This window comes from Stenotrophomonas sp. P2112 (assembly GCF_041897515.1).
Lineage (GTDB): Bacteria > Pseudomonadota > Gammaproteobacteria > Xanthomonadales > Xanthomonadaceae > Stenotrophomonas > Stenotrophomonas sepilia.
The window spans coordinates 3819709-3875856 of sequence record NZ_CP169216.1 but is presented as its reverse complement, the minus strand read 5'-3'; the positions used below and the strand labels follow the sequence as shown (position 1 = coordinate 3875856).

General features: G+C 66.6%; 51 protein-coding genes, 1 tRNA gene and 1 pseudogene (2 of these 53 cut by a window edge). 28 read left to right on the top strand and 25 right to left on the bottom strand.

The window, feature by feature from the left end; translation table 11 throughout:
- Positions 1-1011: the 3' portion of a signal peptide peptidase SppA gene (gene sppA, locus ACEPA4_RS17820; protein WP_171956146.1), read on the top strand. It extends 912 nt beyond the left edge of the window; only the last 1011 of its 1923 coding nucleotides appear in the window; the start codon falls outside the window, past its left edge; its stop codon occupies positions 1009-1011.
- A gap of 98 nt (positions 1012-1109) precedes the next feature.
- Here sppA and ACEPA4_RS17815 read toward each other — a convergent pair whose 3' ends face one another.
- Entirely contained in the window at positions 1110-1322 is a 213-nt protein-coding gene (locus ACEPA4_RS17815; protein WP_065178801.1) for a hypothetical protein, read from the bottom strand.
- A gap of 112 nt (positions 1323-1434) precedes the next feature.
- Here ACEPA4_RS17815 and ACEPA4_RS17810 point away from each other — a divergent pair, with 112 nt between their 5' ends.
- The gene (locus tag ACEPA4_RS17810; protein WP_005419635.1) at positions 1435-2211 is read left to right on the top strand and encodes an SDR family oxidoreductase; all 777 of its coding nucleotides are present in this window, start codon (positions 1435-1437) and stop codon (positions 2209-2211) included.
- 93 nt (positions 2212-2304) lie between these two features.
- Here the strand turns inward: ACEPA4_RS17810 and ACEPA4_RS17805 are convergent, their stop codons facing one another.
- The 9 genes from ACEPA4_RS17805 to ACEPA4_RS17765 form a co-directional block, all read right to left on the bottom strand.
- Positions 2305-3015, bottom strand: a complete 711-nt coding sequence (locus ACEPA4_RS17805; protein WP_065196880.1) for a hypothetical protein — start codon at positions 3013-3015, stop codon at positions 2305-2307.
- A gap of 34 nt (positions 3016-3049) precedes the next feature.
- Positions 3050-3739 carry a hypothetical protein gene (locus ACEPA4_RS17800; RefSeq protein WP_065186322.1) on the bottom strand — a complete coding sequence of 230 codons (690 nt, stop codon included), beginning with the start codon at positions 3737-3739 and terminating at the stop codon, positions 3050-3052.
- A gap of 43 nt (positions 3740-3782) precedes the next feature.
- The gene (locus tag ACEPA4_RS17795; protein WP_081275815.1) at positions 3783-4373 is read right to left on the bottom strand and encodes a Sua5/YciO/YrdC/YwlC family protein; all 591 of its coding nucleotides are present in this window, start codon (positions 4371-4373) and stop codon (positions 3783-3785) included.
- A gap of 131 nt (positions 4374-4504) precedes the next feature.
- Entirely contained in the window at positions 4505-6988 is a 2484-nt protein-coding gene (locus ACEPA4_RS17790; protein WP_005419627.1) for a DNA topoisomerase I, read from the bottom strand.
- Between the two features lie 193 nt (positions 6989-7181).
- Positions 7182-8111, bottom strand: coding sequence for an RDD family protein (locus tag ACEPA4_RS17785; protein ID WP_065178799.1), 930 nt, complete (start codon positions 8109-8111; stop codon positions 7182-7184).
- 49 nt (positions 8112-8160) lie between these two features.
- A complete protein-coding gene (locus ACEPA4_RS17780) occupies positions 8161-8919 on the bottom strand; it encodes a pilin (RefSeq protein WP_005419623.1) in 759 nt (252 codons plus the stop codon).
- Positions 8920-8958: 39 nt separating this feature from the next.
- A complete protein-coding gene (locus ACEPA4_RS17775; protein WP_005419622.1) occupies positions 8959-9432 on the bottom strand; it encodes a DUF494 family protein in 474 nt (157 codons plus the stop codon).
- Between the two features lie 43 nt (positions 9433-9475).
- Positions 9476-10603: a DNA-processing protein DprA gene (gene dprA, locus ACEPA4_RS17770; protein WP_262089924.1), complete on the bottom strand. Its 1128-nt coding sequence runs from the start codon at positions 10601-10603 to the stop codon at positions 9476-9478.
- 110 nt (positions 10604-10713) lie between these two features.
- Entirely contained in the window at positions 10714-11844 is a 1131-nt protein-coding gene (locus tag ACEPA4_RS17765; protein WP_005419620.1) for a LysM peptidoglycan-binding domain-containing protein, read from the bottom strand.
- 126 nt (positions 11845-11970) lie between these two features.
- On the opposite strand from ACEPA4_RS17765, the gene def reads away from it, so the two are divergent.
- The 5 genes from def to ACEPA4_RS17740 all read left to right on the top strand — a co-directional run bounded on the left by def (position 11971) and on the right by ACEPA4_RS17740 (position 18003).
- Positions 11971-12483 (top strand): peptide deformylase, encoded by a 513-nt coding sequence (gene def / locus ACEPA4_RS17760; protein ID WP_005419619.1) that lies wholly within the window; start codon positions 11971-11973, stop codon positions 12481-12483.
- A gap of 120 nt (positions 12484-12603) precedes the next feature.
- The gene (fmt, locus tag ACEPA4_RS17755; RefSeq protein WP_053496981.1) at positions 12604-13527 is read left to right on the top strand and encodes a methionyl-tRNA formyltransferase; all 924 of its coding nucleotides are present in this window, start codon (positions 12604-12606) and stop codon (positions 13525-13527) included.
- A gap of 3 nt (positions 13528-13530) precedes the next feature.
- Entirely contained in the window at positions 13531-14862 is a 1332-nt protein-coding gene (gene rsmB, locus ACEPA4_RS17750) for a 16S rRNA (cytosine(967)-C(5))-methyltransferase RsmB (protein ID WP_065196856.1), read from the top strand.
- A gap of 22 nt (positions 14863-14884) precedes the next feature.
- Positions 14885-16594, top strand: a complete 1710-nt coding sequence (locus ACEPA4_RS17745) for a glycosyltransferase family 39 protein (RefSeq protein ID WP_065178796.1) — start codon at positions 14885-14887, stop codon at positions 16592-16594.
- 152 nt (positions 16595-16746) lie between these two features.
- On the top strand, positions 16747-18003 hold the full coding sequence (locus tag ACEPA4_RS17740; RefSeq protein ID WP_164092883.1) for an O-antigen ligase: 1257 nt from the start codon (positions 16747-16749) through the stop codon (positions 18001-18003).
- Between the two features lie 30 nt (positions 18004-18033).
- Here the strand turns inward: ACEPA4_RS17740 and ACEPA4_RS17735 are convergent, their stop codons facing one another.
- Complete coding sequence (locus ACEPA4_RS17735) at positions 18034-18840, bottom strand: glycosyltransferase family 2 protein (RefSeq protein WP_061478126.1); 807 nt, start codon at positions 18838-18840, stop codon at positions 18034-18036.
- On the opposite strand from ACEPA4_RS17735, the gene ACEPA4_RS17730 reads away from it, so the two are divergent.
- Positions 18839-19897: a CDP-glycerol glycerophosphotransferase family protein gene (locus ACEPA4_RS17730; protein ID WP_164092899.1), complete on the top strand. Its 1059-nt coding sequence runs from the start codon at positions 18839-18841 to the stop codon at positions 19895-19897. The two genes, ACEPA4_RS17735 and ACEPA4_RS17730, sit on opposite strands and share 2 nt — an antisense overlap.
- Before the next feature lie 92 nt (positions 19898-19989).
- Here ACEPA4_RS17730 and ACEPA4_RS17725 read toward each other — a convergent pair whose 3' ends face one another.
- The 4 genes from ACEPA4_RS17725 to ACEPA4_RS17710 form a co-directional block, all read right to left on the bottom strand.
- Entirely contained in the window at positions 19990-21528 is a 1539-nt protein-coding gene (locus tag ACEPA4_RS17725) for a PH domain-containing protein (protein ID WP_164229850.1), read from the bottom strand.
- Entirely contained in the window at positions 21525-22025 is a 501-nt protein-coding gene (locus ACEPA4_RS17720) for a PH domain-containing protein (RefSeq protein WP_053496994.1), read from the bottom strand. The genes ACEPA4_RS17725 and ACEPA4_RS17720 overlap by 4 nt, the downstream gene beginning before the upstream one ends.
- A gap of 72 nt (positions 22026-22097) precedes the next feature.
- The gene (gene ribA / locus ACEPA4_RS17715) at positions 22098-23234 is read right to left on the bottom strand and encodes a GTP cyclohydrolase II RibA (RefSeq protein ID WP_053496995.1); all 1137 of its coding nucleotides are present in this window, start codon (positions 23232-23234) and stop codon (positions 22098-22100) included.
- An 87-nt stretch (positions 23235-23321) separates the two neighbouring features.
- Positions 23322-24242 (bottom strand): lauroyl acyltransferase, encoded by a 921-nt coding sequence (locus ACEPA4_RS17710; protein WP_053496997.1) that lies wholly within the window; start codon positions 24240-24242, stop codon positions 23322-23324.
- 61 nt (positions 24243-24303) lie between these two features.
- Here ACEPA4_RS17710 and dtd point away from each other — a divergent pair, with 61 nt between their 5' ends.
- The 6 genes and pseudogenes from dtd (at position 24304) to ACEPA4_RS17680 (ending at position 29377) form a co-directional block, all read left to right on the top strand.
- Positions 24304-24744 carry a D-aminoacyl-tRNA deacylase gene (dtd, locus tag ACEPA4_RS17705; protein WP_065178791.1) on the top strand — a complete coding sequence of 147 codons (441 nt, stop codon included), beginning with the start codon at positions 24304-24306 and terminating at the stop codon, positions 24742-24744.
- Between the two features lie 90 nt (positions 24745-24834).
- A complete protein-coding gene (rpoD, locus tag ACEPA4_RS17700; RefSeq protein WP_005419586.1) occupies positions 24835-26688 on the top strand; it encodes an RNA polymerase sigma factor RpoD in 1854 nt (617 codons plus the stop codon).
- Between the two features lie 265 nt (positions 26689-26953).
- Positions 26954-27265, top strand: a complete 312-nt coding sequence (locus ACEPA4_RS17695) for a hypothetical protein (protein ID WP_065178790.1) — start codon at positions 26954-26956, stop codon at positions 27263-27265.
- A 40-nt stretch (positions 27266-27305) separates the two neighbouring features.
- Positions 27306-27381 (top strand) — tRNA-Ile (locus ACEPA4_RS17690).
- A 182-nt stretch (positions 27382-27563) separates the two neighbouring features.
- A pseudogene (locus ACEPA4_RS17685) lies at positions 27564-28367 on the top strand (terminase large subunit domain-containing protein); the annotation flags it as partial.
- On the top strand, positions 28367-29377 hold the full coding sequence (locus ACEPA4_RS17680) for a phage portal protein (protein ID WP_139727727.1): 1011 nt from the start codon (positions 28367-28369) through the stop codon (positions 29375-29377). The pseudogene ACEPA4_RS17685 and the gene ACEPA4_RS17680, both read left to right, overlap by 1 nt.
- 88 nt (positions 29378-29465) lie before the next feature.
- On the opposite strand, the gene ACEPA4_RS17675 is transcribed toward ACEPA4_RS17680, so the two are convergent.
- The 3 genes from ACEPA4_RS17675 to ACEPA4_RS17665 all read right to left on the bottom strand — a co-directional run bounded on the left by ACEPA4_RS17675 (position 29466) and on the right by ACEPA4_RS17665 (position 32268).
- Positions 29466-30602 carry an XVIPCD domain-containing protein gene (locus ACEPA4_RS17675; RefSeq protein ID WP_139727725.1) on the bottom strand — a complete coding sequence of 379 codons (1137 nt, stop codon included), beginning with the start codon at positions 30600-30602 and terminating at the stop codon, positions 29466-29468.
- A 27-nt stretch (positions 30603-30629) separates the two neighbouring features.
- Positions 30630-31034 (bottom strand): hypothetical protein, encoded by a 405-nt coding sequence (locus ACEPA4_RS17670; protein WP_005419578.1) that lies wholly within the window; start codon positions 31032-31034, stop codon positions 30630-30632.
- A 451-nt stretch (positions 31035-31485) separates the two neighbouring features.
- Positions 31486-32268, bottom strand: a complete 783-nt coding sequence (locus ACEPA4_RS17665; protein WP_139727723.1) for a hypothetical protein — start codon at positions 32266-32268, stop codon at positions 31486-31488.
- An 898-nt stretch (positions 32269-33166) separates the two neighbouring features.
- Between ACEPA4_RS17665 and ACEPA4_RS17660 the strand changes: the two genes are divergently transcribed.
- The gene (locus ACEPA4_RS17660; protein ID WP_139727720.1) at positions 33167-33808 is read left to right on the top strand and encodes a hypothetical protein; all 642 of its coding nucleotides are present in this window, start codon (positions 33167-33169) and stop codon (positions 33806-33808) included.
- Positions 33809-33869: 61 nt separating this feature from the next.
- Positions 33870-35645, top strand: a complete 1776-nt coding sequence (locus tag ACEPA4_RS17655) for a serine hydrolase domain-containing protein (protein WP_255312994.1) — start codon at positions 33870-33872, stop codon at positions 35643-35645.
- A gap of 18 nt (positions 35646-35663) precedes the next feature.
- On the opposite strand, the gene ACEPA4_RS17650 is transcribed toward ACEPA4_RS17655, so the two are convergent.
- Positions 35664-36056 carry a DoxX family protein gene (locus ACEPA4_RS17650; RefSeq protein ID WP_069139686.1) on the bottom strand — a complete coding sequence of 131 codons (393 nt, stop codon included), beginning with the start codon at positions 36054-36056 and terminating at the stop codon, positions 35664-35666.
- 118 nt (positions 36057-36174) lie between these two features.
- Between ACEPA4_RS17650 and ACEPA4_RS17645 the strand changes: the two genes are divergently transcribed.
- Both ACEPA4_RS17645 and ACEPA4_RS17640 read left to right on the top strand, forming a co-directional pair.
- Positions 36175-36594 (top strand): H-NS family nucleoid-associated regulatory protein, encoded by a 420-nt coding sequence (locus ACEPA4_RS17645; RefSeq protein WP_374083051.1) that lies wholly within the window; start codon positions 36175-36177, stop codon positions 36592-36594.
- Positions 36595-36643: 49 nt separating this feature from the next.
- Positions 36644-37051 (top strand): hypothetical protein, encoded by a 408-nt coding sequence (locus tag ACEPA4_RS17640; protein WP_111200393.1) that lies wholly within the window; start codon positions 36644-36646, stop codon positions 37049-37051.
- Between the two features lie 23 nt (positions 37052-37074).
- Here ACEPA4_RS17640 and ACEPA4_RS17635 read toward each other — a convergent pair whose 3' ends face one another.
- Positions 37075-37716, bottom strand: coding sequence for a glutathione S-transferase family protein (locus tag ACEPA4_RS17635; protein WP_262089911.1), 642 nt, complete (start codon positions 37714-37716; stop codon positions 37075-37077).
- A gap of 463 nt (positions 37717-38179) precedes the next feature.
- On the opposite strand from ACEPA4_RS17635, the gene ACEPA4_RS17630 reads away from it, so the two are divergent.
- Positions 38180-38632, top strand: coding sequence for a PA2169 family four-helix-bundle protein (locus tag ACEPA4_RS17630; RefSeq protein ID WP_005419568.1), 453 nt, complete (start codon positions 38180-38182; stop codon positions 38630-38632).
- Positions 38633-38885: 253 nt separating this feature from the next.
- A complete protein-coding gene (cml, locus tag ACEPA4_RS17625; RefSeq protein WP_262089908.1) occupies positions 38886-40073 on the top strand; it encodes a CmlA/FloR family chloramphenicol efflux MFS transporter in 1188 nt (395 codons plus the stop codon).
- A gap of 70 nt (positions 40074-40143) precedes the next feature.
- Here cml and ACEPA4_RS17620 read toward each other — a convergent pair whose 3' ends face one another.
- Complete coding sequence (locus ACEPA4_RS17620; protein WP_262089906.1) at positions 40144-43494, bottom strand: autotransporter domain-containing protein; 3351 nt, start codon at positions 43492-43494, stop codon at positions 40144-40146.
- Between the two features lie 174 nt (positions 43495-43668).
- Between ACEPA4_RS17620 and ACEPA4_RS17615 the strand changes: the two genes are divergently transcribed.
- From ACEPA4_RS17615 to ACEPA4_RS17605, 3 genes are all read left to right on the top strand, one after another.
- The gene (locus ACEPA4_RS17615) at positions 43669-44187 is read left to right on the top strand and encodes a Rossmann fold nucleotide-binding protein (protein ID WP_032954557.1); all 519 of its coding nucleotides are present in this window, start codon (positions 43669-43671) and stop codon (positions 44185-44187) included.
- 91 nt (positions 44188-44278) lie between these two features.
- Positions 44279-44479: a hypothetical protein gene (locus ACEPA4_RS17610; protein ID WP_005419561.1), complete on the top strand. Its 201-nt coding sequence runs from the start codon at positions 44279-44281 to the stop codon at positions 44477-44479.
- Between the two features lie 104 nt (positions 44480-44583).
- Entirely contained in the window at positions 44584-44934 is a 351-nt protein-coding gene (locus ACEPA4_RS17605) for a VOC family protein (RefSeq protein WP_005419560.1), read from the top strand.
- Positions 44935-45059: 125 nt separating this feature from the next.
- Here ACEPA4_RS17605 and ACEPA4_RS17600 read toward each other — a convergent pair whose 3' ends face one another.
- Both ACEPA4_RS17600 and ACEPA4_RS17595 read right to left on the bottom strand, forming a co-directional pair.
- The gene (locus ACEPA4_RS17600; RefSeq protein WP_005419559.1) at positions 45060-45362 is read right to left on the bottom strand and encodes a KGG domain-containing protein; all 303 of its coding nucleotides are present in this window, start codon (positions 45360-45362) and stop codon (positions 45060-45062) included.
- A gap of 274 nt (positions 45363-45636) precedes the next feature.
- Positions 45637-46101, bottom strand: coding sequence for a MarR family winged helix-turn-helix transcriptional regulator (locus tag ACEPA4_RS17595; protein WP_065177996.1), 465 nt, complete (start codon positions 46099-46101; stop codon positions 45637-45639).
- A gap of 50 nt (positions 46102-46151) precedes the next feature.
- Between ACEPA4_RS17595 and ACEPA4_RS17590 the strand changes: the two genes are divergently transcribed.
- From ACEPA4_RS17590 to ACEPA4_RS17580, 3 genes are all read left to right on the top strand, one after another.
- Positions 46152-47063: a S41 family peptidase gene (locus ACEPA4_RS17590; RefSeq protein WP_262089904.1), complete on the top strand. Its 912-nt coding sequence runs from the start codon at positions 46152-46154 to the stop codon at positions 47061-47063.
- Positions 47064-47161: 98 nt separating this feature from the next.
- On the top strand, positions 47162-48055 hold the full coding sequence (locus ACEPA4_RS17585; RefSeq protein ID WP_065177998.1) for an NAD(P)-dependent oxidoreductase: 894 nt from the start codon (positions 47162-47164) through the stop codon (positions 48053-48055).
- 210 nt (positions 48056-48265) lie between these two features.
- Entirely contained in the window at positions 48266-50797 is a 2532-nt protein-coding gene (locus ACEPA4_RS17580) for a methyl-accepting chemotaxis protein (RefSeq protein WP_262089902.1), read from the top strand.
- Positions 50798-50874: 77 nt separating this feature from the next.
- Here ACEPA4_RS17580 and ACEPA4_RS17575 read toward each other — a convergent pair whose 3' ends face one another.
- On the bottom strand, positions 50875-51261 hold the full coding sequence (locus ACEPA4_RS17575; protein ID WP_005419554.1) for a DUF2628 domain-containing protein: 387 nt from the start codon (positions 51259-51261) through the stop codon (positions 50875-50877).
- 214 nt (positions 51262-51475) lie between these two features.
- Between ACEPA4_RS17575 and ACEPA4_RS17570 the strand changes: the two genes are divergently transcribed.
- Positions 51476-51646 (top strand): hypothetical protein, encoded by a 171-nt coding sequence (locus tag ACEPA4_RS17570; RefSeq protein WP_005419553.1) that lies wholly within the window; start codon positions 51476-51478, stop codon positions 51644-51646.
- Between the two features lie 60 nt (positions 51647-51706).
- On the opposite strand, the gene ACEPA4_RS17565 is transcribed toward ACEPA4_RS17570, so the two are convergent.
- A complete protein-coding gene (locus ACEPA4_RS17565; protein ID WP_065196876.1) occupies positions 51707-53773 on the bottom strand; it encodes a TonB-dependent receptor domain-containing protein in 2067 nt (688 codons plus the stop codon).
- 497 nt (positions 53774-54270) lie between these two features.
- Between ACEPA4_RS17565 and mdoH the strand changes: the two genes are divergently transcribed.
- Positions 54271-56148, top strand: the 5' portion of a protein-coding gene (gene mdoH / locus ACEPA4_RS17560) for a glucans biosynthesis glucosyltransferase MdoH (RefSeq protein ID WP_005419550.1). 48 nt of this gene lie beyond the right edge of the window; 1878 of the gene's 1926 nt are visible here — the first part of the coding sequence; the start codon lies at positions 54271-54273; its stop codon lies off the right edge, out of view.

Sequence of the window (56148 nt, the reverse complement as noted above, 5' to 3'; positions counted from 1 at the left end):
ATCGAGCGCGGCGTGGCCGACGAAGACGCCGACGGTGGTTTCCGCAACGTCGACTTCGGCCGTTACCTGGCCCTGCTCGACGCCCGCCGCAACCCGGTGGACTCGCGTCCGCAGGTGGCCGTGGTGGTGGCTGCCGGCGAGATCAGCGGTGGCGACCTGCCGGCCGGCCGCATCGGCGGCGAGTCGACCTCAGCGCTGTTGCGCGCCGCGCGCGACGACGACAACGTGAAGGCCGTGGTGCTGCGCGTCGATTCGCCGGGCGGTGAGGTGTTCGCCTCCGAGCAGATCCGCCGTGAAGTGGTGGCGCTGCAGGCCGCTGGCAAGCCGGTGGTGGTGTCGATGGGCGACCTGGCTGCCTCCGGTGGCTACTGGATCAGCATGAATGCCGATCGCATCTACGCCGATCCGTCGACCATCACTGGTTCGATCGGCATCTTCGGCATGGTACCGAACTTCAGCCGCGCGCTGGACAAGATCGGCGTGCACACTGACGGTGTCGGCACCACCCGTTTTGCGGGTGCATTCGATGTCACCCGCCCGATGGATCCGGCCGTGGGACAGGTCATCCAGTCGGTGATCAACAAAGGCTACGCCGACTTCACAGGTCGCGTCGCCGACGCGCGCAAGAAGCCGGTCGAGGCCGTGGACGAGGTGGCCCGCGGCCGCGTGTGGAGCGGTGCACAGGCCAAGGAACGCGGCCTGGTCGATGCCTTCGGTGGCCTGAGGGATGCGGTGGCCGATGCGGCCAGCCGCGCCAAGCTGGGCAAGTCCGATGCCTATCGCGTGCGCTACATCGAGAAGGCAGCCACGCCGTTCGCGCAGTTCGTCAGCGGTTTCGCCGGCAGTCGTGCCGGTGCCTGGATGCTGTCCGATTCGGGCATGGCGCGGATGATGCTGGCACGCACGATGCCGGAAGTGGACACGCAGCTGCGCTTCGTCGAGAACGCGGCCCGCGAAAAGGGCAACGGCGCACCGGTGAAGGCGCTGGCGTACTGCTTCTGCGGGTTCTGACCGGCAACGCTATCGAATGAAAACGCCCGGCTCAGGCCGGGCGTTTTCGTTCATGGGGGCGGATCCCTTGGCTTCGCAAAGGGCTCTGACCCCACCGGTCATTGCGCCGCGTCGGCCTCGGCCTTGCGCTCACGCGCGGCAGCCTCATCGACGGTTTTCTGCACGTCCTTGGCGCGGTCCAGCGGCTCGTTGATCGCACGCGACATCGCTCGTGGCACCGGTGGCTTCTCCGGGTTCGGCGTGGGCGGACGCTGGCAGGCCGCCAGCAGCAGGCTGGCCAGCAGCGACGTGGACAGGATCAGGATGCGCATGGCGGCTCTCCGCGGTGGGCGTATGGGCAAGTGTCGCATCCCCGGCCGAGCGCCGCCGTGAGCGCGTATCCTTGCGGCATCGAAACACAGCGGGCGCGGCCCCGGAGGACACATGACCCAGCAACGGTGGCGCCTGGACGGCCAGACTGCCCTGATTACGGGCGCCAGCGCCGGCATCGGCCTGGCCATCGCGCACGAACTGGCCGGCCTCGGTGCCGACCTGATGATCGTGGGCCGTGACATCGATATGCTGGAGACGGCGCGCGACGAACTGCTGGACGTGTATCCGCAGCACCAGGTGCACGCGCTGGCTGCCGATGTCTCCGATGACGAGGACCGCCGGCAGATCCTGGACTGGGTGGAAGACCACAGCGATGGCCTGCACATCCTGGTCAACAACGCCGGTGGCAACGTCACCAAGGCGGCCACGGAGTATTCCGAGGACGAATGGCGCAAGATCTTCGAGACCAACCTGTTCTCGGCCTTCGAGCTGTCGCGCTACGCGCATCCGCTGTTGGCGCGGCATGCGTCGTCGTCCATCGTCAACGTCGGCAGCGTGTCCGGCCTGACCCACGTGCGCAGTGGCGTGGTCTATGGCATGACCAAGGCCGCGATGCACCAGATGACGCGCAACCTGGCCGTCGAGTGGGCGGAGGATGGCATCCGGGTCAACGCGGTGGCGCCCTGGTACATCCGCACGCGGCGCACGTCCGGTCCATTGTCGGACCCGGACTACTACGAGGAAGTGGTCAACCGCACGCCGATGCGCCGCATCGGTGAACCGGAGGAAGTGGCCGCAGCCGTGGGCTTCCTGTGCCTGCCGGCGGCCAGCTATGTCACCGGCGAATGCATCGCAGTGGATGGCGGTTTCCTGCGCTACGGGTTCTGATCATGCGGTGGTAGTGCCGGCCGCTGGCCGGCAACCACGGGATCTTCAGGTGATTGCAGTTGCCGGCCGGCGGCCGGCACTACCGCATGGCAGTCACCCCGGTACCGGGCAGTTGCTGGCCTCCAGCACGCCCTGCAACCGTTCGCGTTCCCCGCGGGCCTTGTCGCGGTTCTCCGGCGAGGCGAACCGCTCGCGGCCACGTGCGTCGCGGAAGCGTTGCTGCCAGCTGCTGCAGCGCTGCGCTTCCGGCAGTTCCTCGCAGCGGTCGCGCACCACTTCGCAGCCTGCAGCATTGACCGGTGTGGCGCCGCCCAGGCCCTGCACGGTCATCAGTTCGCAGCGGCCGGGGGCAGCTTCGTATTCGTGCAGGTAGCCACCGCCCTGGCTGTCGGTGCACTGGAAGATGGGCGGCAGCGGCGGCTTCGGCGGCGCATTGCTGTCCGGCGCGGCATCAGCCTGGCGTGGCAGCGATGCACTGTCGAGTATCAGATCGCCGCCTTCGCGTTCGACCATGCCGGCTTCCATGATCGTGCGTCCTTCGCCGGGGCGGCGGGGGCTGGGCGCGGAAGCCGGCGGCATACCCGCCGCCGCCGGTTCGGGTGGCGACGGCACAGGGGTCGGCGTGGGCGACGCACTGGCAGCGGCCGGAATCCGCACCACCTGCTGCTTGCTGCCGGCAGGGCAGGGCGTACGTTGCAGGGTGGGCACATCGCTGTTGCTGGAGGTGCAGCGGTAGATCACCCCGTCGTCGGCCACTGCGTTGCCGGCGAACAGGCCCAGGGCCAGCCAGATCAGGTTCTTCATGCGCACAGCGTACATGCCACGGCAGGTGCTGCGCTCAGCGGTCGCAGTCCCGCGACAGGCGTGCGTCGATGCCACGCTGTTCGTTGCTGATGGCAGTACGCTCGCTCTGCAGCGCACTGTTGTAGCGGCGGTCCAGTTCCCAGCGGCGGTCGCGCAGGCGCGCGCAGACTTCCTGCGGCGGCAGCGCATGGCAGCTGTCGCGGACCAGCACGCTGCCGGCCGGAACCTGCACACCGACACCCACCGCGGGCGGCCGGTAGCCGGTTCCTTCACCGATGGGGGGGCCGACCGGCGTGCCGAAGGCCGGGCGTGGGCCGGGATGGACCGGGCCGTGGTGCCCGTGCGGAAGCCAGACGCTGGTCCACAACGGTACCCAGCGCGGATTGCCCTCGTTGTTGTCGCTGGTATAGCGGCGACCGTCGTCGCTCACGCATTCGTACAACGGCTGTGGCGGCTGGATGTAGACGTGGCGGACTTCGCGATCGCGCATCACCGGAACCTCGTCGGGAGGCGCGGGCGTCGCATCGCTGCGCACCACCCGTGGCGTCGGGTCGCGCGGGCGCTGCAGGTCGCGCACTTCCTGCCGGCCGCTGCTGCAGGGCCTGTCCTGCAGGGCCACGGCGCCATTGCTGGCGACGCAGCGATAGACGCGCACGTCCTCTGCGGCCGGTGCGGTCCATGGCAGCAGCAGGCACAGGCCCAAGGCGGTGCGCAGCAGGTTCATGGCGGCAGGGTGCGTGATTGTGCGTGGCAGTGCAATCGTCCGCTCAGGAGCGCAGCACGTTGCCGCTGAGCGCGTCGCGGATCGGGGTCGGTTGGGCCAGGCCACCGGTCTCGCCATCGAGCAGGCCATCGAGCAGGCGCAGCAGGCGCGGATCCAGCTCGGCGCGACTGCGTGCCGGCGGTTCACCTGCCAGGTTGGCGCTGGTGGAGACCAGCGGCCCGCCCCAGGCGCGGCACAGGGCGGCGACCAGTGGGTGGGCGCTGATGCGTACGGCGATGCCGCTGTGTTCACCGGTGACCCACGGTTGGGCGCGCGGACCGGCCGGCAGGATCCAGGTGTTGGCGCCCGGCCAGCTGGCCAGAACCGCACGCTGGCGGGCGTCGGGCAGCGCCTGCAGGCGGACCCAGCCCTCCAGCTGCGACAGTTCGGCGGCGACCAGGATCATGCCCTTCTCGATCGGGCGCTGTTTCAGCCGCAGCACCGCGTGCACCGCGGCTTCATGTGACGGATCGCAGCCCAGGCCCCAGACCGCTTCGGTCGGATAGGCGATCACGCCACCGGCGCGGAGCGTGGCGACAGCAGAGTTCAGGGTGAGTTCTTTCATGACGGCGACCGGCCCGGCGTGGGCCTCCATTATCCCCCCGCTGCGTGCAGAAGGGGTGGAACGCGCCCGCTCGGTAGTGCCGGCCGCTGGCCGGCATCCGAGGCTTCCAGGTGTTGCCGGCCAGCGACCGGCACTACCCCTCATCCGCGCATGGCGTGGATCTACTTCTTTGCAGCGGTCTTCTTGACGGCCTTCTTCGCCGGTGCCTTCTTTGCGGCAGCTTTCTTCACAGCCTTCTTGGCCGGCGCTTTCTTGGCCGCGGCCTTCTTCGGCGCTGCTTCCTTCTTCACCGCAGCCTTCTTGGCCGGTGCCTTCTTCGCAGCGGCCTTCTTGGCGCCGAAGCCCTTGCGCACCGGCTTGCCGGTTTCTTCCATCAGCTGCTGCACTTCAGCCAGGGTCAGCGATGACGGCTCGCGATCCTTGGGGATCTTGCCGTTCATCCTGCCATCGCTGATGTACGGGCCGAAGCGGCCGTTCAGCACCTGGATGTCGCTGCCCTCGAACTCCTTGATGATCCGGTTGCGCGCGATCTCTTCCTTCTCTTCGATCAGGAATACGGCGCGGGCCAGGTCGATGGTGTACGGGTCGTCTTCCTTCTTCAGTGAGGCGTAGGTGCTGCCGCGCTTGGCGAACGGGCCGAAGCGGCCGATGCCGACGCTGACCGGCTCACCATTGTCCTCGCCCAGCGCGCGCGGCATCAGGAACAGTTCCAGCGCGTCTTCCAACGAGATGGTGTGCATCGACTGGCCGGGGCGCAACGAGGCGAACTTCGGCTTTTCCTCGGCGTCCTCGGCGGTGCTGCCGATGGCGGCATACGGCCCGAAACGACCCAGCCGCACGCTGACCGGCTTGCCGGTCTTGGGGTCGGTGCCGAGCTCGCGCGCGCCACTGGCCTCGGCGCGGTCGACCGATTCCTTCTTGTCTTCGACCAGTTCCTTGAACGGCTCCCAGAAACGGGCCATCAGCGGGATCCATTCTTCCTCACCGCGCGAGACGGCATCGAGCTCGTCCTCAAGCCTGGCGGTGAAGTCGTAATCCACGTACTGGGTGAAGTGGCTGGACAGGAACTTGGACACCGCGCGGCCCACGTCGGACGGGCGGAAGCTACGGCCTTCCATTTCCACATACTTGCGGAACAGCAGGGTCTGGATGATCGAAGCGTAGGTCGAGGGACGGCCGATGCCGTACTCTTCCAGCGCCTTCACCAGCGCCGCTTCGGTGTAGCGCGGCGGTGGCTGGGTGAAATGCTGTTCGGCCAGGATGCGTTCCAGCGGGATGCGGTCGCCCGGCTTCATCGCGGGCAGCTTGCGGCCCTCATCTTCGTCCTCGGCGCTCTTGTTGTCCTTGCCTTCCTCGTACACGGCCAGGAAGCCGGGCACGACCACGGTGGTGCCGCTGGCGCGGAACACGTGTTCGCTGCCGGCCGACAGGTCGACGCTGACGGTGTTGAGCGTGGCCGGGATCATCTGGCAGGCCACCGCACGCTTCCAGATCAGCTCGTACAGGCGCCGCTCGTCGTCGGTAAGGAACCGGGCGACCTGCGACGGGGTGCGCAGGGCCGAGGTCGGGCGTACGGCTTCGTGCGCTTCCTGGGCGTTCTTCGACTTGGTCTGGTAGGTGTTGGGCTGGTCCGGCAGCGAGGCGATGCCGTAGTCGCGGGCGATCACGTCGCGGATTTCCGCCAGCGCGTCCTGCGACAGGTTCACCGAGTCCGTACGCATGTACGAAATCAGGCCGACGGTGCCTTCGTCGCCGATGGCCACGCCTTCATACAGCTTCTGCGCCACCTGCATGGTCTTGCGGGTGGTGAAGCCGAGCTTGCGCGAGGCTTCCTGCTGCAGGGTGGAGGTGGTGAACGGCGGCGCCGGGCGGCGCTTGCGCTCCTTGCTGGCCACGTCGGTGACGTGCAGCGAACCCTGCGCGGCCTGCTGGATGCGCATGCGCGCCGCTTCAGCGGTGTCGCCATCGGTGACGGTGAACTGCTCGAACTTCTGCCCGTCCAGCTTGACCAGCTTGGCATTGAAGTGCTGGGACGGGTGCGCGCACTCGGCAGCGATCGACCAGTACTCGCGGGCGATGAAGGCTTCGATCTCTTCCTCGCGCTCGACGATCATGCGCAGCGCCGGGCTCTGCACGCGGCCGGCAGACAGGCCGCGCTGCACCTTGCGCCACAGCACCGGCGACAGGTTGAAGCCGACCAGGTAGTCAAGTGCGCGGCGGGCCTGCTGGGCGTCGACGAGGTCGCTGGCGATCGCACGCGGCTGGCTGATCGCTTCCTTGATGGCGCGCGGGGTGATCTCGGTGAACACCACGCGCTGCATCGGCTTGTCCTTGACCAGCCCGCGTTCCTTCAGGATCTCGGCGATATGCCAGCTGATCGCTTCACCCTCGCGATCCGGGTCGGTTGCCAGCAGGATGTCGTCGGCGCCCTTGGCGGCCTTGGCGATCGCATCGACATGCTTTTCGTTCTTGTCGATCACGTCGTAGTGCATGGCGAACCCGTTGTCCGGGTCGACCGCGCCTTCCTTCGGAATCAGGTCACGCACATGCCCATACGAGGCCAGGACGGTGTAGTCCTTGCCGAGGTATTTGTTGATCGTCTTGGCCTTGGCCGGCGATTCGACGATGAGCAGGTGCTTGGGCATGGCAGCAGTGTCTGTGGGGCGAGCCGCAGGGAAGGGGCCGCTAGGGTGGAGCAAACGGCCGCATTAGTGAAGCGGCCACGGACAAATCAATACGCTGAACGCCCGGTAGTGTGCCGGGCGTTCAGGTTTCACCTTATTAGAGGAATCACGCCCGGCCAGCCCCTGTCAAGCAGCCAGACGTGAGGATGGCCGTTCATGAGGCCATCTTGGCGATGAAGCCGACCGCAGCCACCAGCAGCACCAGGCCCGCCACCGTCAGCAGGCCGGTCAGTACCAGGATCACGATGGTGACCGTACCCAGCTCATGGCGCTGCAGCTGCGGCTGGTCGGTGTAGGCCCAGCGGTCGACCACCAGGGTGTCGCAGATCATGTCGTGCAGGCCCTGCTTGCGCTCGGTGAAGGCGGCCATCAGGAAGCCGATCCCCAGGGTGAAGCTGCTCAGCAGCATGGCCCAGTAGCGACCGAAGGCGCGGCCACGGGTCAGGCGGTCACCATTGCTGCGCACGACCTTGATGCCGACCGCCATCTTGCCCAGCGTGGCGCCGCCCTGGGAGGAATGGAACCAGGTGTAGTAGGCCACGCCGATGACCATGTTGATCAGCGCGCTGGCCAGCTGCGCGACGATTTCGATGGAGGTCTCGCCACTGCCCACCGCGCCCATGCTGGCGCCAAGCACCACGCCGATGATGGCGCCGATGATGCCGCCCGGCACGGCCAGCACGAAGTAGTCGATCATGTAGGCCGCGACGCGCTTCCAGAAGCCGGCGTAGACCACCTCGCCGCCGATCACCGGCCGCGCGCCACCGGCAGCGGCGGCGGCCGGTGCGTTGTAGGGTGAGCTGCTGAGCGCGCCCGTGCCAGGCAGCGGCGCAGTGCCGTTGTCGATGGCGGCGTAGTCGCTGCGCAGGTCGAAGCCGCCACTGGCAGTGGCGGTGCTGGCGTCGGCCAGCGTCTGCAGGCCCAGTTCATCGACCACCTGGCGCAGTGCAGCCCACTGGGCCATGCCTTCGCGCCAGACCAGGGTGTCCAGGTTCAGTTCGCCGCGCTGGAAGCGCTGGCGGATCTCCTGGACCGACAGCGGGCCCTGGCGTTGCTGTCCTACGGCGTAGTACCACTCAGTCATTGCATGTTCCCTGTTGGATCGTCCTTGGAGGTGCTGCCGTGCGCGTGGCTCAGCCGCGGCACGACGGCGGCAGGTACTTGTCGTCGCTTTCACCGCTGCATTCCCAGCGGCCGCTGTCGCGATCATATTCCAGCCACAGCAGGTCGCCATCGAGGCTCTTGCCGGGCACGGCCAGCGTTGCTTCGATGCCACAGTGGCCGTTGTTGAAGCGGCCGATGTTCACCGCCGACAGGCCGGCCTGGCTGAAGTCCCCCGGGGCCGGGAAACCGGCATCGTTGGCGCCGGGGCAGCGGCCTTCATCGTCGGCGAAGTGCTGCACCTGCTGTTTCAGCGGCTGCAGGGCATTGACCGCGGTCGCGATCCTGGCACGCACGGTGTAGTCCTTGTATGCGGGCAGGGCGATCGCCGCGAGGATGGCCATGATCGGTACCAGTACCAGCAGCAGGCCGCCGCCGATGATCGCGGTCAGGGCGCAACCGGAGAGCTTCTTCTTCGGCGGCGGCAGGACCCCAGCCGCCGCCTGGGTGGCATAGGGCGTGGACGGCGGCAGTACAGGCGGCTGCGGCGGAGGCGGGGCCACCGGTTCCGGTTCCGGCTCGGGTTGCTGGGCCGGCGCAGCAACGTCCAGCGCCGGCACGATCAGGCCCAGCTCGTCGACAACGGTGCGCAAGGGCTGCCATTGCGGCAGGCCGTCGCGCCAGACCAGGGTGTCCAGGGAGATCTGGTTGTTTCGGAACAACTCGACCAACTGTTCCGCCGGCAGCGGGCCTTGCTGCCGGTTGCCTTCTGCATGGAACCACTCGCTCACGGGGACGCTCCTGAATGCGCTATGCCCCCAAGTGTACGGTCAGTGAAGGGGTTCTGGCTCGTCCATGAACATCTGCGTCTCCATCCAGGCATAGGCCGCTTCGGAGCCGGGCTGGTTGAACAGCACCATCAGCACGACCCATTTCAGGTCGTCCAGGTCCAGTTCGTCCTGGTCCAGGGCCATCGCCCGGTCCAGCACCAGCTCGCGCTGGTCGGCGTCGAGGATGCCGTGCTGTTCCAGGTACAGCAGGAAGCCGCGGCATTCCACATCCAGCTTGTCCAGCTCGGGACCATGGTAGATGCGCACGGGGCCATCGACCCGCGCCTGGGCCACGCTCGGCCGCTGCGCGGCCAGGGCATCGAGCCAGTCGAACGCCTTGTTGATCTCGGTGGGGCTGAAACCGGCCTGGATCAGGCCGTTCTGCAGCGAATCGCGGTCACGGATCAGGTCCGCATCTTCGCTGAAATAGTGTTCAAACAGGTACAGCAGTACATCCAGGATGCTCTCTTTCATTGCCCCTCGGCCTGCGTCGCGCGACGCTGTGGAGGTGAAGAAACTAGGGAGTTCGACAGTAGCGGCCGTGTACGCACACCACGATTCCCGCCAGTTCCATGGCCAGCAGCATGGAGGACACCTGGGGCGCCGTCAATCCACAGCGCGTGATCAGTGAATCCATACCGCTTGGGTTGTGGTCCAGGGCTCGCCACAAGCACTGGTAGTCAGGGTCGTCGGCCCAGCGCGCCGGCAGGAGGGCCGGCAGTGCCTGTTCAGTGGGGGTGGCCAGTCGCGATTGCAAGCCCGGCAGCTGCTGGCGAAGGGCGGGGGCGAGCAGTTCCAGAACCTCCTCGGGACGCTCGACCAGCGCCGCGCCCTCGCGGATCAGGCGGTGGCAGCCCGCCGCGCGCGGGTTGAGCACCGACCCGGGCAGGGCACAGACCTCGCGGCCTGCCTCGGCGGCCAGGCGCGCGGTGATCAGCGCGCCCGAACGCTGCGCGGCCTCGACCACCACGGTGGCCAGCGCCAGCCCGGCCACCAGCCGGTTGCGCGCGGGGAAGTGACCTGGGCGGGCCGCCGTACCCGGCAGGTACTCGCTGAGCACCACGCCCTCGGCGGCGATGCGCGCCTGCAGCTGGGCGTGGCTGTCCGGATAGGCGCGGTCAGGGCCCGTGCCGATCACCGCCACGGTGCAGCCACCGGCCTCGAGCGTGGCCTGGTGCGCAGCCGCATCGATGCCTGCGGCCAGGCCGCTGGTCACCGCCAGGCCCGCTTCGACGAAACAGCCGGCAAAACGCGCGGCCAGTGCGCGCCCGCCCGGGGTGGGGGAACGGCTGCCGACCAGCGCCACCGACGGGCGCCAGGCCAGGCTGGGGTCGCCGGCGACGAACAGCGCCAGCGGCGGGTTGGGCACCTCCAGCAACGAGGGTGGAAAGGCCGGATCGGTGCAGGGCAGCAGGTGATGGTTGTCCTGTTCCAGCCAGCGCAGGGCGGCTGCACGCGCCCGGGCGTCGGGACGTTCCAGCGCGGCGCATTGCTCCGGCGTGCAGCCGTGCGCGCGCCAGTTCGCCGGGCCTTGCGCGATGGCGGCTTGCGCACCGCCCGCGGCCTGCAGCAGGGCCCGTCGTGGCGCCAGTGCGCCTCCCGCCATCAACAGGCGCAGCAGCGCCTCATATGCATGCGTGGTCATCCCCCACTATCGGCCGCACACAACAAAGGCGCCCTAGGGCGCCTTCGCACGTGATCGTCAGGTTTTCCCGCAGACGCCTGCCGGGCAGCGGCCGGCACGCCCGGCAACGGTTACTTCGCGTCCGGGTGCAGCGCGTTGTAACCGACCTGCACCGGCTTCACGCCCTGCATCACCAGCGCGTAGCTGACGTTGTCGAAGGTACGGAACACCATCGCGTGTGCGGCATACTCATCCGGCAGCGAGACCCGGCCCGCGCCGGTGCTGAGCGAGTCGTCCATGCGCGAGGAGTTCGGGTACTTCATGCGGTGCGCCACATGGCGGCCCGGGCGCCACAGCGAGAACACGGTGCCGTTGTCCACGCCCTGGGCACGGCCGGCCGAGATCGCGATCACGTCGCGCGGGCCACCGGCATTGAACATGTCGGTGACGGCCAGCACGCGCACGTCCACACCCTCGACACCGGCAGCGGGTACATGAGGGATGAACTGCAGGTCGTACGGCTTGGCTTCGACCGGCACCAGGCGGTCACCGGCGCGCACTTCGCGGCCGCCGTCGTTCTTGTCCAGCACCAGCGTGGAGGCCTCGACCTTGCCGCCGGCAATCTGGGTGATGGTGCCGGTAGCGACCTGGGCCAGCTCGTAGCCGAGCACGCCACGGCGGGCGTTGGGCGCGTTGTAGGCCTTCCACAGGTTGCCGCTGCCCGGGGTCACGTCGCCATTGGCGGTCAGGTCTTCGGTCGGCTTGGGCTGGGCGTACCGTACGGTCGGGCGTACCACGGCCCAGCGCTGGCCCACCTGGGCATCGGCCAGGCGCACGTAGACGGTGTCACCGCCGGACACGCGCAGGCGGCTGTCCTCCAGGCCGACCACGTAGGGCAGCTGCTTGATGCTGTCGACAACGCTCAGCTGCTTCAGGAACGGCTCGACCTGGGCCAGCGGAATGGCGTCGATCGGGGCCTCCTGGCGCGGGCCGGCCTGGGACACGGTCACCCGGTCCAGGTAGGCAAGGCTCAGCACGTCACCTGGATAGATCAGGTGCGGGTTGGCGATCTGCGGATTGGCTTGCCAGATCTCCGGCCACAGCCAAGGCTTCTGCAGGAAACGTGCGGCGATATCCCACAACGTATCCCCTTTTCGGACCACATAGGTGTCCGGGTGCCCGCCATTCACTTCCACGGCGGTAGCATAGGCAGCCACGGTCAGCATCGCCGCGGCGACGACCGTACGAAAACGAAGCAACATAGGTGTGAAGCCCTGATTCCCCAACAGGTCCACGCACTATAGTCCAGAAACCGGGGCGCAAGGCAAGCGTTGGAGCTAGAATCTGCGACGTATGCCGGCGTGCCGGCCCCCTATCCGGAAACAGCCATGGCCCTTCTCCCCATTCTCGAGTTCCCCGATCCGCGCCTGCGTACCAAGGCTGCGTTGATCGACGCCGCCGAAGTCACCACGCCGGCCTTCCAGGAACTGATCGACAACATGTTCCAGACCATGTACGACGCCCCGGGCATCGGCCTGGCGGCCACCCAGGTGGACGTGCACAAGCGCTTCATGGTCATCGATGTCAGTGAAGAAAAGAATGAACCGCATGTGTTCATCAACCCGGAAATCGTCGCCAGGGACGGGGGCCGGGTGTACCAGGAGGGCTGCCTGTCGGTCCCGGGCATCTTCGCCGACGTCACCCGCGCCGACACCATCACCGTGAAGTACCTGGACCGCAACGGCCAGGAACAGCAGCTGGAGGCGGGTGAAGTACTGGCCACCTGCATCCAGCACGAGATGGACCACCTGGACGGCAAGCTGTTCATCGACTACCTGTCGCCGCTCAAGCGCGAGATGGTCCGCAAGAAGCTGGCCAAGCAGCGCAAGCACGTGGCGTGATCGCCCATCCGGGCCGCCCTTCGGGTGGCCCGTGCCTGCGCGACGCGCGCGGGCTGCACGGCGCCGGCCGACGGCGCCGTTTTGTTTCCTGCACGAATCCATCCTGCAAGTGGGGTAGCCATGAGGATTGTCTTTGCCGGTACGCCGGAATTCGCGGTGTCGTCGCTGCGCGCCGCGGCGCGCCACCACGAGGTCGTGGCCGTCTATACCCAGCCTGACCGGCCGGCCGGCCGTGGCCGTGGCCTGGCACCGTCGCCGGTCAAGCTCGAGGCCGTGGCCCGTGGCATTCCGGTCTACCAGCCTGAATCACTGAAGGACGAGGCTGCACAGCAGCAGCTGCGCGACCTGCAGCCGGACCTGATGGTGGTGGTGGCCTACGGCCTGATCCTGCCCAAGGCGGTACTGGCGATCCCGACCCACGGCTGCTGGAACGTGCATGCCTCGCTGCTGCCACGCTGGCGCGGGGCGGCGCCGATCCAGCGCGCGATCCAGGCCGGTGACGCAAAGACCGGTGTGTGCCTGATGCAGATGGAAGCGGGCCTGGATACCGGCCCGGTGCTGCTGCACCAGGAACTGCCGATCGCTGCCACCGATACCGGTGGCCAGCTGCATGACAAGCTGGCCGAGCTGGGTGCACAGGTCCTGTCCGACGGCCTGGGCCTGCTGCGGGCCGGCATCAAGCCGATCGCGCGGCCGCAGCCGGAGCAGGGCGTGACCTATGCGCACAAGCTGGACAAGGCCGAAGCCCGTCTGGACTGGGCGCAGGGCGCCGATGTGCTGGCGCGTACCGTGCGTGCCTTCAATCCGTGGCCGATCGCCGAAGCGACGCTGGCTGGCGAACGCGTGCGCATCCATGGCGCGGTGGCGCTGGAGGAGGCCCACGGCCAAGCGCCGGGCACGGTGCTGGCGGCCAGCCGCGATGGCATCGACATCGCCTGCGGCCAGGGCGCACTGCGCTTGCGTACGCTGCAGCGCGAAGGCGGCAAGGCGATCACCGCCGCCGACTACCTCAACGCCCGCCGTGATCTGCGCGTGGGAGCATAAGCGGTGTCGAAGCAGAACGATTTCTCCGTGGCCAAGGCGGCGCCGGGCGCGGCCACCCGCATGCTGGCCGCACGTGTGCTGGCACAGGTGTTCACCCGTGGCCGTTCATTGAAGGCCGAACTGGCCTGGGCGCTGCCGAAGCTGGCCGACAGCCGCGATCGTGCCTTGCTGGAAGCGCTGTGCTTTGCGGTGCTGCGTCGCCGCAGTACCTATGACGCTGCCTTGCAGTCGTGGATGCAGAAGCCGCTGTCGGCGCGCGACGCCGATCTGCGCACCCTGTTGATGGTGGGCTTCGCCCAGCTGGACGTTCTGGAACTGCCGGCGCATGCGGCGCTGTCGGCCACGGTCGATGCCGCGCGTGCGCTGGGCCGTGAGCGCCAGGCCGGCCTGGTCAATGCGATCCTGCGCCGCGCGCAGCGCGAAGGTTTCCCGGAGCAGCCGGCGCGCGATGCCTTCCCGGAATGGCTGGCCGATGCGGTGGAACGCGATTGGCCGGCACAGGCCGACGCGATCTTCAGCGCCAGCCTGCAACCGGCACCGTTGTGGCTGCGTGCCAACCGCCAGCACGGCGGCCGTGACAAGGCACTGGCGGCACTGGCCGAGGCGGGCATTGCCGCCGAACCCAGCGCGCTCTGCGCCGATGCACTGCGCCTGGCGGCCCCCGTTGCGGTGAACCAGCTGCCGGGTTTTGCCGACGGTGCACTGTCGGTACAGGACCTGTCGGCGCAATGCGCAGCCGACGCGCTGGCGCCCGCGACCGGCGCCCGCGTGCTGGACGCCTGTGCGGCACCCGGTGGCAAGTCGGCGCACCTGCTGGAACGTGACCCCAGTCTGCGCCTGCTGGCGCTCGATATCGATGCGCGTCGACTCGCGCGCGCCCGCGATACCTATACCCGCACCGGTGTGGGTGAGGGCGCGCAGACCCGGGTGGCCGATGCCAGCGATCCCGGGGCCTGGTGGGATGGCACGCCGTTCGACGCCATCCTGCTGGATGCCCCGTGCTCGGCCACCGGCGTGATCCGCCGCCAGCCGGACGTGATGTTCCACCGCCGCGCCGAGGACATCGATGCGCTGGTCGGCGTGCAGGCCCGCCTGCTGGAGGCCTGCTGGTCGATGCTGCGCCCGGGAGGCGTGCTGCTGTACGCCACCTGTTCGATCCTGCGCGCCGAGAACGTCGATCAGGTGCGAGCCTTCCTGAAGTGGCATCCGGACGCAGCGGCACAGCCTCTGGATGACACATTCGGCCTCGATTGCGAGGGGATTGCGCGCCAGCGCCTGCCGGGTGACAACGATGCTGACGGTTTCTTTTACGCGCGTCTGCTAAAAACAGCCTGACCCCGCTGACGTTCCGAGTCCCATGCTGAAATCCCGCGCGTCGCGCGAGACGTGGTTGTTCGTGGTGATGGCCCTGCTGGTGCTGGGGGCCGGGCTGGGCCTTCGTGATCCGTGGCCGTCGGACGAACCGCGCTTCGCGCTGGTGGCCAAGCAGATGTTCGACAGCGGGCAGTGGCTGTTCCCGCATCGCGGCACCGAGCTGTACTCGGACAAGCCGCCGATGCTGATGTGGTGGCAGGCCACGCTGTACAGCCTGGTCGGGCAGTGGCGCGTGGCCTTCCTGCTGCCGTCGCTGCTGGCGGCCCTGGGCACGCTGTGGTGCGTGGTCGACCTGGGGCGACGCCTGTGGACGCGGCGGGTAGGGCTGTACGCCGGCTGGGCGCTGCTGTTCGCGCTGCAGTTCACCTTCCAGGCGAAGAAGGCGCAGATCGACCCACTGCTGCTGCTGTTCATCACCCTGGCCAACTACGGCCTGCTGCGCCACCTTTTGCTGGGACCAAGCTGGCGCTGGTGGTGGCTGGGCTGGTTCTTTGCTGGCATCGGCGTGATCACCAAGGGCGTGGGGATGCTGGCGCTGCTGATGCTCGTGCCTGCGGCCATCGCCGCGGCGTTGCAGTGGCCACGGGTGGGACTGCATGCGCGCGACGCGCGTTTCTGGCTGGCGCCGCTGGCCTTCCTGCTGGCGGTGTCGTTGTGGCTGGCGCCGATGCTGCTGGCCGGCTTTGCCACCGGCTCGGACGAGTACCTGGCCTACATGGACGACATCCTGTTCCAGCAGACGGCGCGGCGCTACGCCCATTCCTGGGACCATCACCAGCCCGCCTGGTACTTCCTGGCGACGATGCCGCTGATGTGGATCCCGGCGTTCCTGGCCCTGCCCTGGGCGATTCCGGCGTGGCGCCGCCGGTTGCGCCGCCGCGACCCGCGCTACCTGCTGCCGCTGGCCTGGTGGCTGATGGTGGTGCTGTTCTTCTCGATTCCCGCCGGCAAGCGCGATGTGTACATCCTGCCGGCACTGCCGATGTTCTGCCTGGTGCTGGCGCCGCTGTTGCCTGGATTGCTGAGGCGGCGCGATGTGCAGGCCGTGGTGGGGGTGTTCACCGGCCTGCTGTCACTGGGCCTGGCCCTGGCCGGTGCGATGGCGGTGCTGGGCGAGCCGGCCTTCGAGCTGCGCCTGACCCACAGCCGCGGGCTGGCGCCCGGCGCCGTCGACGCACTGGCCTGGACGATCCTGGCGATGGGCGTGTGGGGCGGAGTGAGCCTGCTGGCCTGCGGCCGTCGCCGGCATCTGGCGCTGGTATCGACCCTGGCGATGGTCTGGGTGCTGTACAGCCTGGTCGGCTATCCGCTGCTGAACGATTCCAGTTCCGCCCGCGGCCTGATGCGCACGGTTGGTGACCGTCTGGGACCGGATGCCGAATTGGGGCTGGTGGCCTGGAAGGAGCAGCATCTGCTGTTGGCCGACCGCCCCGCAGCGACCTTCGGTTTCGAGACGGACTGGGACGAGCAGCTGATTGCGGCCACGCGCTGGCAGCGGCTGGCGCCCGGACGCCGCTGGTTGCTGGTGCACGAATACGCGATGCTGTCGTGCGTCGACCGCAACCGTTCTGAACTGGCCGGCGTGGCCAACCGGCGGCGCTGGTGGCTGGTGCCGGCAGCAGCGGTGAAGGTGCCCTGCGTGGTCACTGCAGAGGAGCGCGAACGTGAACGGCGTTTGCAGGAACATGACTAGCCACCACGATTCCGGCTTGTCCAGTCTGCCCAAGCGGGCCCAAAGGCAGTAAAACAGCAGGCTGGGACGGCCTCCGTTGGTCCTTCCCGTTCTTCCCGCAGATTGCAGCGATACTTCCCGACGTGCCAGCTTCACCGGACAACCTGAACCCCATGGCCGACGACCCGCTGGGCGTTCCCGCCGGTGGGCGCCATGGGGCCGCGCATGCGCTGGCCCAGCTGGGCCTGTTCTGCCTGCCGGCACTGGTGCTGACCGTGCCGATCAACCTGCTGCCGTATGGCCTGCTGCTGCTGCTCAGCACGCTGCTGGCGCCGGAGCTGCTGTGGCGCGCGCGCGGCATGGCCGGTCAGCCGGTGAAAGTGCTGGCCTGGCTGATGCTGGCGGTGCTGGCGCTCGGCGTACTGTCGGTGGTGTTGTTCGAGCAGGGCCTGCGTGACGTCGACAACCGCTCGCGATTCGTGGTGATCCCGTGGATCGCGCTCTGGGTCTGCGCGCTGCGTCCCAACCTGCGGTGGCTCTGGTACGGATCATTGACCGGCCTGCTCGCCACCTTCGCGATGTCGCTGTGGCAGGTGCTGGGTGGCGCCCCGCGCGCAGAGTTGTTCACCAACGCCATCGTGCTGGCCGACATCGTGATGGTGTTGATGGTGCTGCTGGTGTTCTGTCGCCCGTCGCGGCGCTGGTCGCTGGTGATCCTCGGCACGGCCGCCGGCTGCGGCACCATCGTGCTGACCGGCAGCCGCGGCGTGTTCGCCGCCCTGCTGGCGCTTCTGGTGGTGCTGGCACTGAGCCTGCGCTGGCGCACCGGTGCGGCGCGCCTGTCGGTGCTGGCCGGCATGCTGGCGATCGGCGCGACCCTGTTGCTGTCGGTGCCGGAGCTGCGTCACCAGGTGCGCCTGAGCGAGCTGCACAGCGACGTGCAGCGGATGGAGCAGGGCGACAGTGATTCTTCCGCCGGTGCCCGCGTGGAACGCCTGCAGGTGGCCTGGGAGACCTTCCTCGACCATCCGCTGGTGGGGGTGGGCATCGGTCATTTCGACAGCGCGATGCTGCGCGTGCCGGTCTGCCGTGAGAATCCGGAAGAGTTGCGTTGCCACCTGGGGCATGCACACAACGATGTTGCCGAATGGGCAGCGACCCAGGGCGTACCGGGCCTGCTGCTGTTGCTGGCGGTGTATGGCATCCCGCTAGGGTTGTTCGTGCGGCTTCATCGCCGCAGCGGACGGACGACCTTCCGGGGGCCGGCCGCAGCCGGCATCATGCTGGTGATCACCTATGCGCTGTGCGGCCTGACCCAGTCGATGTTCGCGCACCAGATGACGGCCAGTTTCTATGTGACCCTGGTCGGCCTGCTGACCGGCCTGTCGATCGTCGAAGGCGCGCGCCACCGGGCAGTCACCGGGGCGTGACGCATCGGTGCGCCGGGCAGGGCCCGGCGATCAGGGGTTCGGCGGGTCGGCCACGGCCTGGCCGTTGCCCAGCATCCACAGCATGATGGTCTTCTGGCGCACGTAGTTGGCGCGCACATAAGCGTAGACCAGGCCATGCCAGCCGTCGCGGAAGCCGCCACGGAACACGAAGCCGCGCCAGAACCGCCAGGCCGGTGCCAGCACCAGCTTGCCCAGCGTGGCCCGCTTGCCGCGCGCGAACTCGTGCTCGGCCATCATCCGCGCGTACTTCTCGGTCTTGGCCAGCTGCTGCTGCAAGGAGCGGTAGGGGTAGTGGACCAGGTCGCCGCGCAGGGTACCGACACTGCCATCGACGCTGGCGGCCTCGTGGATCTCGCGCTTGCCGCGCCAGCCGCCACGGCGGCGGTCGAACAGGCGCATCACCCGGTCCGGGTAGGCATTGCCATGGCGCAGGAACTTGCCGAAGTACTCCGACAGGCGTGCGAAGCGATAGCCGGCATGGCCAGCGAAGCCACCGTCGCGGGCCTGTTCGATGGCCTCACGCAGTTCCGGGCTGATCCGCTCATCGGCGTCCAGGCACAGCACCCAGTCGTGGCCGGCCTGCTCGACGCAGTACGCCTTCTGGCTGCGGAAGCCGTCGAACGGGCGCTGCAGCACGCGGGCGCCTGCGGCCTCGGCGATGGCCACGGTGGCATCGGTGGAGTAGGAGTCCACGACGACGATCTCATCGCAGAAGGCCAGCGAGGCCAGGCAGTCGCCGATGCGGCCGGCCTCGTTGAACGCGATAATGCAGGCCGAGATGCGAGGCCGTTCGATGGGAGCGGTCGTGGAGGACATGATGGCCGGGTACCTGTTGTTTGCGACGGAGCGCTATGCGCTGCCTATTCTCGCCCCGTTGGCGCAGGCCTTGCACGCCTCCGGGCAGGAGGTGGCAGCCTGGTTCGAGGGCGGCGCGGTCGGCAGCCAGCTGCCGGGAGTGCCCAACATCGGCCTCAAGCAGGCGCTGGCAATGCGGCCGCGGGCGGTGTTCAGCGCCGCCAACTGGGTGCCGACCTTCCTTTCGGGAGCCAAGGTGCAGCTGTTCCATGGCTTCAACGTGGAGAAGCGGGACAGTGCGCGCGGCCACTTCCGGGTGCGCGGCATGTTCGACCTGTACTGCACGCAGGGGCCGGCCACCACCGGGCCGTTCCGCGAGATCGCGGCCCTGCAGGGCCACTTCGCGGTGGCCGAGACCGGCTGGCCGAAGCTGGATCCGCTGTTCCGCGACGATGGTGGCGAGAGCGCCGCGCTGCGCGCCGCCGCTGGAGGACGCCCGGTGATCCTGTTCGGTTCGACCTTCACCGAACGCCTGAGCGCAGCCCCGCACCTGCATGCGCAGATTGCTGCCGACATCGCCGAGGGCAAGCGCTACTGGCTGCTGACCCTGCACCCGAAGTGCCCACCGGAATTGTTCGAACGCTACCGCGCGCTGGCCGGTGCCAATGCGCGCTTCGTCGAGCCGGAGCAGGTGATGGCTGCACAGCGCGCCGCCGATGTGCTGGTGTCCGATACGTCCTCGATCGTTTCGGAGTTCATCGTCCAGCACAAGCCGGTGGTGACCTTCCGCAACCGGGTGCCCAAGCCGCACATGATCGACTTCGACGACCCGGTGCAGCTGCCGGCGATGCTGCAGCGCGCGCTGCATCCCGACGCCGCGCTGCAGGCGGAGATCGTGCGCTACGCCGATGCCATCCATCCGTACCGCGATGGCCTGTCCAGCGAGCGCGTGATTGCGGCTACCGAGGATTTCCTGTCCGGCGAGATGGGCGTGCTGCGGCGCAAGCCGTTCGGGAGCTGGGTGCGCGACCTGCAGATCCGCAAGGACCTGGGGTATTGGGGGCCGTCGCAGCGGTAAGCCGAGCGTGGGCTCGGCTCTACAGTAGATCCACGCCATGCGTGGATGCGCGACCCCAGGCCGCGGTAGTGCCGGCCAGCGGCCGGCACTCCCTACCAGCGCAGCTTGCGCCGCGCCAGCGCGGCCGCCAGTTGATCCATCACCTGTTGCGCCTGCGCCTGCGGCAGGTAGTGCAGGATCAACGCCACATCACCATGCGCGCCGGCGGTATCCAGCTGCAGGCTGCTGGTGCCCAACAGCTTGTCCAGTGGCGAGCGCAGCAGGCGCAGGCCCTGCACCTTGTCCAGCTCGGCCCAGCGCCACCAGCGCTTCCACCAACCGCCGCGCACGGCGACGTAGTGGTCATCCAGATACCAGCCCATGCGCGCCATCTGCCGATGTGCCACCAGCAGCGCCAGCGGCAACCAGGCCAGCACGATCAGGCCCCATGATCCCCAGCGCCAGTACGCGGCTGCGGCCAGCACGGGGACCAGCAGCAGCGCACCCAGGCACAGCCGCCACCAGCCACGCTGGGGAATGGACTGCCACTGCGCCGGTGGCCACTGCAGTTGTGGCAGCAGGTGCTGCACCAACTGCTCGCAGCGCATTGCCGGGGCCAGCGGTGCCAGCTCGCGCAGGGCGCGGTCCTGGTCCCGCGAAGGGCCGCCGGCGGCGCTGTCGATGCGCAGCTGGCGCAGGCCGAACCAGCGATGCAGGGTGGTTTCGTGCAGCGTCCAGGCCTGGATGCGGCGACGCGCGACACTGCTGCGGGTTCGGCTGACCAGGCCAGCCGAGACGGTCAGCCGGCGATCCTGCTCGCTGAGAGTGAAGCCGTGATAGCGCAGCAGGGTCAGCACCACCGACAACGCCCGCAGCGCCAGCCAGCCCAGCAGCAGGGCTGCGGCCAGCAGCAGGAAGGCGCCGGCCACGCCGGGATGCAGGTGGCTTGCGTAGCCGAAGGCCTCCCTGCCACCACGCTGGATGGCCGCGTCCATCACCGGCCGCGGCACGGTCTGGAACAGCACGCCGAAGGCGGCGATCGCCAGTGCCCATCCGCGGTTGGAGAGCAGGCCCATGCGCACCACGTCCCAGCTCGACAGGCGCAGCAGCACCTGTTCGGTGTCGGTCCCGGTGATCGAGGGCGTGGCGACGACGTCGGCGGGCTGCGGTGCCTGCCCACGCTGGCGCACCAGCCGTTCCAGCGCCAGCGCCTGGTCCAGCCTCAGTACCCGCATCTCGGCTTCCGGCCGCACGCCGCCGGCTGATTCCAGGCGCAGCTCGGCCACACCGAACAGCCGGTGCAGCGGGTTCTGCCGCACTTCCACGTTGTGGATGCGGGCGAACGGGATCTCGCGCCGGTTGCGCGCCAGCAGCCCGCTGCGCACCGTGATGGCATCGCTGCCGATGCGGTAGCGGTAGCTGAGGTACTGCAGCACCGAGACCAGCACCAGTGCCGCGATCGCCGACAGTGGAATCAACTGCGCCCACATCGGGTCGCGCTCGCCACGCTGGCCGAACACCAGCAGCGCGACCAGCGGCAGGAAGTAGTGGCGCAGCTGCATCAGCAGTACGAACAGCCACGACCACGGGTGCAGGCGATGGTCCTCGCCACCGGCAGGCAGCGATGCGGGCAGGGGCGGCGGCAGGCTCACAGGGCGTCGGCGTCCTGGTCGAGCTGGTGCGAGAGGGTGTCGCGCAGGCGCTCGGCGTCGGCTTCATCCAGGCCGTTGACGGTGACCGCGCTCATGCGGGTACCGGCAGTGTGCACGATCAGCGTGGCCAGGCCGGCGCGGCGCTCCAACGGGCCCCGGCGCAGGTCCAGGTGTTGTACGCGCGATATGGGAATGCGGGTTTCCAGCTGCCACATCAGGTCGCGGCGCAGGCCCAGGCCCTGGTCATCCAGGCGCCAGCGGGTGCGGGTCAGTCGCCGGCGGCCGAGCCAGGCGCCGAAGAGGATGCCGATCAGCAGCCCCAGGGCGGCAGTCCACAGGCCGCCGGGCAGATCGAAGAACCAGGCAGCTGCGGCCAGTGGCAGACCCGGCACGAACAGTCCGCCGAAGGCGCCTTCCAGTGCGGCCAGGCGGGCGGCACGTTGCGGCAGCGACTGCCAGGCATCGGTGGGCGGGGCGATGGGGGCGACGTCGGTCACGCGGGCTCCGTCAGGTGGCAGGGCGAGCGGCGGCGGTGGCCGCACCGCGCAGACGGTAGCAGGTCGGCTGTGTTACTGGGCAGCCTGGATCAGCGCATCGACATCCAGCAGGTGGCCAGCACGATCGGCCTTGGTGCGCAGGTAGTGTTCGTTTTCGGCGGTGATCTCGCCGGTGACCGGAATGCAGTCCAGCACCTCGATGCCGGCATTGCGCAGGCGCTGTGCCTTGGTCGGGTTGTTGCTGAGCAGAGCCACGCGCGAAATGCCCAGGCCATGCAGCATCGCCACCGCACTGCCGTAGCGGCGTTCGTCGGCACCGAAGCCCAGCTGTGCATCGGCGTCGATGGTGTCCAGGCCGTCGTGCTGGTAGCCGTAGGCGCGCATCTTGGCGGCGATGCCGGTGCCGCGGCCTTCCTGGTCCAGGTACAGCAGCACGCCGCCGCCCAGTTCCTTCAGCTTGCGCAGCCCGCGCCGCAGCTGGTCGCCGCAGTCGCACTTGAGCGAGCCGAACAGGTCGCCGGTCAGGCACGAGGAGTGCACGCGTACCGGTACCACCGACGACAGGTCCGGTTCGCCGACGATGATCGCGACCTGGTCGCGCTGGGCCACGCCGCCGCGGAACACCGCGAAGGTGGTCATGCCGACGTCGCGCAGCGGTACCGGCGAACGCGCCACCAGTTCGTAGTCGTGGGCCGCATGTGCTGCGCCTTCGGCCAGGTCGCACAGGGCCACCTCGGCGGCACCGTCGAAAGTGTGGTCATCCACGTCCAGGCGCACCGCGACCATCGCCGGCAGCAGCAGGCCCAGGCGGGCCAGCTCGACCGCGCCGGCATCGAAGGCGTCGCCGGCTGCCCAGCCGTCGGGCATCGGGCCGGGCTCGCGCAGGTAACCCAGCGAGGGCAGGGTATCGAAGGCAATGCCAGCCAGCGGCAGGCGCGCGCCTTCCGGTGCTTCCACGCCGAGCACGCGGGCGCGGGTCGCGGTCAGGAACAGGTAGTGGCGCTCGCGCGCGGCACCGGCGAACGTGGCAAAGCTGCTGGCAGTGGCGCTGTCCAGTGCAATCACCGCCAGGCGCTGGCCCTGGCCATCGTGGAGCAGTACCGGGCGACCGGCACGCAGTTCGGCCACCGCGCGTTCGCAGCGGATCGCGGCGGGATCGCCGAACAGGGAAGAGGCAGCAGGCATGGCAGGACCGGGGGAGGCGGACATCGCAGTCTCTATGGGGGCGCCGGCGTCGTATTCAACGTGGTGCGGCCGCCGGTCGCAGGGGCCGGACGGGCCCGCGTGGTGCGACCGTCAGTGCGGATGCTCTTCGGTCGCGTACGGGTCTTCCTCGCCGCTGCCCGGTGGCCGCAGCGTATAGCGCTTGTAGGTCCATTGGTACTGCGTCGGGTCGCGGCGGGCGATGCGCTCGATGCCGGCGTTGAGCGCGGTGGCCGCCACCTGCGGGTCCGGGTCGGCCACGGCCGGGTCGGTCGGCTCGATGTGCAGGGCGAATTCCATGTCCGGCCCAACGCGCTCGCACCAGCCATACAGCACGGTGGCGCCGGTACGCTCGGCCAGCCGGTTGACCAGGGTCATGGTCAGTGCCTGCACGCCGAAGAACGGCACGAACACGCCGTCGCCGGCCTTGGGTTGCTGGTCGGGCAGGATGCCGGTGGCACCACCGTCCTTGAGCACCTTGAACAGCTGGCGCACGGCGGGACCCTCGGCGCGCACCTGCTGCACGTTCTGGCCGCCCCGCACCAGCTGCAGGAAGGCGTCGCTGGCCTCGTCCTCCGGTGGCTTGTAGACGATGGCGATGTGCCCGCGCGAGGCCAGCCACTGGTTCAGCAGCTCCCAGTTGCCGAAGTGGGGTGCGGCCACGATCACGCCCTTGCCGCTGGCCAGGGCCGCGTCGTACAGGGATTCGCCGTGGCGCTGCTTCAGGTGCAGGCGCAGGTTGTCGGCCGGCCTCTGGCTCCAGAGCCGCAGCGTCTCGATGGCCTGCAGGGCGGTGGAGCGCAGCAGCTCGCGGTGCAGGCGGTCGCGCGCCGGACCGTCCAGTTCCGGGTAGGCCAGTTCCAGGTTGCGCCGGGTGACGCGGCTCTCGCGAGCGTTGAGACGGACCCACGTCCACGCCAGGGCATGCGCGAACGCCCGCAACAGTGGCCAGGGCAGGCGGGCGAACAGGGTGGTGGCGCGGTAGACCAGCCGGGCTTTGCGTTGCGGATTCATCGGCGCCAGTTTAGCCAAGGGCGCTGCTATCGTGGCCGGCCCTGTTCATTGGAAGCCCACGATGCTCGTCCTGATCCAGCGCGTCAGCCAGGCCGCCGTCCATGTCGACCAGGAAGTGGTGGGGCGGATCGGCCCCGGCCTGCTGGCCCTGGTCGGCATGGAACCGGGCGATACCGAGGCCCAGCTGCGACGGATGGCCGAGCGCCTGCTGGGCTACCGGGTGTTCGCCGACGAGGCCGGGAAGATGAACCGGTCGCTGCGCGACACCGGCGGCGGCCTGCTGCTGGTCAGCCAGTTCACCCTGGCCGCCGATACCCGTTCGGGCATGCGCCCCAGTTTCACGACCGCCGCACCGCCGGACGAGGCTGAACGCGGGTTCAATCGATTTGTCGAGATCTGTCGTGAAAATCACGCGCCCGGGGTGGAAACGGGCCGATTTGGTGCCCATATGGTCGTCAGCCTGGTCAATGACGGTCCCGTGACCTTCCTTCTCAGGCCCTGAGCCTGCGGGACCACCGCCCGGCAGGCGGGGCCCCGGGCTGGTATAATGCTACGTTCCCTATTTCTCCCTAGCCGGTGGCGCGAGCACTACATGGCCAACGAACGTCCTGCCCAATCCGAAATCAAGCAACTGATCAGCAAGGGCCTGGAACAGGGCTACCTGACCTACGCCGAAGTCAATGACCATCTGCCGGACGACATGGTCGACCCGGAACAGATCGAAGACATCATCGGCATGATCAACGGCATGGGCATCGATGTCCATGAAGTTGCGCCGGATGTGGAAACCCTGCTTCTCAACGATGGCAACACCGGCAACCGCGAAGTCGATGACACCGCGGCTGAAGAAGCTGCCGCCGCGCTGAGCGCGCTCGACACCGAAGGTGGCCGTACCACCGACCCGGTGCGCATGTACATGCGCGAAATGGGCACCGTCGAGCTGCTGACCCGCGAAGGCGAAATCGCCATCGCCAAGCGCATCGAGGAAGGCCTTTCGCAGGTCCAGGCGGCCCTGGGCCAGTTCCCGGTTTCGGTCGAGTCGCTGCTGAACGACTACGAAGCCCACAAGGAAGGCAAGAAGCGCCTGGCCGAAGTGATCGTCGGCTTCAACGACCTGGTCGACGAAGAGCCGGCACCGCCGGCGGTCGTTGCCGATGACAGCGCCGATGCGGACGCCGAAGGCGACGAGGACGAGGACGACGATGTCGACGGTGGCGATGAAGAAGCCGCACCGACCGGTCCGGATCCGGAGGAAGTCGCCGCGCGCATGCAGGCACTGAGCGATGCCTTCAACGCTTTCAAGAAGGCCGCGACCAAGGGCGACAAGAAGAACCTGCCGCGCCTGCGCGAAGAGATGTCGGCGGTGTTCGTCACCCTGAAGCTGCCGCTGCCGCTGACCGACGTGCTGACCAAGCAGTTGCGCGACACCATGGCCGACATCAAGTCGCATGAGCGCCGTGTGCTGAACCTGGCCACCGTCACCGCGCGCATGCCGCGCAAGGACTTCATCCGTTCCTGGGAAGGCAACCAGACCAACCTGGAGTGGGTGGAAGACGCACTGAAGCGCAAGCAGAAGTGGTCGTCGGCCCTGCGCGAAGTGAAGGACCAGATCATCGCCGAACAGCAGGCGACGATCGACATCGAGAAGCTGACCCAGCTGGACCTGGAAGAGCTGAAGGAAATCAGCCGTGCCATGGCCTACGGTGAAGCCAAGGCGCGCAAGGCCAAGAAGGAAATGGTCGAGGCCAACCTGCGCCTGGTGATCTCGATTGCCAAGAAGTACACCAACCGTGGCCTGCAGTTCCTCGACCTGATCCAGGAAGGCAACATCGGCCTGATGAAGGCCGTGGACAAGTTCGAGTACCGCCGCGGCTACAAGTTCTCGACCTACGCCACCTGGTGGATCCGCCAGGCGATCACCCGCTCGATCGCCGACCAGGCGCGCACCATCCGTATTCCGGTGCACATGATCGAGACGATCAACAAGTTGAACCGCATTTCCCGCCAGATGCTCCAGCAGTACGGCCGCGAGGCTACGCCGGAGGAGCTGGCCAAGGAAATGGACATGCCGGAAGACAAGATCCGCAAGGTGATGAAGATCGCCAAGGAGCCGATCTCGATGGAAACCCCGATCGGCGACGACGAGGATTCCCATCTGGGCGACTTCATCGAGGACACCAACGTGGAGTCCCCGATCGAGAACACCACCAACATCAACTTGTCTGAAACCGTGCGCGACGTGCTGGCCGGCCTCACCCCGAGGGAGGCCAAGGTGCTGCGCATGCGCTTCGGCATCGACATGAATACCGACCACACGCTGGAAGAGGTCGGCAAGCAGTTCGACGTGACCCGCGAGCGCATCCGCCAGATCGAAGCGAAGGCCCTGCGCAAGCTGCGTCACCCGAGCCGTTCGGAGCAGCTGCGCAGCTTCCTGGATATCGATTGATAGCCAGCGGCTGTTGAAGCGTTGAGAGAAACCCCGCCTGGTGCGGGGTTTTTCTTTGGTCGTTCCCGGCCATGCCGGTCGGATCCTGACGATGTCGCGTCTGCCATTTGATTACTTCCTGCGGTAGCCGCACGCTGACCGTGCAGATGCTCAACACATCGCGTAGGCAGGCCGGTCTCCATCGGCGCTGATGCAAGCGCGCAGCAGGTCACGTACATCACATACGGCCCGCTGCACTGATTCGTCATGCATTTGGAGTGAGGCCATGAATGATGTGGAGCACGATCTGTTTGATTCCCGGCAGACTGATTTTCCGTCGCTGCTTGATTGGGATGAGGTGATGCAGGATGAGCGTGAAGATCGGCTGGGGTTTGCCCGCCGCACGACGTATGCGTTGCTGACGCTGTCTGGTGCGGAACTGGTCGAGGGCTTTGACGGCGGCAACCACAAGGCACTGGAAGAGGCCAGAAGGACGGTGGCGCTGTTCCAGGCACATCTGCGGCGGCAGATGTGGTTTGCGGACGTGGCGGAGAAGCGGTTGGGGCGTGTTGCTGAGGCTCTTGCTGCTGCCGGGTAGCCGATCGAGCGTGGCCTCCACTACACTGTGGCGCTGCGCAGGGCCTATAGCTCAACGGTTAGAGCAGGGGACTCATAATCCCTTGGTTCCAGGTTCGAATCCTGGTGGGCCCACCATAAAAAAAACAGGCACTTAGGCTTACGCCCGAGTGCCTTTTTTGTGCCGGTGGGAAAATTCGCGGGAAAACTCAACGCTTGCGAGGTGGTTTCACGACTGGCAAGTCGTGATCGTAGCGGCCCGTAGTGGTGGGCGATTGTGCCCGGCCGCATCCTGCTTGTCGCCACGGTTGCCCTCGGTGTTGGACGTGAGCCATGCGCGCCTGATGGGTGGCAGGCCCTGCGAGGACGCCATCTGGCGCCAGATCGTGACCGTGCTGGACGCGGCGGACCGTGGCTGTGACCTGTTCGATATCGAGGAACTGCGCCGTGACTACAGCGCCGAGGAGTTCGCCAACCTGCTGATGTGCGAGTTCGTGGACGACAGCGCCAGTGTGTTCCCGCTCACGATGCTGCAGCCCTGCCAGGTCGATTACAAGCCGTTTGCCGTCCGGCCCTACGGCGACCGCGCCGTGTGGATCGGCTACGACCCGGCTGAGACCGGCGACAGCGCGGGCATCGTGGTTGTGGCCCCGCCGCTGGTGCCTGGGGGCAAGTTCCGCGTGCTGGAACGCCACCAGTTCAAGGGCATGGAGTTCAAAGACCAGGCGGCGTTCATCGAGCAGATCACCAAGCGCTATTGGGTGACCTACATCGGCGTGGATGCGACCGGCATGGGCACCTGCGTTGCTCAGCTGGTGCGCCAGTTCTTACCCGGCGTGACTGTCTTCAACTATTCGCCCGAGGTGAAAACGCGGCTGGTGCTGAAAGCCTATGACGTAATCAATGACGAACGGCAGGAATACGACGCCGGCTGGATCGACCTCACGCAGTCACTGCTGGCGATCCAGAAAACCATCACCCCGAGCGGGCGCCAGGTGACCTACACCGCCGGGCGCTCGCGTACCACCGGCCATGCTGACTTGGCTTGGGCACTCACGCACGCGCTGCAGAGCGAGCCGCTGGAAGGCGGACGGGCTGCGCGCGGCACCATGGAGATTTTCTGATGACCGACACCGACCAGAGCGCCATCGCCGCGCCGCCGGTGAGTATCGAAGCCTTCACCTTTGGCGAGGCCAGCCCTGTGCTGGAATCACGCGGCTTCCTCGACTACCTCGAATGCTGGCGCAATGGCCGCTACTTCGAGCCACCGGTGGATCTGCAAGGGCTGTCGCGCACAACGCGCTCCAACCCGTACCTGCACAGCGGCCTGACATTCAAACGCAACATGCTGGTGCGCACGTTCCGACCGCACCGGCTGCTGAGCCGTGAGGCGTTCTCGCAGCTGGCGCTGGACTACACCACCTTCGGCATGGGGTATGTCGAGCGTCGCCGCCCCATGTCAGGAGCCGCGCACAGTCTGGCGGTGCCGCTGGCGCAGTACGTGCGCCGTGGCGTGCAGCCCGGTGAGTTCTTCCCGGTGCGTGCCGCACGGGTAGAGCATGAGTTTCCCGCCGGTGAGGTGTTCCAGCTGCGAGAGGCAGATGCTGATCAGGAGATCTACGGCCTGCCGGAGTGGATGCCAGCCGTAGAGGCCGCGCTGCTGAACGAGTCGGCCACGCTGTTCCGCCGGAAGTATTACAACAACGGTTCGCACGCCGGCTACATTCTCTACATGACCGACCCCCAACCCGAGGGCTTGGACGTGGACGCGTTGCGCGACGCGCTGCGGCAGTCGCGCGGGCCGGGCAATTTCAAGAACCTGTTCGTGCACTCGCCCAATGGGAAGAAGGACGGCTTGCAGGTGACCCCGGTCAGTGAGGTGGCGGTCCGAGATGAGTTCACCGGGATCAAGAGTGTGACCCGCGATGACATGTTGGCGGTGCTCCGGGTGCCACCGCAGCTTCTGGGTATCGTGCCGCAGAACAGTGGCGGGTTTGGGTCGATCCGCGACGCGGCGGGCGTGTGGGCGGCGATGGAACTGGCGCCGCTGCAGACGCACATGGCAGCTATTAACGAGTGGCTGGGCCAGGACGTGATCCGCTTCGAACCCTTCGAACTGGAGGCGACCGCATGATGATTCGAGAGCGCCCGAGCTGCAGCGTGGGCGCTCACTTGTGGGCCAAGGCGGTGGAATGAATGGCGCCGATAGCACAGTGACGGCTTTATCTCGAGAACGATGGCCCGTCTTGCGTATGCGCCTGCTGTGCCGGTTGTTGTTCAAGGCTCGCTGCTTGTGATTGGCTCAACGCATCAGCGCGATGGAGCGATTCCGCCTCCGGTGCGCGAAGCGCATCCATCGTACTCATATGGCCTCGACGATGGGCGGGATCGTCCATTGCTCCCTCGACTATGAAGACCCTCTCACCTCGAGCTAGGTTCTCTGTCGGATTGTTCAAGACAACATGGTCAACCCGTGAAAGGCTCTGCTCCTTCGCCAGTACCAGCAAGCTTGCAGACATGCGCTGACTCGACTCGTCCCAAGGTTTCCCATGCTCTGCGTCCAGGCGTTCCACACCTGCCCTAATCTGCATGTAGAGAGAGCGGTCAGCATCGCCGAGTTCAGGGGCTGAGGAGGATGCTCGCTGCCGTGAGGGCGAGTCGTCGCTGTCCGAACCGACTATTTCCGCAACCGCAATGCGCTCGGCGTCAAATTCTGGATCTGGCCTACGCCGCCGTTGCGTGGGTGCTATTTCCCGGTCGTAGTAGTCGCCATAGTAGAGTTCGTATGTCGCATGAGGACCAACAGACGGAGCCTCTGTCTTGAACACCTCAGCGATCTGCCCAAGTGCTTGGTTACGGTTGATCCGTCCGGCCTGGAGTTCCGCCGCAATGGTTCCGTATTGTTGTGGACGATTACCTGTGCCGGAAACGCCAATATCTGGACCGCCAGCTGCAACGATCTCACGCTGGACCTGGACATTGCTGAGAGTCGCGGCGGCTTCTCCTCGCAGCTCGCTGTTCACATAGGCTTGCTTAGAAGTTCGATTTTCGGGTTCGGTGAAGAGATGGTGCCCAACTTCGTGAGCAAGAGAACTTGCGATCCTTGAGCCTTGCCCAATCGCATTCTCGTCAATAACGATCTTGACGCCGGGTATAAGATAAGTGCCTTCACCGGCTGCCCCCCATTGGATAACGATACCTTCACGCCTCGCCTGGGTGAGGCCCGCCTGAAGTGTTGGGGATTTTGCTAGAAGCGGCGCCAAGGAGGGGTCGTCCAATGGCGATGCAGGACGCCGTGTGGCTCCTGGGCGGCCTCCCTCCTGCGGCTGCGGCAGTCCAGATTCTTCAGTACGCTCCATGCTCCGGCTCCTTCGCAATAACAGGGATCAGCGCTGACTGATCGATATGTAGGTCAGCGTCACGTTATCGGAATCGAGTCCGAGCACGACCTTTGCATCGTTCACCTGCGCAGACCAGTAAGGGCGAGAGCCAGGCGCGTCAGGCCGAGATGGATGTTTGGTCGAGTTTTCCCAGATGATTTCCTCGAGCGCAATGCTTGGTGGTGCGATCTCAAAGATCAGGTTCGCGAGCGCAGGATCGTCAGCAGCACTTCTCAGCCTGATGTTCCGGACCTCAAGGTCGCCCAACATTCCGTGTTCTGCGATCCGTTCGTCAATCACGTCCTGGCGTGTCGGCTCTCCCAGATGCGTGTGGAGCTGTTCATTTAACGCGTCGACATCATCAAAACGTACACTAGACAGGCGCTCGATGTCGTTCTTGAATCGCTCCATACCAATTTCACTCCCTGATTTGACGGACTGTCTTTGATTAGATTTATGCGATGGGGTTGGTGAGGCACCGCTCGAACACGCTGACAGTATCAACGCTGAAACGGCTATTGAGAGGCAGCGATACGCTGCAAGCCGGAGGTGACTCCGATCTCCGCGCCTTGATGAAGTAGCGCATTTGTCGAGCCATGCATCCATGAAGGTACCTCTCGCGCCAGGAACACTGTCCCGAATCTAGCACAACGTCTTGTGATGCACGGGTCGGAACCCCCACCGGATAGCGATTTTGGGAGATTTCGCGCAGTGTTAGATTATTCGTTTAGTTGGAAGGGGCGAGCTATGGGTGGGCAAGAGGAAGCAATCGCGACAACTAGGGAGGTTGCAATCAACCATTTCTTCGAAATCACTGCTTTCATCGTGCGCCATGTTGGGTGAGTAGGAAACTTCTGTTGGGTTACAAGCAGCAGGATCTGTATATGGCCTCAGACATCTCGTTGGATCGCTCTATCTGGTTGGGCTGCAACAGTTTGGAGAGTCTCGCAATGGATGCCGCTGATTGGCTATTGGGGTGCGCGCGCTGATATGCGAGCCAGTATGCAAGGCTCTTTTCAGGGGATTTGTCGGCAATGATCCCTCGGTCATGGATGTCAGCAAGGGCTTCAATCGAGTCGACGCTTCCCTGTGATACCGACTCATTTAGATAATCAATCGCATCCCTTCGATAATTGGCTATCCGTTCCGGATCCTTGAGCGCTTCAGTCAAGTTTCCAATGATGGCTTTCGGGTCTTTGGCGAAAATCAGTCTCGCTTCGACCGACCCTTGGGCGGCAGCAAGAGAGAGCCAATTCTCATCTCCGAGTTCCGTTCGCCCTATCAGCCCTTGGCAGTGGCCAATCTCCTGGCCGATTTCCACTGATGCGTAGGCCTTGTACTCATCGGCATCACCTGAGTTAAGCGCCCGCTTGCAACTGGCAATGCGGTTATGGATCTCATAGCTCGACTGGGCATCGCCGGCCCGTGCAGCCGCGATGCGCCTGTCAATGTATTCCGAGGCGTCGCCTTCGTAGTGAGGTGTTTCGATCTTGAGCAGAAATGCCTTGCCACCCAAAGCCACTGTTGATTCGATGGATTGGTGTGGCGAACGCAAGGATTGATGAATGCTTGATTCAGATGCGATATCCGTTGACGAAGTGCTTTTCTCACTGAGAGGAACCTCATCTCCTTTGCTTTCTGACATCGGATGGTCTGCAGGCCAACCAGGAAATGGTTGCGACTACGCCGATGACGAACATTCCATATATGAGAATTCTACTGATCTTCAATTGATTCCTTTTCCCTTGTCGTCGCGGAGCTTTGCGATGGACTGACCTCGGGCCGTGGTGATAGCTGATTTCGGCGCTGATCCCCTGCCTCTCGATTCCCGGGATTTCATATTGCGGGGTGATATTCACTGTCAACCAGAAATTCGTTGCAGCGGGCTACGCTTTGCTCTTGCGTGTTCTCAGTCACGCATCGGTGGACGTAAAGCGACAAATACCCTTCCTCGGAACGCGAGCGCATGAATGGCAAAATGGCCATTCCGTGCCGCGGTAGCAATTGGCTTGTTCTCTCGCTAGCCCGACGGCGGCCGCCGCAGTTGCGATCTCATCGCGAAGGTTGCGCCCTCCCTCCTGGTGCGGCCGCGACGCGATCGCGTTGACCGTTGGCCTTGGTGTATCTGTAGCGGAACCTGAGCCCACCGCCGGCGAGCTTCCGCACATCCGGGCAGCCCACACCATGCGACGCTGGATCCGAGGCCCGTTGGCCGATCGGCAAGGTGGCCAGTCCGTTCTCTCCGAGCATTCCCTTCATTGCGCCCATTGGCGACCGCTCGGCGACCTTTTGTCAGCGGAAGGAGGTGCACAAAGATGAGCGAAGATGGTCGCGGGGCCTGGGAATCAGCCGCGTGGTTTACGGCTGGAAGGTCTGTGGAGGCGCGTGGAAGCGCTGTGGAGGCCCCGTAATCCGTCGATTCCAGATTCGAATCGTGATGGGCCCCCACGCGACCTCGCACGACCTGTTGCAGATCTCATTGCTCCCGCGCCCCGCGCGCCCTGCAGCGTCGGTACCATCTGATCCGCACACAGGGATCGACCATGCCCAACACCGATACACCGGTGGAAGACTTCACCACCGAAATCGAAGACAGCCGGCACCTGTTCGCCTGGTGTCTGGTCCACCATGGCCAGGTGCCCGAGGCGCAGGCGCTCGAACAGGCACGGAAGCGCTATCCCGACCAGAGCCCCGGCCGCGAATACGAATACGCGCTGATCTTCCACGACGAGCCCTGGCACTGGGCGATGCTGCACATGAAGGGCGAAAGGTATTGGCAGCAGCACCCGGAACTGGCGCGGCCGTCGCTGGACTACGAAGCCGAATCGGACGCACTGTGCCTGGCCCGCGGTGAGCAGGTGCCACTGCTGGATGAGGACGAGTACCTGGGCGCGCTCGCGCATGCACGCCACATGCGTGCATGGACGCTGGTCCATCAGGCGGGTCGTTGGCCGGATGAAGCGCGCCAGGAGGCGCTTGGTCACTACGCGTATCATCCGCGCCATCATCGCGGGCGATTTCAGGTTCACGATCCGCGTGACGGCTGGTGCCATGTGATGAGCGCATTGCATGGCAACGACTACTGGGCGCGACCCGAGCTGCGGGAACCGCCACAGGCCTATTGGAGCGAGTCCCGCGCCTTTGTTTCGGCGCAGGGAATCCGCTTGCCGGACCCTCCGGGCTGAGGTCTGCTCAGCCAGCGAAGGCGCAGCGCCATCGATCACCGCACTCTGTGCCGAATGACACATGCCCTGCCATTTCTGCTGGCGGGAAGATGGCGGCATCCTGAAGTGGAGTGATCTGATGCCTGGTACGCTCAGTCGTCGCACCTTCCTGGCCAATGCCGCGGCTGTTCCGGCGGCCACGCTCATGCCCACCGGTGTTGCCACCCCGGCGCGGCCAAGCGTCACCACCGCGAGCCTGATCGACGCGGAACGCGGCGTGATCCGCTCGGCCATGGACGGCAGCGGCATCGGTGCCGCTGCCGTCTGCCTGGTCGAAGGCGGGCAGGTGCGCTGGACTGAAGGCTTCGGTCACGTATCAGGCCAGGGCAGCGTGCCCGTAGACGCCAGCACGATGTTCAGCATCCAGTCCACCTCGAAGAACTTCGCGGCGGTGGCGGTGCTGTTGGCCGTGCAGGACGGCATCCTTGATCTGGACGCGCCCATTACCCGCTATCTGCCGTCGTTCACGGTGCGCAGCCGCTTCGAGCATGCTCCACAGGAGCGCATCAGCCTGCGCCTGCTGCTTGCCAATCGCGCGGGATTCACGCACGAGGCGCCACTGGGCAACAACTACGAACCGGCGTCGCCGGGCTTTGATGCGCACGTCCGCAGCATCTCGCAGACATGGCTGCGCTTTCCGGTGGGTACGCGCTATCGCTACTCCAACCTGGGCTTCGACCTTGCCGGTCATGTCCTTGAGCAGGTTGCGGGCATCAGCTATCCGGCCTGGCTGCAGCGCCGGATCTTCGAGCCGCTGGGAATGCACGACAGTACGGCCGATGCGTCGGTCTACCTGGCAAGCAAGGTGCGGGCACTGGGAACCCAGGAAGGCCATACGCAGGTACCGCCGGTGACGCCGCTGGTGGTGTCGGGAGGCGTGTGGACCAGTGCCGCCGACATGGCGAAGTATCTTGGCTTCCTGCTCGGTGGCGGCCGATCCGGTGCGCAGCAACTGCTTGAGCCCCGTCTCTGGGACGAGATGCATGGTTTCGGCCTGGGCGGCGACTACGGGCTCGGTGTCATGCGCAGCGAACGCCTCTACGGCAGTACACCGGTGCGGCTGCTGCACCACCGCGGCGGGGGCTTCGGATTCGGGTGCGTGTTCACCTACTGCAGGCAGGCAAACGCTGGATTTGCCGCGATGTTCAATCGCGCGACGTCTGCGGGGTACGGCATCGGCGAGCGTCTGCTCGATCAGCTGTTGTCGGCGCGTTTCGGGCCCCGTCAGCCGCGTGTGCCCCTATCAAGCCTGGCGCCGATCAGGTTGACCCAGGACCAGATGCAGCAGATGGCGGGAAGCTGGATCGGGCGCAGCGGCAAGGCGAAGATCGGGGTTGCCGGAAACGGGGAGCTGCAACTGCATCGAGGGGCGCACGCCGAGGGTACCCGCTTTGCGGCCATCGACGGCGATCAACTTTTCACTGTGGACACCGATGGAGAGGTTGCGACGTACCGTTACCATGCGGCGACGGACATGCTGCCGGCGTACCTGGAATGCAGCAACGGCGAGGATGGCCTGGACCAGAACGATCCCATCGATGGGCCCACCGGGCCGCAGGCGCCCCATTGGCAACCCTGGCTGGGACGCTATCGCGTTGACCAATGGGGCAAACCATCGATGTTCGTTGTGCTGGAGCAACGACACGGCTGGCTGTACATCGATGGCATCCGCCTGGTTGCTGAGGTGGAGCCAGGATTGTTGTTCACCAGCGATGGCGAAGCGGTGGATTTTCGCGGCTCCCAGCCGACATGGCGCAACCTGCGCCTGCAGCGCGTCGCGCCCGTGGACCAGGGGTGATGGCGGCATGCCGCGTGCTCATCCGCGCCGCTCACGCCCATCGATGCTGTAGCGTCCCGCCCCGGTGCAGGCCAGCAGCAGGAAGCCGCCGGCGAGGCCCAGGTTCTTCAGGAACATGATCTGCTGGGTCTGGTCGGCGAAGTTGTGGTGGAAGATGAAAGCGGTGACCAGGCTGAAGCCTGCGAGCACGACCGCCACCAGCCGGGTCTGGAAGCCGAGCAGGATGCACAGGCCGCTGCCGATTTCGAAGGCGATGGTCGGCCAGAGCAGGATGCCGGGTACTCCCATCGCCTCCATGTAGCCCTGGGTACCGCTGAGATCGCCGAGCTTGCCCAGCCCGGAGACCAGGAACAGGGCCATCAGCAGGATGCGTGCAAGCAGGTAGGCGAGCGAATGCGATGAAGTGCTCACGTCGATGTCCTCGGAGATGGCCGACGCAGGCGATCGGAGCCCACCGGCAGTGAAGCCCGTGTCTACGCGCCGGGCAAGGCGCCTTGACAGCTGCCGCGCTGCAGTAGACCTTTCCCGCATGACGATCGATATTGAATCGCTCAGCCTTCGCGAGCTGGGTGCCCTGGTGGTTGCCGCTGAACAGCGGAAACAGCTCATTTCCGGCCGCCGTCCGGCCAGTGCGGTGCGGCGGATGCTGAAGGCCGCCGCCGCCGAAGCCGGCTACACCCTCGAAGAACTCTTTGGCGGCCAAGGCTCGGAAACACCTGCGCCCGCCCGCAAACCCGCCCGCCGTAAATCCGGCAAAGTCGCGCCCAAGTATCGCGACCCGGAGTACAAGCGCCTGACCTGGACCGGTCGCGGGCGCATGCCGCGCTGGTTGGCGTCCAAGGTGTCGATGGGCCACAAGGTCACCGATTTCCTGATTCCTGGTTTGGCCAGGCCGACCGCTGGCAAGACCAGCACCATCGGCAAGCGGACCGTCATCAAGAAGGGATGAGGCTGCAGCACTGCTACCCTGCCCGGGTCTTTCAACCAAGGAGCACGGGATGGCACACGAGAGTGGCATGACGATCACGCCGAAAGTCCTGCACGCCGCCGCAGGCGCGGCCGTGCTGGTCAGCCTGCTGGCCTGGGCGGTGGAATGGAGCGGGATGGCCTATGTCTGCCCGTACTGCCGCGTGCAGCGCACGGTCATCGGCGTGCTCGGCCTGCTGACGCTGTTCGCGCGCCCGGGGAGCCTCATCGTGCCCTGGTTGTCGTACACCGCGGGTGGCTTCGCGTTCGTGGTGGCAGCGATGCAGCACTTCAACGGTTGGAAACGCATTTCCGCAGGCGACTTCAGTTTCAATGAGCAGTGGTACATCGACCCTTGGCTGTTGTCGGGCTGCGCGATGCTGATCCTGGTGGCGCAGCTGATGCTGGTGCAGGCCGCCTGCCGGCGCAGCTTGCGCTGAGTGTTTCCACGCATGGCGTGGAACTACCCGTTCTGGAATACCGCCAGCTGCGCGGCGAAGGCGCGCTGGTAGGCGGGCCGCTGCGTCGCGTGGGCCACATAGGCGGCCACCGTCGGATACTCGTCGAGCAGCCCGCTGCTCTTCAGGCGCAGCAGCACCGAGACCATCATCAGGTCGCCCACGCTGAAATCGCCGTCCAGCCACGGCGCCTTGGCCAGCCATGTCGACAGTTGCGCCAGTCGCGCCCGAACCCGCTCATCCAGCAGCGGCAGCCGCTGTGCGTACCACGGCTGCTCGCGCTCCAGCACCCAGGCCATGGAGCGCTCAACGATGGGGGGCTCCACCGTGTTCAGCGCAGCGAACACCCACATGATCGCGCGCATGCGGGCGTCCGGATCGCGCGGCAGCAGGCCGGGGTGCTGTTCGGCCAGATGCAGGATGATGGCGCCGGATTCGAACAGGGTCCGGTCGCCCTCCTGCCAGGTGGGAATCTGCCCGAACGGATTGCGTGCCAGGTGTACGGGCTGCTTCATCTCGGTGAAGGTGAGCAGTTGTACGTCATAGGCTACCGACAGTTCCTCCAGTGCCCAGCGCACGCGCATGTCACGAGCCAGGCCCTGGCCGCGGTCGGGGGAGGTGGCGAAGGCGGTGAGGATGGGAGGCATGGGGTCCGCAATCAAGGAGGGCTTTGATGATCTGACGAGCGAGTGTTCCGGAAATCGACATGGGTGTCGGTGCTCTGCACGTCGCCTGCACGTGTCCTGCACGCACGCACCGTCGCCGATCCATCAGTCTGCCGGGGTCATCCGCAGAGACAGGTAGCAGGCATGAATACTCCCGGAAAACCGAAACCCAGTTGGCGCCAGAGAAACGTGCTGATGGGAGCGCTCGCCGCGGTCCTGGTGATCGTGCTGATCATCCTTTTCGTACCTTGGTGAGCCTGCCCGGGCTCGCTCGATGTGATCCACGCGCCACTGTGGCGTGAAGCAGTCAGTGCGGGTTGGGTGACGTGATGTGCGTATCAATCGCTGCTCACCCGGGAACCACACAAGCATGTCCACAGTGGATACGCAGGCAGCGCAGTCGAAGCTGCTTTTCTCCCCTGAAACGAAATACAGGAGCAACGCCATGAGCACCCAGTCCACCATCGAACACCGTCTCAACGACCTGATCGAGATCGCCCGTGACGGCAAGTCGTTCTATGAAGAAGCCGCAACCAAGGTGAAGGATGCCGAGCTGTCGGCCCTGTTCACCCGCATTGCCGGTGTCAAGGGTCGCATCGTGGCCGCATTGAGTGGCTCGGTGGCTGCCAGCGGCGGCAAGCCGGCCGAGCATGGCACCGTGGTGGGTTCGATGCAGCAGTTCTACGGCAAGGTGCGTGCAGCCTTCGGTGACACCAACTATGGCTATGTGGCCGAGCTGGAAGAGTCGGAGGACCGCCTGCTGGGCGCGTTCAAGGACGTGCTGAAGGACAACGAGCTTCCGCCGGCGGTCCGCCAGGAAGTCACCCAGCTGTTGCCGGAAGTGCAGGAATGCCACAACGTGATGCGCGCGCGCAAGCATGCGATGAAGGCGGCCTGACGATCAGCGGCGTCCCACTCCCCAGGGACGCCGCGGCCGGGGCGGCACCGCTGCCCCGGCCACCCTGAATCGGTCGCTGCTACACTCTTGCCGGTTCCGCACTGCCAACAATGAGCACCATGAACAACGGGAACGGTCCGCAGACAGTTCGCTGAGCCGCAACAACGACGCAGACGTTGTTGCGGTGAACATCCCTGCGATGCATGCGAAGTGGATGGATCACCGCCGGACTCACTCTGGGCGGAGACTCCCCATGTTCAATCGACAGGCCCCACGTTGGGCCCATACCCTGCCATCGGCCATTGCGCTGATGGCGCCGTTCGACCTCCTGGCCTCGCTGGCCATGGATATCTATCTACCTGTAGTGCCCTTGATGCCCGGCGCGTTGGGAACATCGCCTGCGCGGGTGCAATTGACGCTGAGCATCTACCTGCTGGTGCTCGGCGTCGGCCAACTGCTGTTCGGCCCGTTGTCCGACCGGATCGGGCGCCGCCCCGTGCTGTTGCTGGGGGCGCTGCTGTTCACCGTTGCCTCGTTTGCGCTGGCGCTGTCCAGCAATAGCGGGTTCTTCCTGGCCTGGCGCACAGTGCAGGCGATTGGCGCGTCGGCAGCGCTGGTAGCGGCGTTTGCCACCGTCCGCGACGTATACGCGGATACACCGCAGGGGGCGTCCTTGTATGGACTGTTCGCTTCGATGCTGGCCTTCGTGCCGGCACTGGGGCCGATGCTGGGTGCACTGGTGGCTGCGGCAGCAGGCTGGCGTGCGATCTTCGTGCTGCTGGGTGTGCTTGGCCTGGTCGCCGGCCTGCGTGCGCAACGCCTGTGGCAGGAAACCCGACCCGCAGGGCGCAGGGACGCTGGACCGGCACTGCAGAAAATTCTTCGCAGTGGTGCCTTCTGGGTCTACACGCTGGGATTCAGTGCCGCGATGGGCACGTTCTTCGTGTTCTTCTCGATCGCACCGCGCGTGCTGGTCGAGCGCATGCAGTACTCCCAGATCACCTTCAGCCTGGCGTTCGCGACGGTGGCACTGGTGATGATCCTCATGTCGCGCATGGCGAAGACGTTCATCGCGCGCTGGGCGGTGCCTGGCACATTCGTGCGTGGCCTGTGCGTGATGGTGGCGGGTGTGTTGTTGATGGCGCTCGCTGCGGAGTTGCCACTGTCATTCGCCAGCGTCGTGCTGCCCATGTGGAGCATCGCGGTGGGGCTGGTGATGGTGGTTTCGGTGGCTGCCAACGGCGCGTTGAGTGAGTTTGCCGATGCGTCGGGTACGGCGGTGGCGCTCTACTACGCGATGCAGAGCCTGATCGTGGCCTGCTTCGGAACACTGGCTACGGTGCTGCTGCCGGGCGATACGGTATGGCCGCTGGTGGCCTATGGGCTGTTGCTGCCAGTGGCCAGCCTGGTCGCCGCGGCGATGTTGCGCGGCTGCCGCTAGCCTCGGCCGGTGATTAAAAAAGGGCGGCCATCAGGCCGCCCCAATCCTTCATGAGAACACGTGACGGGAACTAGAAGCGCACCGACCAGCGCACATTCGCACTGTGGTCGCGGCTTTCACTGCCGTACTGGCCGCTGTAGCCCAGTTCCAGCTGCTGGCGCTCGGTCAGCCAGGCCGACAGGCCCAGTTCGGCCACCACCGCGTTGTCGGCGATCGGCGCGCCGTTGACCGCAAACGTTGTGCTTCCGTTGGCGAAGGCCAGGTTGGCGACCTGGCTGCGATCACCGGAAGCGCGGCGATAGCCGACGCCACCGCGCAGGTGCAGCCAGCTCTCCTGCTGGAACGAAGCCTTCAGTCCCTTGTCGAAGCGCAGGCCGGCAGTGGCAATCGTGGTTCCGGTATCGTCCACCTTGCCCTGCAGTGCCGCTGCTCCACCGCGTTCGTTGACGCGCTTGAGGTCCACTTCGACACGTGCGACCTGCAGGTAGGGCTCCAGCCCGGCTTCCGGGCCACCGAAGCGGTAGCCGGCTTCGATGAAGGCCTGGCGGGTGCGGGCGTCGTAGCGCGCGCTCAGGCTGTCGCTGAAGCCTGCGAAGGCGACATCACGCGTACTCTTCACCTCGTGCTTGCTCCACGCCACACCACCGCGCAGGCCGAAACCGCCCCAGTTGTGGCTGGCGTAGGCACCGAAGTGGGTGTTGTCGATCTTCGACTTGGCGCGACGCTCCTGCTGCTTCACGTCGGTGCGGCCCGTGCCGGCCAACACGCCGACCTGCCAGCCGGAGAACTCGCGGTCGATGCCGACCAGCAGGCCGTTGCTGTTGGCTTCGGTGCGGGCAGTGTTGACGTCACCGTCCAGCTTGCTGTTGCCACCGATGGCCTGCACCCATGCACCCGTCGCGTCACCCACGTCGCTACCGGGTGCGGCGGCGCCGGCACGGCGTGACAACGCGGCATCGCGCACGTAGCGGCTGCCCTCGACCAGGGCGATGGCCGTGGCCGGATGCAGCTCGCCGCTGAGGCCATCGAGCACGCCTCCGACCTGCTGCGGGAACAGCTGGGTCAGTGGTTTGGGCAGGCCCTGGGCGATCGGCAGCAGGTCGGCGGCGGCCGCCACGGCACGCTGGTTGGGCGTGTGCGCGGCGGTGGTCAGCGATGCACCACGGGCCACATCGATGCGCGTGCCGTTGGTGCCGTAGGCCAGGCTGAACTGCAGGAACGGGGAGAACGCGCTGAAGTCGGTCTTGGCGAACTGGCCGTTGATGCCTCCGTCGGCACGCAGGAAGTTGAACTGCTCGCCGAGGTAGTACACACCCGGCTCCGGCAGCGCGACCAGCGTGCCGCCAAGGGTGGCGGTGCCGGTCACGTGCAACTGGTCACTGCGGCCACCCGGGGCCAGCTCGGCGGCATAGACGCCGGTGGCACCCTGCACGTAGTTGCCGTTGATGGTCAGCGTGCCGATCGAGTTGCCCGGCGCGATGATGCCGTCCACGCGGGTATTGCCGAGCGTGCCGACGCCCTTCAGCAGGCCGTTGGCGCCGACCGTGGTGGTGCCGCCGGTCTGCGTGCCGTTGAAGGACACCACGCCGCCATTGATCACCAGGTTGCTGTTGTTCAACACGCCGCTGGCGCTGACCGCGCTCACGCCACCGGTAGTGGTCAGTGCGGTGGAGACCAGGCTGCCGTTGAGCAGCAACTGGCCGCCCTGTACTTCGACCGCCGAGGCAAGCGTGTTGGCGCCGTTCAATTCCAGCGTACCGTCCTGCAGTACCGCGCCGTTGAAGCTGTTGTTGCCGCTCAGGCGCAGCCAGCCGATACCGGATTTGGTCAGCTTGCCAGGGCCACCGATGTCGTTGGTCCAGTTGTCCCAGGCATCGCCTTCCCAGACTTTCAGGCCGCCGGCCTTCTGGTTCATCACCACGTTGGTGTCCACGCGCAGCGAGCCATAGCCTTCGATGGCCTTCTTCAGATCCACCATGCCCCAGCCGTAGATCGGATCGATGCCCGCTGCACCCAGGTCGCGTGCGGTGGTCAGCAGCACGTCGCGGATCTGGGCGTTGTCCAGATAGGGGAAGCGCTCCATCAGCAGGCCGAGCGCGCCGGTGATGTGCGGCGCCGCCATCGATGTGCCCGTCTTGGTGCCATAGACATACTGGGTGTTCTCGCTGTCGATGATCAGCCGCACGTAGGCGGAGGTGTTTTCGATGCGGCCCTGGATATCCCCGGAAACGATGGTGCTGACGATGTCGGTGCCGGGTGCCGAGATGCACCAGTTGGCGGCAACGCCACAGATGCTGGAACTGCCATCGATCACGTAGTCCGTTTCGCCCGCAGCGGCGTTGGGCCGGCGGACGTTGGCCACGGCCAGCCAGTACGGTTCCAGTTCGGGCTTCCAGCGCGGCATGGCGGCCGTGATGCCGGCGACGGCGCCGCTGCCGTTGCCAGCCGACCAGACCTGGATGAGGGTGGAGCCCGGGGTATCGCCATTGCTGGCGTAGATGCTGCCGTACACGCCGTAGTCGGCACCGATGTTGGCGTACTGCTGGTCCAGCGCGGCGGCGGTCATGTTGCGCGTGGAGATGCCCCAGCTGTGGTTGATGGCACGCACGCCCTGCGCCTGGATCTGTGCATACATGTCCAGCGTGGCGGCGTCATCCGGATCGGTGCGGTAGACCGCGCGCGGGCGATAGTAGTTGTCCGGATCCAGGCGCCACTCATAGTAGGTGTCGCCGAACACGCGGGCGGCGGTGAGATCCGCACCAAAGGCCACGCCATGCATGCCGGTGCCATTGCGGTTTGCGCCGATGGTGCCAAGCACATGCGTTCCGTGGTCGGCGTAGCTGAAGCCATAGGGCTGGCCGGCCGCGATCAGGCGTGCCGCGAGTGCGGCCGGAACGCCGGCACCGAGGCCATAGTAGTTGTAGCCGGGCTGTTCGCCGCGGGTCTGCCCGCAGGCACCGGTCCCCGCGACCACACCCGGCGTCGGGCAGTCGGCACCGATGGTGATGCTGGAGGTATTGCGTCCTGCAAACTCCGGATGCGCCAGTGCGGACCCCGAGTCGAACAGCGCCAGGCGCACACCCTTGCCGGTCAGGCCGCGTGCATAGGCGTAGTCCGCGCCCATCGCACCCAGGCCCCAATCGGCGTTGAACTCATCGCTGCGCCAGCTGGCCGGATCGCCCGGGTTGCCAAGAACGGCGGTGCTGCTGGCGGCAGGTGCAGCGGCCGTCGCTGCGGGTGCAGCGTTGGCAGCAGGCTGCGCCCATGCAGCCTGCATCTGGCGCTGCTGCTGCCAGGCCTCGAGTGATTCGCTGGCCATGGCCGGCAGTGCAGCGGCCAGCAGCAGCGAGCTGGCGACGGCAAGCGCCAGCGGGCGGTGCGACAGGGAGCGGGACGAACGGCCGTACAGCGGGTGATTCATCGGACAACTTCCTTGGTTGACGGACATCAAGGCCGTTAACGCAACGGCATGGCGATATCCCCCAGTAATGTGAAGGGATTTTTATGAACGTGTTAATGTTTTGTGATCGGTGCACGACGTGGCTCCGCCGGGCCGGGCACCGCGACCTTTCTTGCCGAGGCCTTGGAGCCGTCCATGCGTAACGCATTGCGTAAACCACAGTTGGCGATATTGGGTAGTGCCGATCCTGGCAGCGACGCGTTCGAGCGCGCAGCTGAAGCAGGGCGTTTCCTGGCCGTGCAGGGCATCACGCTGGTCAGCGGCTGTGGCAGTGCCGCTACGCGGGTAGCTGCCGAGCAGGCAGTAGCCGCCGGTGGCCAGGTGCTCAGCGTGATCCCGGAAAGCGGCATGCCGGCAGCCGATTGGCCCGCCACGGTGGTGGTGCCCTGTGGCATGGGCGATGCGCGCAACCTGATCATGGCCCTGGCCGGTGATGCCTGCATCGTGATCGGCGGGCGCGCCGGTACGATCTCGGAGGTTTGCCTGGCCTGGCTGCACAAGCGGCCGCTGCTGCCGCTGGTGGGGGCCGGTGGCTGGTCCGATGCGCTGCCGGACAACCCGCCGGACGAGCGCGGCAATTCGCCGATCCTGCCGTGGCGCAACATTGATGAGCTGGCCGGACAGCTGCGTGTGCTGGGGTTACTGCACCGCTGAGTCGAGCGGCATCGGCCTTCACCCAGCGTCCCGTGTGCAGCGCTAAGGTGGCCCGGCCTGGGCTCACCAGGCTAATCAAGGAGCGATGTCGATGCGCACTTTCAGGAAAGTGATCGCCGGTGTTGTGTTCGCGTTGGCCTGCAGCGGCTCGGTGGCCGTGGCCGGACCAGTCCAGCCCTGCGATCTGCCCTGCTGGAAGGCTTACCAGGCATGTGTGTCCGGTGGTGGTGATGCCATGGAATGCCAGTACGAATACGATCGATGTGTCATGGAGCGCTGCGGCGCGGTGTAAGCCCAGCCATGCTCGGCTGAAGACGGGCCTCGTCCGTGGCGGGGCTCTTCTGTTCGTGCGCAAGGTCGGGCAGTCTCGACACGTTCTTCCTGGTGGAGTGGAACATGGCCGTCAAGCGTGTCGTCGCCAACATCGCCACGTCCGATCCCTCACGTGCCGCTGCGTTCTATGGCGAGCTGCTCGGCATGCCGGTGGTGATGGACCATGGCTGGATCGTCACCCATGGCGGGCAGAGCAGTGCGCTGGCGCAGGTCAGCTTCGCCAGTGAAGGAGGCTCGGGCACGCCGGTGCCGGACCTGTCGATCGAAGTGGACAATCTGCAGGACGTGCTGCAGCGCATGCGCGCGGCCGGCATCGCGCTGGAGTATGGCCCGGCCGACGAACCCTGGGGCGTGCGGCGCTTCTTCGTCCGCGATCCGTTCGGTCGGCTGTTGAACATCCTTGCCCACGCCTGAGCGGTGGATGGTGCCTCGCCACGCCTGACGGTGCGCGCGGGACGATGACCGTCTACCGGCGTGCTGGCCCTGCTCGCGGCATCCGGGCTGCTCCGGCAGCCCAGGCGCGCCTGGACGCGCCGCGGTCAGCCCTGCTGGCGTTGTGGACCGTCCCTCGTTGGCGTCGCTTCGGCCGCTTGCCGCTGCTGCCGTGCATTGGCGTGGCGAGCGTGCCCGCCTTCGCGGCCGATCGCTGCCATGTGCTGGCGGTTGCGGCTGATCGCCTCGCCGCCCTTGCGGCCGGCCACGCGTGCCTCGGCCGGGCTGAACTCGTGTGCATTGCCGGACGCATGCGCGGCGCGTCCTCCCTTTGCGGCGATCGCGCGCTGCTTGTCCTGGTCCATCGAGGCGAAGCCACGATGGGAAGTGCCGTGGTGCTGGCCGGCCATGGGAAGGCTCCCGTTGCATGGAAGGGAAGCTCATCCTTGCCGGTGCCCGGCTAACGGAGTGTCCGCACCGGTGCGGCTGCCTTCACGCCGCACCGTACTGCTTTTCACGGCGCAGGTACGCTGCTGCGCGCGCCGCCCTGCGTGGCCAGGACGAACTGCACCCTTCACCTAGGCCGGACAGCCGGCCGCGCAGTGCGCACGTTGGAGCTGCGCCTGGGCAACGGCGGCTGGACCTTCCTCAGCGAAATCGAAATGGCCGCAGAGCAGTAAGGCTTCAGGGCTGGCGGGCGTCCTGCAGGCGCTGCGCGAAGGGCCGCTGTGCGAGCGCTGCAAGGGCGTCGCGTAGTACCTGCTCCAGCGGCTGCCCCAGATCGGCATCGAGGCTGCGCGCCGCACGCGCGGTGGCCTGCCATTGCGCCTGCAGCGCAGGCATCGCGCGCTGTGCGCGGGGGCTCAACTGCAGGATGCGTTCACGCCCATCGTCGCCGCTGGACGCGTGCAGCCAACCATCGCGCACCATCGCCGCCACGGTCTGGCTGAGCGCCGAATGGCTGAGCCCGCAGGCCGATGCCAGGTCCTTGATCCGGCAGGGGCCCTGCGCCATCAGCGTGCGCAGCACCGGTGTGTAGCGGGGCCGGTAGTCCAGTTGCAGGTCCCGGTAGGCGTGCTCGACCGCCGGGTCCAGCTGGTCGAGCAGGGCGCGCAGCAATGTGCCGAGCGTGGCGTGTTGGAGATCCATGACCAGGATGATATATAAGCGCTTATATATCTTCAACGCGGAGGTGGTTGATGGCCGTGTCCTGGATGCTCGTTGCGTTGCTGGCAGGGGCCTGCCCGGCGCAGGACGGAGTGCTGCGCGCGGCGGCCACCGCCGTGCAGGCGCAGTACCTTGACGAGGCGGCCGGCGCCCGTATCGCCGATGCCCTGCGCACCTGGTCGGTGCAGCAGCGCTATGCGGACAGCTGTTCGGATCCGGTTGCGTTCAGCGCACGCCTGAACCAGGACCTGGACATGTTCGATGGCCACTTCCATGTTGAACGCGTGGACGCAGCGGCCGGCCAGGACGACTGGTTGATGGCCTGGCGCGCCGATGCCCGCAGCAATGGTGCCGGCGTGCGCGAGGTTCGGGTGATGGAGGGCAACATTGGTTACCTGCGCCTGAGTACCTTCTATCCGCTGGATCTGGCGCGCCCGAAGTTCGCTGCGGCCCTTTCCCTGCTGGCCGACACCGATGGCCTGGTGCTGGATCTGCGCCAGAACGGGGGCGGCGACGATGCAAGTGCCGACCTGCTGGTACGCACGCTGCTGGACGCGAAGATCGCCGCGGTGCAGCAGCTGGACCAGCGCGGCCGGCGCACGCCGGTACCGCTGCCGCCTGCCAGCCTGCCTGCGTACCTGAAACCGCTGGTGGTGCTGATCGACCGTCGCACCGGTTCGGCGGCCGAGTTCGTCGCCTATTCGCTTCAGGCACTGGGCCGCGCGCGGATTGTCGGCACGCGCAGTGGCGGTGCCGCGCATATGTTTGGTGATCCTGTGCTGCTGCCCGATGGCTATCAGATCAGTATTCCCGACCGGCAACCCATCAATCTGCGCACCGGTGGAAACTGGGAACGTACTGGCGTGAGGCCTGATGTGGCCGGCGGCGACGATCCGCTGTTCATCGCGCGGCAACTGCTGGCGTCTGCGAAGTCGGCAAGATGAACGCACGATTGCATGGCTGTCCTATCGCGGATGCGCGATTGCATGCCTAGAATCGAAGCATCCCGGTAGTTCCCGGGCGCTTCGAGTGAATGGACTCAATGAAGATTCTGTTGACCGGCAGTTCCGGCCGCATCGGGCGCGCGATCTTCGGTGCGTTGGCGGCCGCCCACGAAGTGGTGGGGCTGGACCGCAGTCCGTTTGCCACCACGCGCATCATTGCCGATGTCAGCGATCGGCAGGCCGTCGCGCGCGCGGTGCAGGGCGTGGATGCGGTCATCCATACCGCGGCCCTGCATGCCCCGCATGTCGGCCTGGTGCCGGATGCGGTGTTCCAGCAGATCAACGTGGAGGCCACCGCACACCTGCTGCAGGCGGCACGCGAAGCCGGTGCACGGCGCTTCGTGCTGACCAGCACCACTGCGTTGTATGGCCATGCCGTGGTGGCCGGTGGCTGCCGTTGGATCGACGAAGACACCGAGCCGCTGCCGCGCACGATCTACCACCGTACCAAGCTGCAGGCAGAGACCCTGGCCGAAGCCGCCGCCACGCCGGGCTTCAGCGTTCGCGTGCTGCGCATGGGCCGGTGTTTCCCGGAACCGCCCGAACGGATGGCGATGTTCCGCCTGCATCGCGGCATCGACGCCCGCGATGTGGCCAGCGCACATGCTGCACTGCTGCTCGACGAAGGCGCCCGGTTCGCGCGCTATCTCGCCTGCGCACCGACGCCGTTCCGGCGCGAGGACTGCCTGGAACTGGCCACCCACCCGCGCAGCGTGCTGGCCCGTCGCGCGCCGCAGCTGCTGGCCGAGTTCGAACGCCGTGGTTGGCCGCTGCCATTGAGCATCGACCGTGTCTATGACAGTGCCCGCCTGCGCAGCGAGCTGGGCTGGCAACCGTGCTTCGGGCCGGACGACGTACTGCAGCAGTATGCCGTCGGCAGCATCGAGGTACTGCCGCGGGCACAGTGGATCAAGGACCGCGTGGCCGAGTGAGGGCATCGCGAGGGGGGAACGCTGAGCCGACCCTGAGCGGATTCAGGAATGTGCAGGCCGACCGCCTCAACCTCGTTGGCGGGCGGCCGCTAACCCAGTGCGCTTCCAGCGCCGGGCGCGCCCCGGCTGCCGGTGGCCTGCGCGACGGATCGCGCGCCTGCGCGGTGCCCTCGTGGTGCCGGTCGTCCTGAACTGCTTGCGGACCCTCCCATGTCTTCTTCCCGCTCTGCCACTGCCCAACGCCCGGGCAGCATCGCCCACAAGTTGATGCTGGGCACCGCCGTGATCGCGCTGCTGTGCTTCGGCCTGACCGCCTTCCTGATCTACCGGCAGGCCAGCGCCAGTCTGATCAGCGCCTCGCGCCAGACCATGACCAGCGAGGCCAACGCTGAGGCGCGCCAGGTGGCGGCTGATCTGGGCACCGCTTTCGCCAGCAATGACGCCATGGTCGAGGCCGTGCTGGCCCAGCGTGCCCGTGGTGACATACCCGACCGCGCCAGCCTGGCGGCGGTGCTCGGCGAACAGCTGCGTGCTCATCCTCAATGGCTGGGCAAGAGCACCATGTGGGAGGCCGATGCCTTCGACGGCAAGGATGCGGAGTTCGTCAATACCGAAGCACACGATGCCACCGGCCGCTACATGAGCTACTGGGCCTGGCAAGACGGCAAACCGCAGCAGTCGGTGATGACCGACTACACCGAGACTGCCAGCGGTTCCGGTGACTGGTACATGGTGCCCAGCCGCGACAAGCTGCCCAAGGTCAGCGAACCTTACGCCTATGACATCGCCGGCCAGAAGGTGCTGATGAGCACCCTGAGCACGCCGATCATCGAGAACGGCAGATTCCTGGGCGTGTTCACCGTCGACTTCTCGCTGGCAGCGCTGCAGAAGCACATGGCAACGCTGAAGCCGATGGGGGCTGGCCGCGTCGAACTGCTGTCGCCCAAGGGCGTGGTGCTGGCCTCGGCCAATGCCGCCGAGATCGGCAAGCCGCGCAACGATGCCCTGACCCGCAGCATGCTGGCCGACATCGCCGCCGACCGTCCGTTCGAGGCCTTCAGCCCCGACGCGGCCGGCAACGTACGCGTGTATGTGCCGCTGCGCGTGGGCGACGCCCCGCAACGCTTCGCGCTGGGCGTGGTGATGCCGCATGCGGTGATCGTGTCTGAGGCACGCCAGCTGCTGTGGCTGACCCTGCTGGTCGGCGTGATCGCCGCGCTGACCCTCAGCGCCGGCGTCTACGTGCTGCTGCGCCGCCTGGCGATCCGCCCGTTGGCCGAAGCGGTACGCGTGGCCGGTGATGTCGCCGCCGGCAAGCTGGACAGCACGCTGCCGGCGCGCAGCAACGACGAAGTGGGGCGCCTGCTGGACGCAATGCAGGGCATGCGTGGGCAGTTGCAGTCGGTGATGGCTGCGCAGGCCGAAATGGCGCGCCGCCACGATGCCGGTGAACTCAGCTATCGCATGGATGCTGCGGCCTTCCCGGGCGAGTACGGCCGCATGGTGGCCGACAGCAACCAGCTGGTGGCCTCCAGCAATGCGGTCACCCAGCGCCTGGTTGAAGTGATGCAGCGCTATGCCGTGGGCGACCTCAGCGTGGACATGGAAGCGCTGCCGGGCGAGAAGGCGGTGTTCACTGCCGCAATGGCGACCACCAAGCGCAACCTGGCTGCGATCAACGAGCAGATCCAGCAGCTGGCCGCCGCCGCCGCCGCCGGTGACTTCGCCGTGCGCGGTGATGCACTGCGCTTCGACCATGATTTCCGCCGCATGGTGGAGACGCTGAACACAATGATGCAGGTCAGCGACCACAACCTGGCGGCACTGTCGACGCTGCTGCGCGCGATCGCCGCCGGTGACCTCAGTGCCCGCATGCAGGGCGACTTCCACGGCGTGTTTGCGGTGATGCGCGACGATGCCAACAGCACCGTGCAGCAGCTGACCCAGATCGTCGGCCAGATCCAGCAGTCGGCGGCCAGCATCCGCCTGGCCGCCGGTGAGATCGCCGCCGGCAACAGCGACCTGTCGCGCCGCACCGAACAGCAGGCCGCCAACCTGGAAGAAACCGCCGCGTCGATGGAAGAACTGACCTCCACCGTGCGCCAGAATGCCGACCATGCGCTGCAGGCCAACACGCTGGCCGGTTCCGCAGCGGGTGTGGCCAGCGAAGGCGGCCAGGTGGTCAGCCAGGTGGTGCACACCATGGAGCAGATCGAGGCGTCTTCGCAGCGTATCGCCGAGATCATCTCGGTGATCGATGGCATCGCGTTCCAGACCAACATCCTGGCGCTGAACGCGGCAGTGGAAGCGGCGCGCGCCGGTGAACAGGGCCGTGGCTTCGCAGTGGTGGCCAGTGAAGTGCGGGCGCTGGCGCAGCGCTCGGCGGGTGCTGCAAAGGAGATCAAGGAGCTGATCGACGCCTCGGTGGCCCAGGTCGGTGCCGGTGCGCAGCTGGTGCACGGTGCGGGGCGCACCATGCAGGACATCGTCGGTCAGGTCGGCCGGGTCAACGAAATCATGGCCGAGATCTCGGCCGCGTCGCGCGAACAGTCGGCCGGCATCGAGCAGGTCAACCAGACCGTGGTGCAGATGGACGAAACCACTCAGCAGAACGCCGCGCTGGTGGAGGAAGCCAGTGCCGCCGCCCGTGCGATGGAGGAGCAGGCCGAGCAGCTGGCGGTGGCGGTGTCGCGCTTCCGCCTGCAGGCCGAGCCGGAGGGCATGGCCCGCCGCGCGGCCTGATGCCGGAAACGAAGACGCCCGGCGGGTGCCGGGCGTCGGTTGCATCCTTGCCGCGCATCCTGCGCAGGTCTGATGGCTCAGAACATTCCTTCAAACGGGTTCCAGCTGGCGCGTCCTTCCACCTTCTCCAGGTAGTAGCTGTAGTTGGTGCTGGAGGCGACCAGCAGGTTCATGGCGATGAACAGCATGCGCCCGACGACATCCGGCAGGAACATGGTGACGATGGCCAGCGCGATGTTGATGCCGATCACCACCAGTGCCTTGCGCCACATGCCGAGAATCAGCAGGTAGATGGCACCGAAGAACAACGCGAAGAAGTTCAGGTTGATCTTCAGGCGGTCACCAAAGGACAGTGCCTTCCAGGCCTGCTTGAAGCCGGGGTTCTTGGGGGCGCCGTGCTGGCGGAAGAAGTTGAAGCGGAACTGCCACTTCGGGCTGAACTGGGACAGGTCAGTGGTATTCATTGGGAAACATCCCTGTGAGAAAACGTTTTCATGATAGGACAAGTCCTATTCAGGATCCAAGCGCTAGCGTCAAGAATGTGACGCCTGCCTTGTTCGCGCGCCTGCGGCCAAGCGCCGCGCCGTCACCCGCCCGCCTTGTTTTTAGGATAGGGTGCGCAGTTCCGCTGCCGCACCGGCTGAACCCGTGCGGCGGCGGGATGTCCATGGAGGTTGCATGACCACACCTGCTACACCGGAAAACGCACCGGGACCGGTGCTCCTGCCGACACCTGAAGTGGTGCAGGCACAACAACTGCTCGCACGCCAGCAACTGGCGGTGGCGATGGACCGTGCGCGCACGGCCGCCACGCGGGATGCGGCACCGGCCGCGCTGGAAAGCGAGTAACCCGCAACACCGTCGATCGCGCTGGCATGTCGCCAGCGCGATCACGGCGCGTGCCGCCGGTCAGAACCGCGCGGTCATGCTCAGGAAGTAGCTGCGCCCGGCGACGAAGTAGTCGGTGGAGCCTTCCGCATACAGCTTCTTGTCGGCCAGGTTGCTGACGCCACCGCGCAGGGTCAGCACTTCGTTGACGTTCCATGCCGCGGTCAGGTCATACAGCGTATAGGCCTTGAGGAAGGTCGTGGCGGTGCCGGTCTGCCTGCCGGTGTACTGCGCCGACAGGCTGCCGGAAAACACCGTGCTGGGCGCCCAGTCCAGCGACGAATAGCCGGAGAACTCCGGCGTATCGATCAGGTTGCGGCCGGTGGTCAGGTTCCTGGCTTCCTTCATCCAGGTCGCCGAGGTGCGCCAGCGCCACTGCTCGCCGAAGCGGACGTTGAGGTTGCCTTCCATGCCGCGGGTGCGCGCGCGCTGTACGTTGTTCATGCGCGTCCACCAGATGCCGTTGAACCGGCCCAGCGGTGCGTACTCGATCTTGTTCCGGAAGTCGGTGTGGAAATAGGTCACGCCGACATCGATCAGGTCATTGTCGAAGCTGATGCCGATCTCGCGGTTGGTGCTGGTCTCCGGATCCAGGTCCGGGTTGCCGGCCATGTAGCACCCGCCACGGGTGTAGCCCAGCGGAATCAGCGAGGTGCAGCCGCGGCCCCCGGACTGGGTAGCGGCACTGGCCGAGTTCTCGGTCAGGCTGGGCGCACGGAAGCCCTTGGAGACGCCACCGCGGATCGTCCACTGTTCGGCAGGGTGCCAGACCAGGTACGCACGCGGGCTGACGTGGCCGCCAAACTGCTCGTGATGGTCCAGGCGCGCGCCCACGGTCAGGGCCAGGGTGCGGTGCAGTTTCAGCTCGTCCTCGGCAAACAGCGCCCAGGTGTCCACGTCCAGAGTGGAGCCGCTGACCGCGTTGCCGGCATAGTCGATCGGCGCGCGGCCGATGGTGTCGGTGTTGGTCAGCTCCTGCCGCTTCCATTGGCCGCCTACGGCGAACTGGTGTTCAACGCCGAGGGTGAACGGCGTGGTCAGGCTGCCCTCGATGATCGTATCGGTGGCTTCGGAACGGCCGGCAGCACCGATGCCGTTCCTGTACTCGGTCCAGTACGCACTGATCTTCGAATTGCCGAAGCGCCACTTGCCATCGTGGTTGAGCGCCAGCGAGCTGCGCTTGAGCTCACTGGCACCCCAGGCACCTTCGTCCTGCTTTTCCAGCGACGCATCGATGAAGGCCTGCTGCACGCCGTGCCCGGCTTCCAGCGACAGTTCCTGTGCGTCGCTCAGCTTCCACTGCAGCAACGCATCGACATTGCGGTCCTTTTCGCCCGCGTAGGCATTGCCGGAGACACCGCCGTTGGAGCGGTCCGAATCGCGGCGCATGCTGTTGGCACCGATGCGCAGGCCGAAGCGTTCGCCCAGCGGCCCGGAGAACGTGGCGCCGATCTGCTGGGTATCGCCGCGCTTGCCGTCAGCCGGGCGGGTGTAGCTGTGGGTGGCGCTGCCGTTCCATTCGTCGCCGATGCGCCGGGTGATGATGTTGATCACCCCGCCCATCGCATCGGAGCCATACAGCGACGACATCGGCCCGCGCACCACTTCGATGCGCTCGATCTGGTCCGGCGAGATCCAGTTCAGGTCCTGGCGGCCGAGGTCGGGGCGATAGTTGGTCGAGGCCGAGCTGCCCATGCGCTTGCCGTCCACCAGCACCAGCGTGTAGTTGGACGGCATGCCACGCAGCTTGATCTTGGACTGCTCGCCGACGGCGCTGAGGCCGCCGGTCACGCCCGGTACGCGGCTGAGCAGGGCGGCCAGGTCCGGTACCGGCTGGCGCTCGATGTCCTCACGACTGATCACGCTGATGCTGGCCGGGGCATCCTTGATCCACTGCTGGCTGCCTGAAGCCGTGACCACCACGGTATCCAGGTCCTTGGTGGAGGCATCGGCGGCGGCCTCTGCGGCGGCCAGGCCGGGCAGGGCCAGCAGGCAGGCGGCGGCCAGGCCGGGCAGCGCCAGCAGGCAGGCGGTGGCCAGGCGGGTGCGCGGCAGGCGCGCGGAACGGGAACGGGACGACAGGGACATGACGGCTTCCATGAGAGGTGGGGTGACCCGGTGGAAGCAGCAGGCGCAGGCAGACAGCAGGCAGCCCCCCCCTTCCGTGGGTCGTCGGGTGCGCGGTCAGGACCGGCGCAGCTGGGTGGGTCGCGGCCGCGCGGAAGACGGTGACCTGCCTGGTTGATTAGATGATAACCGTTCGCGTTTGTTACGATCCAGTACCGGGGGCGATGCAGTGACATCTGGCCATGCCCTGGCGTGATCGCCTGCTATTTGCTGAATGGGGACAAATCCCGGTGTAGACCTTCGCACCCGGCTTACATTCTGGGCCCTAGACTGGGCCGCATTTTCGATTCCGCCCCGTTGGAGATCGTGTGGGTTCCGGTAGTGACAGACATCGACTGTGCGGCGCGAGGCCGACACAGCCAGGACAAGTGCGGGCGCCGGGAAAGCGCGCCGGGAACCTTGGTGCATGCAGCCCGGCCGGGATGGCCGGCCGTGCCGACGGCGCGGAGTAAGCGACGATGGGGGTGCAGACCATCCATGCGGAAGCAGGAACGCCCCGGCTCGATGCCGGCTGGGCGCTGCTGCCCGCTGAATCGCCGTTGCCGATGCCCGAACAGACCCTGCGCGAAGGCGCACTGAAGGTCCGGCGGCATCGCACCTCGCCGCGCCTGATCGGCCTGCGCCGGCTGTACCTGTTTGGTGGCACGCTCGGCATGACCGCCGTGGCTACGCGGATGATGTGGCGGGTGCTGTCGGCCAATGGCATCAGCGTGCTCGAAGCCTGCCTGCTGGTGCTGTTCGTCGGCCTGTTTGCCTGGATCGCGCTCTCCTTTGCCAGCGCCCTGGCCGGCTTCCTGACCGCTGTGTTCGACCGGGGCTATCGGCTCGGCATCGACCCGGACAAGCCGTTGCCGGCCGTGCACAGCCGTACTGCGCTGTTGATGCCGACCTACAACGAAGACCCGCGCCGCCTGCTGGCGGGCCTGCAGGCGATCTACGAGTCGGTGGCGGCCACCGGCCAGCTCGACCGCTTCGACTTCTTCGTGCTCAGCGACACCCGCCGCGAGGACATCGCCGCTGCCGAGGAACAGGTGTTCGCCGAGCTGCGCGAGCGTGTGCCGGAGGGGCAGACCCGCCTGTTCTATCGTCGCCGTGGTGACAACAGCGGGCGCAAGGCCGGCAACATCGCCGACTGGGTCCGCCGCTTCGGCGGTGCCTACCCGCAGATGCTGATCCTTGACGCCGACAGCCTGATGACCGGCGACAGCATCGTGCGCCTGGTGGCCGGCATGGAACACAACGCCGACGTCGGACTGATCCAAACCCTGCCGTCGGTGATCGGCGGCCGCACCCTGTTCGCGCGCATGCAGCAGTTCGGTGGCCGCGTGTACGGGCCGGTGATCGCCCGCGGCGTGGCCTGGTGGCACGGCGCCGAGAGCAACTACTGGGGCCACAACGCCATCATTCGCACCCGCGCCTTCGCCGACCACGCCGGCCTGCCGGCGCTGCCGGGGCGCAAGCCGTTCGGCGGCCACGTGCTCAGCCACGATTTCGTCGAAGCGGCGCTGATGCGTCGTGGCGGCTGGGCCGCGCACATGGTGCCCTACCTCGGTGGCAGTTACGAGGAAGGCCCGCCGACGCTGACCGACCTGCTGGTGCGCGACCGTCGCTGGTGCCAGGGCAACCTGCAGCACGGCAAGGTGGTCGGCAGCCGCGGGCTGCACTGGATCAGCCGCACGCACATGCTGATCGGCATCGGCCACTATTTCACCGCACCGATGTGGGCGATGCTGATGCTGATCGGCATCGCCATCCCGCTGTTCCAGGAAGGCATCGATTTCAACGCCCTGCTGCACCTGTCGCCCAGCGTGTACTGGCGCGCACAGGATGAAGAGCAGGTGGTGCGCCTGTTCGCCGCCACCATGGCGGTGCTGCTGCTGCCCAAGGTGCTCGGCTACCTGGCAATGCTGCTGGACCCGGTCGACCGCCGCGGTTGTGGCGGTCCGATCCGTGCCTTCGTATCGATGCTGGTGGAAACCGTGCTCGCCGCGCTGATGGCGCCGGTGGTGATGTACGTGCAGTCACGCGGCGTGGCCGAAGTGTTGTCCGGGCGCGATTCCGGCTGGGACGCGCAGCAGCGTGACGACGGCGGCATCTCGTGGATGGCGTTGATCCGTGGCTACGGTGGCCTGGGTGTGTTCGGCGCCTTCATGGGCGTGCTGGCCTGGGCGGTATCGCCGTCGCTGGCGGCCTGGATGGCGCCGGTGGTGATCGGCATGGTTCTGGCCGTTCCGGTGGTGGCGCTGACCTCCTCGCGCGGCCCCGGTGCTTTCCTGCATCGCCTCGGCCTGCTCGATATCCCCGAAGAGAACATCCCGCCACCGGTGCTGGTACGC

Bases quoted from the DNA above. Each gene is read 5' to 3' on its own strand.
- ACEPA4_RS17765 (WP_005419620.1), bottom strand. From the start codon at position 11,844: ATGTTGCTTCGTTTTCGTACGGTCGTCGCCGCGGCGATGCTGACCGTG.
- ACEPA4_RS17605 (WP_005419560.1), top strand. From the start codon at position 44,584: ATGGCCGTCAAGCGTGTCGTCGCCAACATCGCCACGTCCGATCCCTCA.
- ACEPA4_RS17745 (WP_065178796.1), top strand. From the start codon at position 14,885: ATGCTGAAATCCCGCGCGTCGCGCGAGACGTGGTTGTTCGTGGTGATG.
- ACEPA4_RS17710 (WP_053496997.1), bottom strand. From the start codon at position 24,242: ATGAATCCGCAACGCAAAGCCCGGCTGGTCTACCGCGCCACCACCCTG.
- ACEPA4_RS17655 (WP_255312994.1), top strand. From the start codon at position 33,870: ATGCCCTGCCATTTCTGCTGGCGGGAAGATGGCGGCATCCTGAAGTGG.
- ACEPA4_RS17785 (WP_065178799.1), bottom strand. From the start codon at position 8,111: ATGACTGAGTGGTACTACGCCGTAGGACAGCAACGCCAGGGCCCGCTG.
- ACEPA4_RS17645 (WP_374083051.1), top strand. From the start codon at position 36,175: ATGACGATCGATATTGAATCGCTCAGCCTTCGCGAGCTGGGTGCCCTG.
- ACEPA4_RS17775 (WP_005419622.1), bottom strand. From the start codon at position 9,432: ATGAAAGAGAGCATCCTGGATGTACTGCTGTACCTGTTTGAACACTAT.
- ACEPA4_RS17665 (WP_139727723.1), bottom strand. From the start codon at position 32,268: ATGTCAGAAAGCAAAGGAGATGAGGTTCCTCTCAGTGAGAAAAGCACT.
- ACEPA4_RS17740 (WP_164092883.1), top strand. From the start codon at position 16,747: ATGGCCGACGACCCGCTGGGCGTTCCCGCCGGTGGGCGCCATGGGGCC.
- ACEPA4_RS17790 (WP_005419627.1), bottom strand. From the start codon at position 6,988: ATGCCCAAGCACCTGCTCATCGTCGAATCGCCGGCCAAGGCCAAGACG.
- ACEPA4_RS17600 (WP_005419559.1), bottom strand. From the start codon at position 45,362: ATGGCCGGCCAGCACCACGGCACTTCCCATCGTGGCTTCGCCTCGATG.
- ACEPA4_RS17800 (WP_065186322.1), bottom strand. From the start codon at position 3,739: ATGAACCTGCTGCGCACCGCCTTGGGCCTGTGCCTGCTGCTGCCATGG.
- cml (WP_262089908.1), top strand. From the start codon at position 38,886: ATGTTCAATCGACAGGCCCCACGTTGGGCCCATACCCTGCCATCGGCC.
- ACEPA4_RS17595 (WP_065177996.1), bottom strand. From the start codon at position 46,101: ATGGATCTCCAACACGCCACGCTCGGCACATTGCTGCGCGCCCTGCTC.
- ACEPA4_RS17815 (WP_065178801.1), bottom strand. From the start codon at position 1,322: ATGCGCATCCTGATCCTGTCCACGTCGCTGCTGGCCAGCCTGCTGCTG.
- ACEPA4_RS17675 (WP_139727725.1), bottom strand. From the start codon at position 30,602: ATGGAGCGTACTGAAGAATCTGGACTGCCGCAGCCGCAGGAGGGAGGC.
- ACEPA4_RS17640 (WP_111200393.1), top strand. From the start codon at position 36,644: ATGGCACACGAGAGTGGCATGACGATCACGCCGAAAGTCCTGCACGCC.
- fmt (WP_053496981.1), top strand. From the start codon at position 12,604: ATGAGGATTGTCTTTGCCGGTACGCCGGAATTCGCGGTGTCGTCGCTG.
- ACEPA4_RS17570 (WP_005419553.1), top strand. From the start codon at position 51,476: ATGACCACACCTGCTACACCGGAAAACGCACCGGGACCGGTGCTCCTG.
- rpoD (WP_005419586.1), top strand. From the start codon at position 24,835: ATGGCCAACGAACGTCCTGCCCAATCCGAAATCAAGCAACTGATCAGC.
- ACEPA4_RS17615 (WP_032954557.1), top strand. From the start codon at position 43,669: ATGCGTAACGCATTGCGTAAACCACAGTTGGCGATATTGGGTAGTGCC.
- ACEPA4_RS17680 (WP_139727727.1), top strand. From the start codon at position 28,367: ATGACCGACACCGACCAGAGCGCCATCGCCGCGCCGCCGGTGAGTATC.
- ACEPA4_RS17630 (WP_005419568.1), top strand. From the start codon at position 38,180: ATGAGCACCCAGTCCACCATCGAACACCGTCTCAACGACCTGATCGAG.
- ACEPA4_RS17575 (WP_005419554.1), bottom strand. From the start codon at position 51,261: ATGAATACCACTGACCTGTCCCAGTTCAGCCCGAAGTGGCAGTTCCGC.
- ACEPA4_RS17695 (WP_065178790.1), top strand. From the start codon at position 26,954: ATGAATGATGTGGAGCACGATCTGTTTGATTCCCGGCAGACTGATTTT.
- ACEPA4_RS17580 (WP_262089902.1), top strand. From the start codon at position 48,266: ATGTCTTCTTCCCGCTCTGCCACTGCCCAACGCCCGGGCAGCATCGCC.
- ACEPA4_RS17585 (WP_065177998.1), top strand. From the start codon at position 47,162: ATGAAGATTCTGTTGACCGGCAGTTCCGGCCGCATCGGGCGCGCGATC.
- ribA (WP_053496995.1), bottom strand. From the start codon at position 23,234: ATGTCCGCCTCCCCCGGTCCTGCCATGCCTGCTGCCTCTTCCCTGTTC.
- def (WP_005419619.1), top strand. From the start codon at position 11,971: ATGGCCCTTCTCCCCATTCTCGAGTTCCCCGATCCGCGCCTGCGTACC.
- ACEPA4_RS17735 (WP_061478126.1), bottom strand. From the start codon at position 18,840: ATGTCCTCCACGACCGCTCCCATCGAACGGCCTCGCATCTCGGCCTGC.
- ACEPA4_RS17635 (WP_262089911.1), bottom strand. From the start codon at position 37,716: ATGCCTCCCATCCTCACCGCCTTCGCCACCTCCCCCGACCGCGGCCAG.
- dprA (WP_262089924.1), bottom strand. From the start codon at position 10,603: ATGACCACGCATGCATATGAGGCGCTGCTGCGCCTGTTGATGGCGGGA.
- ACEPA4_RS17590 (WP_262089904.1), top strand. From the start codon at position 46,152: ATGGCCGTGTCCTGGATGCTCGTTGCGTTGCTGGCAGGGGCCTGCCCG.
- ACEPA4_RS17795 (WP_081275815.1), bottom strand. From the start codon at position 4,373: ATGGAGGCCCACGCCGGGCCGGTCGCCGTCATGAAAGAACTCACCCTG.
- ACEPA4_RS17730 (WP_164092899.1), top strand. From the start codon at position 18,839: ATGATGGCCGGGTACCTGTTGTTTGCGACGGAGCGCTATGCGCTGCCT.
- dtd (WP_065178791.1), top strand. From the start codon at position 24,304: ATGCTCGTCCTGATCCAGCGCGTCAGCCAGGCCGCCGTCCATGTCGAC.
- ACEPA4_RS17565 (WP_065196876.1), bottom strand. From the start codon at position 53,773: ATGTCCCTGTCGTCCCGTTCCCGTTCCGCGCGCCTGCCGCGCACCCGC.
- ACEPA4_RS17620 (WP_262089906.1), bottom strand. From the start codon at position 43,494: ATGAATCACCCGCTGTACGGCCGTTCGTCCCGCTCCCTGTCGCACCGC.
- ACEPA4_RS17805 (WP_065196880.1), bottom strand. From the start codon at position 3,015: ATGAAGAACCTGATCTGGCTGGCCCTGGGCCTGTTCGCCGGCAACGCA.
- ACEPA4_RS17610 (WP_005419561.1), top strand. From the start codon at position 44,279: ATGCGCACTTTCAGGAAAGTGATCGCCGGTGTTGTGTTCGCGTTGGCC.
- ACEPA4_RS17670 (WP_005419578.1), bottom strand. From the start codon at position 31,034: ATGGAGCGATTCAAGAACGACATCGAGCGCCTGTCTAGTGTACGTTTT.
- ACEPA4_RS17810 (WP_005419635.1), top strand. From the start codon at position 1,435: ATGACCCAGCAACGGTGGCGCCTGGACGGCCAGACTGCCCTGATTACG.
- ACEPA4_RS17660 (WP_139727720.1), top strand. From the start codon at position 33,167: ATGCCCAACACCGATACACCGGTGGAAGACTTCACCACCGAAATCGAA.